Origin of the sequence: Pseudomonas sp. B21_DOA (assembly GCA_030544685.1) — a bacterium.
GTDB classification, from domain to species: domain Bacteria; phylum Pseudomonadota; class Gammaproteobacteria; order Pseudomonadales; family Pseudomonadaceae; genus Aquipseudomonas; species Aquipseudomonas fluorescens_AO.
Window position 1 is genome coordinate 3,797,538 of record CP086683.1, and the last position, 57,671, is coordinate 3,855,208.

34 protein-coding genes, 1 tRNA gene and 15 pseudogenes (2 of these 50 cut by a window edge) are annotated in these 57,671 nt (G+C 60.1%); 32 read left to right on the forward strand and 18 right to left on the reverse strand.

What is annotated here, in order from left to right:
• From pstC to LJU32_17680, 5 genes and pseudogenes are all read left to right on the forward strand, one after another.
• Window positions 1–2: pseudogene (gene pstC, locus LJU32_17660) on the forward strand (phosphate ABC transporter permease subunit PstC) (it extends 963 nt beyond the left edge of the window).
• On the forward strand, window positions 2–913 hold the full coding sequence (gene pstA, locus LJU32_17665) for a phosphate ABC transporter permease PstA (protein ID WKV87521.1): 912 nt from the start codon (window positions 2–4) through the stop codon (window positions 911–913). Before pstC ends, pstA begins: the two are co-directional and overlap by 1 nt.
• Before the next feature lie 75 nt (window positions 914–988).
• Window positions 989–1,750, forward strand: a complete 762-nt coding sequence (gene pstB / locus LJU32_17670) for a phosphate ABC transporter ATP-binding protein PstB (protein ID WKV91140.1) — start codon at window positions 989–991, stop codon at window positions 1,748–1,750.
• A 93-nt stretch (window positions 1,751–1,843) separates the two neighbouring features.
• Window positions 1,844–2,544 (forward strand): annotated as a pseudogene (locus LJU32_17675) (hypothetical protein).
• A complete protein-coding gene (locus tag LJU32_17680; GenBank protein WKV87522.1) occupies window positions 2,541–3,182 on the forward strand; it encodes a hypothetical protein in 642 nt (213 codons plus the stop codon). The pseudogene LJU32_17675 and the gene LJU32_17680 overlap by 4 nt, the downstream one beginning before the upstream one ends.
• Window positions 3,183–3,333: 151 nt before the next feature.
• Here the strand turns inward: LJU32_17680 and LJU32_17685 are convergent.
• Window positions 3,334–3,421: transfer RNA gene (locus LJU32_17685), tRNA-Ser, on the reverse strand.
• A gap of 123 nt (window positions 3,422–3,544) precedes the next feature.
• On the opposite strand from LJU32_17685, the gene LJU32_17690 reads away from it, so the two are divergent.
• The gene (locus tag LJU32_17690) at window positions 3,545–4,216 is read left to right on the forward strand and encodes a Bax inhibitor-1/YccA family protein (protein WKV87523.1); all 672 of its coding nucleotides are present in this window, start codon (window positions 3,545–3,547) and stop codon (window positions 4,214–4,216) included.
• Window positions 4,217–4,281: 65 nt separating this feature from the next.
• Here LJU32_17690 and LJU32_17695 read toward each other — a convergent pair whose 3' ends face one another.
• Together LJU32_17695 and LJU32_17700 are read right to left on the reverse strand one after the other, a co-directional pair.
• Entirely contained in the window at window positions 4,282–4,611 is a 330-nt protein-coding gene (locus LJU32_17695) for a YceK/YidQ family lipoprotein (protein WKV87524.1), read from the reverse strand.
• A gap of 57 nt (window positions 4,612–4,668) precedes the next feature.
• On the reverse strand, window positions 4,669–5,106 hold the full coding sequence (locus LJU32_17700) for an Lrp/AsnC family transcriptional regulator (GenBank protein WKV87525.1): 438 nt from the start codon (window positions 5,104–5,106) through the stop codon (window positions 4,669–4,671).
• 148 nt (window positions 5,107–5,254) lie between these two features.
• Between LJU32_17700 and LJU32_17705 the strand changes: the two genes are divergently transcribed.
• Window positions 5,255–6,148, forward strand: coding sequence for a DMT family transporter (locus tag LJU32_17705; protein WKV87526.1), 894 nt, complete (start codon window positions 5,255–5,257; stop codon window positions 6,146–6,148).
• Between the two features lie 3 nt (window positions 6,149–6,151).
• On the opposite strand, the pseudogene LJU32_17710 reads toward LJU32_17705, so the two are convergent.
• Together LJU32_17710 and LJU32_17715 are read right to left on the reverse strand one after the other, a co-directional pair.
• Window positions 6,152–7,191 (reverse strand): annotated as a pseudogene (locus tag LJU32_17710) (FUSC family protein).
• A gap of 46 nt (window positions 7,192–7,237) precedes the next feature.
• A pseudogene (locus LJU32_17715) lies at window positions 7,238–8,862 on the reverse strand (NADP-dependent glyceraldehyde-3-phosphate dehydrogenase).
• Window positions 8,863–9,276: 414 nt separating this feature from the next.
• Here LJU32_17715 and LJU32_17720 point away from each other — a divergent pair.
• From LJU32_17720 to LJU32_17765, 10 genes and pseudogenes are all read left to right on the forward strand, one after another.
• Window positions 9,277–9,888: a transposase gene (locus tag LJU32_17720; protein ID WKV87527.1), complete on the forward strand. Its 612-nt coding sequence runs from the start codon at window positions 9,277–9,279 to the stop codon at window positions 9,886–9,888.
• A gap of 53 nt (window positions 9,889–9,941) precedes the next feature.
• Window positions 9,942–11,540 carry a ShlB/FhaC/HecB family hemolysin secretion/activation protein gene (locus tag LJU32_17725; GenBank protein WKV87528.1) on the forward strand — a complete coding sequence of 533 codons (1,599 nt, stop codon included), beginning with the start codon at window positions 9,942–9,944 and terminating at the stop codon, window positions 11,538–11,540.
• Between the two features lie 12 nt (window positions 11,541–11,552).
• Window positions 11,553–13,352: a DUF2341 domain-containing protein gene (locus LJU32_17730; protein ID WKV87529.1), complete on the forward strand. Its 1,800-nt coding sequence runs from the start codon at window positions 11,553–11,555 to the stop codon at window positions 13,350–13,352.
• 11 nt (window positions 13,353–13,363) lie between these two features.
• Complete coding sequence (locus tag LJU32_17735) at window positions 13,364–13,789, forward strand: biopolymer transporter ExbD (GenBank protein WKV87530.1); 426 nt, start codon at window positions 13,364–13,366, stop codon at window positions 13,787–13,789.
• Between the two features lie 3 nt (window positions 13,790–13,792).
• Window positions 13,793–14,497: a TonB C-terminal domain-containing protein gene (locus tag LJU32_17740; protein WKV87531.1), complete on the forward strand. Its 705-nt coding sequence runs from the start codon at window positions 13,793–13,795 to the stop codon at window positions 14,495–14,497.
• Between the two features lie 39 nt (window positions 14,498–14,536).
• A pseudogene (locus tag LJU32_17745) lies at window positions 14,537–16,233 on the forward strand (putative porin).
• 17 nt (window positions 16,234–16,250) lie between these two features.
• Window positions 16,251–16,880 carry a DNA repair protein gene (locus tag LJU32_17750; GenBank protein WKV87532.1) on the forward strand — a complete coding sequence of 210 codons (630 nt, stop codon included), beginning with the start codon at window positions 16,251–16,253 and terminating at the stop codon, window positions 16,878–16,880.
• Window positions 16,881–16,898: 18 nt separating this feature from the next.
• Window positions 16,899–17,368: pseudogene (locus LJU32_17755) on the forward strand (YbjN domain-containing protein).
• Window positions 17,365–18,312, forward strand: a complete 948-nt coding sequence (locus LJU32_17760; protein ID WKV87533.1) for a peptidylprolyl isomerase — start codon at window positions 17,365–17,367, stop codon at window positions 18,310–18,312. Before LJU32_17755 ends, LJU32_17760 begins: the two are co-directional and overlap by 4 nt.
• Window positions 18,313–18,473: 161 nt before the next feature.
• Window positions 18,474–19,586 (forward strand): LysR family transcriptional regulator, encoded by a 1,113-nt coding sequence (locus LJU32_17765; GenBank protein WKV87534.1) that lies wholly within the window; start codon window positions 18,474–18,476, stop codon window positions 19,584–19,586.
• Between the two features lie 151 nt (window positions 19,587–19,737).
• Here LJU32_17765 and LJU32_17770 read toward each other — a convergent pair.
• From LJU32_17770 to LJU32_17790, 5 genes and pseudogenes are all read right to left on the reverse strand, one after another.
• A pseudogene (locus tag LJU32_17770) lies at window positions 19,738–20,096 on the reverse strand (DUF6124 family protein).
• A 706-nt stretch (window positions 20,097–20,802) separates the two neighbouring features.
• Entirely contained in the window at window positions 20,803–21,693 is an 891-nt protein-coding gene (locus LJU32_17775) for a hypothetical protein (protein WKV87535.1), read from the reverse strand.
• Entirely contained in the window at window positions 21,693–22,856 is a 1,164-nt protein-coding gene (locus tag LJU32_17780; GenBank protein WKV87536.1) for a hypothetical protein, read from the reverse strand. The genes LJU32_17775 and LJU32_17780 overlap by 1 nt, the downstream gene beginning before the upstream one ends.
• Window positions 22,829–23,329: a hypothetical protein gene (locus tag LJU32_17785; GenBank protein ID WKV87537.1), complete on the reverse strand. Its 501-nt coding sequence runs from the start codon at window positions 23,327–23,329 to the stop codon at window positions 22,829–22,831. The genes LJU32_17780 and LJU32_17785 overlap by 28 nt, the downstream gene beginning before the upstream one ends.
• Before the next feature lie 137 nt (window positions 23,330–23,466).
• Window positions 23,467–23,825: pseudogene (locus LJU32_17790) on the reverse strand (DUF6124 family protein).
• 489 nt (window positions 23,826–24,314) lie between these two features.
• Here LJU32_17790 and LJU32_17795 point away from each other — a divergent pair.
• A complete protein-coding gene (locus LJU32_17795; protein WKV87538.1) occupies window positions 24,315–24,830 on the forward strand; it encodes a GNAT family N-acetyltransferase in 516 nt (171 codons plus the stop codon).
• Between the two features lies 1 nt (window position 24,831).
• Here the strand turns inward: LJU32_17795 and LJU32_17800 are convergent, their stop codons facing one another.
• Window positions 24,832–25,527: an aspartate/glutamate racemase family protein gene (locus LJU32_17800; protein ID WKV87539.1), complete on the reverse strand. Its 696-nt coding sequence runs from the start codon at window positions 25,525–25,527 to the stop codon at window positions 24,832–24,834.
• Between the two features lie 197 nt (window positions 25,528–25,724).
• On the opposite strand from LJU32_17800, the gene LJU32_17805 reads away from it, so the two are divergent.
• The 10 genes and pseudogenes from LJU32_17805 to LJU32_17850 all read left to right on the forward strand — a co-directional run bounded on the left by LJU32_17805 (window position 25,725) and on the right by LJU32_17850 (window position 41,929).
• Complete coding sequence (locus LJU32_17805) at window positions 25,725–26,216, forward strand: hypothetical protein (GenBank protein ID WKV87540.1); 492 nt, start codon at window positions 25,725–25,727, stop codon at window positions 26,214–26,216.
• Window positions 26,217–26,377: 161 nt separating this feature from the next.
• Window positions 26,378–27,352: a hypothetical protein gene (locus tag LJU32_17810; protein ID WKV87541.1), complete on the forward strand. Its 975-nt coding sequence runs from the start codon at window positions 26,378–26,380 to the stop codon at window positions 27,350–27,352.
• A 129-nt stretch (window positions 27,353–27,481) separates the two neighbouring features.
• Window positions 27,482–28,159 carry a DUF3313 domain-containing protein gene (locus LJU32_17815; GenBank protein WKV87542.1) on the forward strand — a complete coding sequence of 226 codons (678 nt, stop codon included), beginning with the start codon at window positions 27,482–27,484 and terminating at the stop codon, window positions 28,157–28,159.
• Window positions 28,160–28,447: 288 nt separating this feature from the next.
• Window positions 28,448–28,948 carry a thiol peroxidase gene (gene tpx, locus LJU32_17820; protein WKV87543.1) on the forward strand — a complete coding sequence of 167 codons (501 nt, stop codon included), beginning with the start codon at window positions 28,448–28,450 and terminating at the stop codon, window positions 28,946–28,948.
• A gap of 194 nt (window positions 28,949–29,142) precedes the next feature.
• Window positions 29,143–30,426: an MdtA/MuxA family multidrug efflux RND transporter periplasmic adaptor subunit gene (locus LJU32_17825; protein WKV91141.1), complete on the forward strand. Its 1,284-nt coding sequence runs from the start codon at window positions 29,143–29,145 to the stop codon at window positions 30,424–30,426.
• Window positions 30,423–33,524 carry an MdtB/MuxB family multidrug efflux RND transporter permease subunit gene (locus tag LJU32_17830; protein WKV87544.1) on the forward strand — a complete coding sequence of 1,034 codons (3,102 nt, stop codon included), beginning with the start codon at window positions 30,423–30,425 and terminating at the stop codon, window positions 33,522–33,524. The genes LJU32_17825 and LJU32_17830 overlap by 4 nt, the downstream gene beginning before the upstream one ends.
• A gap of 136 nt (window positions 33,525–33,660) precedes the next feature.
• Window positions 33,661–36,767, forward strand: a pseudogene (locus tag LJU32_17835) (efflux RND transporter permease subunit).
• A complete protein-coding gene (locus LJU32_17840; protein ID WKV87545.1) occupies window positions 36,764–38,233 on the forward strand; it encodes an efflux transporter outer membrane subunit in 1,470 nt (489 codons plus the stop codon). The pseudogene LJU32_17835 and the gene LJU32_17840 overlap by 4 nt, the downstream one beginning before the upstream one ends.
• A 749-nt stretch (window positions 38,234–38,982) precedes the next feature.
• Entirely contained in the window at window positions 38,983–41,064 is a 2,082-nt protein-coding gene (locus LJU32_17845; GenBank protein ID WKV87546.1) for an EAL domain-containing protein, read from the forward strand.
• 118 nt (window positions 41,065–41,182) lie between these two features.
• A pseudogene (locus LJU32_17850) lies at window positions 41,183–41,929 on the forward strand (SDR family oxidoreductase).
• A 130-nt stretch (window positions 41,930–42,059) separates the two neighbouring features.
• Here the strand turns inward: LJU32_17850 and mapR are convergent.
• From mapR to LJU32_17865, 3 genes and pseudogenes are all read right to left on the reverse strand, one after another.
• Window positions 42,060–43,468 (reverse strand): annotated as a pseudogene (mapR, locus tag LJU32_17855) (GntR family transcriptional regulator MpaR).
• Window positions 43,469–43,598: 130 nt separating this feature from the next.
• Window positions 43,599–45,028, reverse strand: a pseudogene (gene ccoG / locus LJU32_17860) (cytochrome c oxidase accessory protein CcoG).
• A gap of 195 nt (window positions 45,029–45,223) precedes the next feature.
• Window positions 45,224–45,472: a DUF3203 family protein gene (locus tag LJU32_17865; GenBank protein ID WKV87547.1), complete on the reverse strand. Its 249-nt coding sequence runs from the start codon at window positions 45,470–45,472 to the stop codon at window positions 45,224–45,226.
• Window positions 45,473–45,595: 123 nt separating this feature from the next.
• Between LJU32_17865 and LJU32_17870 the strand changes: the two are divergent.
• Window positions 45,596–46,107, forward strand: a pseudogene (locus LJU32_17870) (MgtC/SapB family protein).
• A gap of 132 nt (window positions 46,108–46,239) precedes the next feature.
• On the opposite strand, the gene LJU32_17875 reads toward LJU32_17870, so the two are convergent.
• Window positions 46,240–46,398 carry a hypothetical protein gene (locus tag LJU32_17875; GenBank protein WKV87548.1) on the reverse strand — a complete coding sequence of 53 codons (159 nt, stop codon included), beginning with the start codon at window positions 46,396–46,398 and terminating at the stop codon, window positions 46,240–46,242.
• Window positions 46,399–46,615: 217 nt separating this feature from the next.
• Between LJU32_17875 and LJU32_17880 the strand changes: the two genes are divergently transcribed.
• The 3 genes and pseudogenes from LJU32_17880 (at window position 46,616) to glgB (ending at window position 54,370) form a co-directional block, all read left to right on the forward strand.
• Window positions 46,616–48,613 (forward strand): alpha-1,4-glucan--maltose-1-phosphate maltosyltransferase, encoded by a 1,998-nt coding sequence (locus LJU32_17880; protein WKV87549.1) that lies wholly within the window; start codon window positions 46,616–46,618, stop codon window positions 48,611–48,613.
• A 183-nt stretch (window positions 48,614–48,796) separates the two neighbouring features.
• Window positions 48,797–52,137, forward strand: a pseudogene (gene treS, locus LJU32_17885) (maltose alpha-D-glucosyltransferase).
• Between the two features lie 2 nt (window positions 52,138–52,139).
• Window positions 52,140–54,370 (forward strand): annotated as a pseudogene (glgB, locus tag LJU32_17890) (1,4-alpha-glucan branching protein GlgB).
• 128 nt (window positions 54,371–54,498) lie between these two features.
• Here the strand turns inward: glgB and LJU32_17895 are convergent.
• The 3 genes from LJU32_17895 to LJU32_17905 form a co-directional block, all read right to left on the reverse strand.
• The gene (locus LJU32_17895) at window positions 54,499–55,551 is read right to left on the reverse strand and encodes an autotransporter outer membrane beta-barrel domain-containing protein (GenBank protein ID WKV87550.1); all 1,053 of its coding nucleotides are present in this window, start codon (window positions 55,549–55,551) and stop codon (window positions 54,499–54,501) included.
• A gap of 379 nt (window positions 55,552–55,930) precedes the next feature.
• Window positions 55,931–56,713, reverse strand: coding sequence for an endonuclease/exonuclease/phosphatase family protein (locus LJU32_17900; GenBank protein ID WKV87551.1), 783 nt, complete (start codon window positions 56,711–56,713; stop codon window positions 55,931–55,933).
• A gap of 212 nt (window positions 56,714–56,925) precedes the next feature.
• Window positions 56,926–57,671, reverse strand: partial view of a PIG-L family deacetylase gene (locus LJU32_17905; protein ID WKV87552.1) — the 3' portion only. It continues 13 nt past the right edge of the window; the window shows 746 of its 759 coding nt (coding positions 14–759); the start codon falls outside the window, past its right edge; the stop codon is at window positions 56,926–56,928.

Here is a 57,671-nt window from a genome sequence, read left to right on the forward strand (position 1 = left end):
GATGACTGATCTGACCGCAGCAACAGACCTGACGGCGCCAACCGGTGCGATGCCCAGCTTGCAACGCAGGTTCGAGGGCCGCGCGCTGCGCAGCCTGATCCTGACCACCCTGGTCTGGGCAGGTGCTTTGCTGGCCAGCGTGCCGCTGATTTCCGTGCTCTACATGCTGATCACTCGTGGTGGCGCACGTCTGAACCTTGAAGTCTTTACCGAACTGCCGCCGACCGGCTTCGAGATGGGCGGCGGTTTCGGCAATGCGATGGCAGGTACTTTCGTAATGGTCGGTATCGCGGCAGCGATCGCGGTGCCGGTCGGGATCATGGCGGCCATCTTCCTGGCTGAACTGGGGCCGGACAGCAAGCTAGGGAACGCCGCGCGTTTTGCCGCCAAAATGCTTACGGGCCTGCCGTCGATCCTGGCGGGGGTGTTTGCCTACGCTTTGGTAGTAATGACGACTGGCACGTATTCGGCACCGGCAGGTGGCGTGGCGCTCGCCGTCCTGATGCTGCCTATCGTGGTGCTGACCGCCGAAGAGTCGATGCGGATGGTGCCCAAGATCATGAAAGATGCTGCTTATGGCATGGGCTGCACCCGCTCGCAGGTCATCTGGAAAATCATCTTGCCGACCGGCATGCCGGCGATCCTGACTGGCGTGATGCTCGCCGTGGCGCGTGCCGCCGGCGAGACGGCACCGTTGTTGTTTACCGCGCTGTTCAGCAACTACTGGATCTACCACCAGGGCAATCTCGATGTCATGAATCCGACTGCCTCACTGGCGGTGCTGATCTACAACTTCTCCGGCATGCCTTTCGATAACCAGCTCGAGCTCGCATGGGCGGCCTCGTTGGTGCTGGTGATGATCGTGCTGTTCGTGAACATCATCAGCCGGATTTTCGGCAAGCCCAAGTATTAAGAACGGGAGCATCTGATTTTGAACGTATCCACTGCGCAAATTGCCGCTCCGTTTGTCACCCAGGCGCCTGTAGTCATGGACTGCAAACTGGACAAGATTTTCTACGGCAACTTCATGGCAGTACGTGACAGCCACGTGCCGATCGAGAAAAACAAGATCACCGGATTCATCGGTCCCTCAGGCTGCGGCAAAAGCACCGTGCTGCGCAGTCTCAACCGGATGAACGATCTGGTGAAGGGCTTTCGCTTCGAGGGCCATGTGCATTTCCTCGGCCAGGACGTCTACGGCAAGGGCGTCGATCCGGTGGTCGTACGCCGCTACATCGGCATGGTGTTTCAACAGCCTAACCCGTTCTCGATGAGCATCTTCGACAACGTGGCTTTTGGTCTTCGCCTCAATCGCTACAAGGGCGATATCGGTGACCGCGTCAAGCATGCGCTGCAAGGCGCCGCGCTGTGGGACGAAGTCAAGGACAAGCTCAAGGTCAGCGGCCTGTCGCTCTCCGGTGGCCAGCAACAACGCCTGTGTATCGCCCGGGCGATCGCCACTGAGCCGGAAGTCCTGCTGCTGGATGAGCCTTGTTCGGCACTGGACCCGATCGCCACTAGGCGCGTCGAAGAATTGATGGTCGAGTTGAAGAAGGACTACACCATCGCACTGGTGACCCACAACATGCAGCAAGCCATCCGTGTTGCTGACACCACGGCGTTTTTCTCAGTGGATATTTCCCAGGGCACACGCACCGGTTATCTAGTCGAGATGGGCCCGACGGCGCAGATCTTCGACAACCCGCGTGAACAGATGACCGGCGATTACATCAGCGGCAAGTTCAGCTAATTCACAGCACCGGTCACGGCCGCCTATCTGCACAAGCCAAATGGATTTGGCGGGCACCGGTGGACATTTACCAAGCGTTTCCAAGGAGCTCCAATGCCTGCCAAGCATCGTCTTGATTTGCCTGCGATTGAACGTGCACTGCGGGAAGTGCAGAGCCGTTTCGCCGAGCTCAGCCGGCACTTCACCGAACCTAGGGACCCGTTCACTGACGAAGTTCTGCACAATATGCTTGAAGGCTATGCGTTGGTTGACGAGTATGTTGCCCGCGGCGTCGACCTGTTCGATCTGCAGCAACTGAACCTGATGCTGGAGATCAATGCCACAGTGCTTTGTGGCCGGGATCCGGCGCGCCGGCTGGAATACGCTCAGCATCTGGCAGCCACCGAGGCGCATTTCTTCAACAACGTCGAGGGCGGCATCAAGGACTTGTACAACTGGTATTGCGCGTATCGCAGTGAGTCAGTCTGGAAGCGTGCAGCGGGCGTCTATGTGCGCATTCTGAGCAAGCCGCAGCTGTTTATCGAAGGCAATAACCGCAGTGGCTCGCTGATTGTCAGCTACTTGCTCATGCGGGCAGGGCTGCCTCCATTCGTGTTGACGCTTGAAAACGCCGAGGGCTATTTCAACCCGTCCTCGGTCATCCGCAACTCCGCCAAGCATGGCGTCAAGGCGTTGTACGAATTGCCCAAGATCAAGAAAAATATGCAGCATTCTTAGAAGAACAGGCGCCCGATCCAATGAAGTTCTTTCTCAAGGGCAAGCCTTTGCCTGTCTCTCAGGGTGGCCAGCGATGAGCTGGGCTCCAGCATTTGCCAGATTGAAAACCTTCGGCAGCCGGGCAGGGCAGGCTATCCGCTGCGCTTTGCCGCAGTTGTTCGAACGTCAACGCATACGGATTTCGTTCGATATCGATGACACGCTCGCTTGCCAGCTCCACCACTGCGCAGTCGAGAACAGTCGACTACCGGCCTGTATTCATCGCTGGTTGGGTGAGCCGTTGCGGATGGGCACACGATCGCTGATCCGAGAGCTGCGTCGCCAGGATTGCAGTGTCTGGGTCTACACCTCATCCGGGCGCACGCCGTCCTATATCAGGCGCTGGTTGGCGCTGTACGGGATCCGCGTCGACGGTGTGGTCAACAGCGTGCTGCACAACCGTGCGCTGACGGCGCACGGGATGTCGAATGCGCCTTCCAAGTATCCGCCAGCGTTCGATATCGACTTGCATGTCGATGATTCGGAGGGCGTGCAGATTGAAGGCAAGGATCATGGCTTCCGGGTGGTCGTGGTGCATCCCGAGGATGATCGCTGGGCGCAGAAAGTGCTGGATTCGGTGGCCAGGGTCCAGGCGCAGCTCGCCTGGCAGCAAATGTTCAGACCTCAGGCGCCGGTGCAACAGCGTGCGGAGGCTGTCTTTGAGCCGCTTGGCTGAGTGAATACGCATTGGCTATCTGGACAGCAGCGCCTCAGGTGTACGAGGCACTGCTGAGAAATGACTCAATAGATGCGCAAACGCTGCTGTGTAAACATGTCTCGCAGAAACGACAAAGCCCTGAATAATCAGGGCTTTGTCGTACATAAGATGGCGGAGGCGATGGGATTCGAACTCATGGACCTGTTACAGTCGACGGTTTTCAAGACCGTTGCCTTAAACCACTCGGCCACACCTCCGTTTGCGTTGCGGGCGCCATAATACCTGAATGAAACACACTGTCAAACTCTCTGCATGGCTTGTTACAGAGCGTCTGTTATGATCTTTGCGACTGAACGTTTCAAACCAACAGGAGTGTCGCCATGCGCGAACAGGATTACGCAGTTAATAACAGCGTGCAGGCTGAGCAGCTAGAGGTTAGCCGCGTCCTGCGCAACACTTATGGTCTCTTGGCCCTGACCCTCGCATTCAGCGGTGTGATGGCCTTCGTAGCCCAGCAGATGCGTGTCGGCTACCCGAACATTTTCGTGGTGCTGATCGGCTTCTACGGGCTGTTCTTCCTCACCAACAAACTCCGTGATTCCGCGTGGGGCCTGGTTTCCGCCTTCGCGTTGACCGGTTTCATGGGTTTCCTGCTCGGCCCGATCCTCAACCGTTACCTGGGCATGCAGGGCGGGGCTGAAGTGGTCAGCTCGGCATTCGCCATGACCGCGCTGGTGTTCGGTGGTCTGTCGGCCTACGTGCTGATCACCCGCAAGGACATGAGCTTCCTCGGTGGCTTCATCACTGCCGGTTTCTTTGTCCTGCTGGGCGCAACGCTGGCGAGCTTCTTCTTCCAGATCAGCGGCCTGCAACTGGCGATCAGCGCCGGCTTCGTGCTGTTCTCGTCGGTGTGCATTCTGTTCCAGACCAGCGCGATCATCCACGGCGGCGAGCGCAACTACATCATGGCGACCATCAGCCTGTATGTATCGATCTACAACCTGTTCGTCAGCCTGCTGCAACTGTTCGGCATCATGAGCCGCGACGACTGATCAAGGCAGCTGCAATAAAAAACCCGCTTCGGCGGGTTTTTTATCGTCTGCAGAAAAGTGGCTGTTCAGTTGATGACGATGCTGCCATCCACTTGCTGACGGTAGATTGTGTAGGGCAGGAGCAAGGTGTCGAGCGCGCCGGACACCACGGCGTCCACCAGCACCCCAGGGATCGCCGCGTTGCAGTGATCGTCGGGATCGACGCCTGAGGCCAGCGGTGCGTTCAGCGTGCAGAAGTCATAGGCGAGGCCGCTGTAGATTCTCGGCACCGCGCCGCAATAACTTTTCTGCTGCTTGAGTCCGTCCACGGCAGCCTGATCACCGCGCGCTACCGTTTGAATCGTGCCACAACCGCCGAGCAGCAGGGCCGCCAGCAGCATTGCCTGAATTTTCACACCGCCATTCCTTAGCCGCAAAAACCACAATCTACGCCGATCAATGACAAAAGGCACCTACGCCATCGGTGGCAGTCGCCGTTTCACCGGGGTCTTCTTGACGATCGCCGTGTTGGTTTCAGCCAGCGTATTCAGGCGATCGAGCAGGGTGTCGAGTTGCTCCATCGAGCGCACATGCAGACGAGCGATAAAGCAGTCCTCCCCGGTGACCTTGTCGCACTCGGTGAACTCAGGGATCGACATGATCTGCCGTTCCACCTCCTGCAACTGCCCTGGCAGCGGCCGCACCCGGACGATCGCCTGCAACTGATAGCCGAAGCATTTCGGATCGATTTCTACCGTGTAGCCCTTGAGTACGCCGCGTTCTTCCAGGCGCCGCAGTCGCTCGGCCACGCTGGGCGACGATAAACTGCTGATCTGCGCCAGCGCTTTCAGTGAGCGCCGCGAATCTTCCATCAGCGCGCCGATGAGGATCTGGTCGATATCGTCAGTCATGTACGAAGTCCCGATTAGGCCATGAGTGGAAAACACCCACGATAAAAAAGGCAAAAACCGAGTTTAGCCTGCTTTATGCGCTGGAGCTGCACTGCGTCCGCTGGGCATACTTTTGCCATGCTTTAGCCACAGCCTCAGGAGAGAAATAATGGACAACGCAATCCGCCGCGGCTCGCTGGAAATGACCGCCGCCATGCTGATATCTGGAACGATTGGCTGGTTCGTGCTGGTGTCCGGGCAGCCGGTGCTGGACGTGGTGTTCTGGCGTTGCGTATTCGGCGCCGGCACCTTGTTGTTGATCTGCGCCGGGTTTGGCTTCCTGCGCCCGGGGATTCTGACTCGCACTACGTTGCTTCTTGCCGTGGTCAGTGGTGCGGCGATTGTCGGTAATTGGGTGCTGCTGTTTGCGTCCTATTCCCGCGCCTCGATAGCCATTGGTACGGCGGTCTATAACGTGCAGCCGTTCATGCTGGTCGGCCTGGCGGCGTTGTTCCTTGGCGAAAAGATCACCGTGCAAAAGCTGTTCTGGCTGGCGATTTCGTTCATGGGCATGCTGGCGATTGTCAGCGCCCATGGCACGCAAGGTGAGGAGGGTAACGATTACTTGATGGGGATTGCCCTGGCGCTGGGGGCAGCGTTTCTGTACGCGATTGCCGCATTGATCATCAAGCGCCTGACCGGCACCCCGCCGCACCTGATCGCGTTGATTCAAGTGTGCACCGGAATTCTGTTACTCGCGCCGTTTGCGCATTTCGACGCGTTGCCGCAAGGCGCCGATGCCTGGGCCAGTCTGGTGACGCTGGGCATGGTTCACACGGGGCTGATGTACGTTTTGCTGTACGGCGCGATTCAAAAACTGCCGACCGCGCTGACCGGCGCGCTGTCGTTCATCTATCCGATTGCGGCGATATTCGTTGACTGGTTCGCCTTCGGTCATCGCCTCGAATTGCTGCAGTGGATCGGCGTGGCGGCGATCCTGCTGGCCGCCGCCGGCATGCAACAAGGTTGGGGCTGGAAAACCCGGCGGCTGGCGGCGCAGTAACGCTCAGATGTTCCAGCGCGGCGCAGTGGTTGCCAGACGCTGGCGCATCTCGCTGATATTGGCCGCCAGTTGTCGGGTCAGCATCCGGTAGCCATCAAGCGTATTGGCGACCGGCGCATCAAGGTCCGCTGCTGGCAGCTCCATCGGCCGATCCAGCCGCTGCGAAGCGCCGGTTTTCAACGCGCGGGCCATGCCGATCAGCTGCACGCGAATCTGCCGGTGCTCAGCCTTCAGCGCCGTTTGCAGATGTGGCGAGGCCTGTGGATCGCTGAGGTTGGGGCGGATATTGCCGAGAATTTCCAGCGTGCTGATGCACATGCGCAGGTTGCGCTGAATCGCGTCGAGTTCGGTCATGGAGATTTTCACTTCCTTGGACACCGAGGGCATCAGCGAGCGCAACTGCACCATCACCGCACCCACCTTGCTCATCAGCCGCACGTGTTCGTCGGCGCTGACTGCTTCACCGTTGATGATGCGCCCGTACACCGTGGCGCAATCGCGCAAGGCGTCGGCAAGGTTGTAGCGCCACGAGTACACCGCGTACAGCGGCAAAGCAAAGGAGAAAGCCAGGGCGAGGGCGATGCCGATCAGGATGTCGACGCCGCGCCATAGACCATCGGTGATCGGATTGTCGCCATGCCCAGCGACGATGAACACAGTGATCGCCGAGAGCAGGGCGGTGTAGCCGCCCTTGCCAATCGCGTGATACGAGAAAAAGCCGCACACCACGGCCATGGAAAAATAGGTCAGCCACGGCAGGCCAAGCCACGCATGTTGCGCCACCAGCGCCAACCCGACCCCCGCACCGATCAACGTGCCGATCGCGCGCTCGGCGGCTTTTTGCCGATATTGCCGTGGTGCTGCAACCCACCGATCACCACCAGCATCGTCACCGACGCCCACTCACCGTGGGGCAGGTTGATGCCAGTGGTCAGCAGAATCGTCGCCAGCAACCCCAATGCCACCCGCACGGAATGGATCAGGCGGGCGTGACGATAGCGCCGGTACGGGTCCAGTAACGGACGCAGGATACGGCGCAACAGCGGTGGCCATCGGTGGGTGCTGAACGTACTCAGTGCAAGGTCCTCGTCAGAAAATGTAATCAGTGGTCAGGAAACTCGAATCACGTCCGCGAATGATTTCGCTGATCAGATCCTTGTTGCTTTCCTGGAACCTGGTCGCGACCAGCGTGCGGATCGAAAACACCCGCAATGCATCGTGTACCGACAGCGTACCTTCGGCGGAGTTCTTGCGACCGTTGAACGGATACGTGTCCGGGCCGCGCTGGCACTGGGCGTTGAGGTTGATCCGCCCGACCTGATTGGCAAAGGTGTCGACCAGCCGCCCGACCGCGACGGGGTTGGTGCCGAAAATGCTCAGCTGCTGGCCGAAGTCGGATTCCAGCACGTAATCGATGACGGTATCGAGGTGGCGGTAAGGCACGATCGGCACCACCGGGCCGAATTGTTCCTCCTGATAGACGCGCATCTGCGGGTTAACCGGGTACAGCACTGCGGGTAGAAGAACGAGGCGTGAGACTCACCGCCATTGGGGTTGACCACTTGCGCGCCTTTGCTTTGCGCGTCAGCGACCAGGCCGTGCAGATAATCGACCTTGCCCGACTCCGGCAGCGGCGTCAGCGCCACGCCGCTGTCCCACGGCATGCCCGGTTTGAGCGTGGCCAGTCTGGCGTTGAATTTCTCGATGAAGCTCTCGACCACGTCTTCATGCACGAAGAGAATTTTCAGCGCGGTGCAACGCTGGCCGTTGAACGACAGTGAGCCGGTGACCGCTTCGCTGACGGCGTTGTCGAGATCGACTTCGGGTAGAACGATGCCGGGGTTCTTTGCATCCAGACCGAGAGCGGCGCGCAAGCGGTGTGGTTTCGGGTGCAGTTTCTTCAGGTCGCTGGCGGCCTTGTTGGTGCCGATGAAGGCGAAGATGTCGATCTTGCCGCTGGCCATCAGTGCGCTGACGGTCTCGCGGCCGCTGCCGTAGATGACGTTGATCACGCCGGTCGGGAAGCTGTCGCGGAAGGCCTCGAGCAACGGCCGGATCAGTAGTACACCGAGCTTGGCCGGTTTGAATACCACGGTGTTGCCCATGATCAGCGCCGGAATCAGCGTGGTGAAGGTTTCGTTCAGCGGATAGTTGTAAGGGCCCATGCACAGTGCGACGCCAAGCGGTACGCGGCGGATCTGGCCGAGGGTGTCCTGTTCCAGCTCGAAACGGCTGGAGCGGCGGTCGAGTTCTTTCAGGGCGTTGATGGTGTCGACGATGTAATCGCAGGTGCGATCGAACTCTTTTTCCGAGTCCTTGAGGTTCTTGCCGATCTCCCACATCAGCAGCTTGACCACAGCTTCGCGCTGCTCACGCATGCGGGCGAGAAATGCTTCGACATGCTGGATGCGCTCGGCCACGCGCATGGTCGGCCACAGTCCCTGGCCCCGGTCATAAGCGCGGACGGCAGCGTCGAGGGCGGTGAGCGCGGTTTCGGCATCCAGCAGCGGCGTGCTGCCGAGGATCACCTGTTCTTCGCCGTTTTCGCCTTGCAGATAAACCGGGCTGCGCACCTGCGCGAGCGGGCCGTCCCAGCGGCGCAACTGGCCGTCGACCAGATATTCGCGTTGCTCGACCTGACCATCGAGACGGTATTTTTCCGGGGTGTCGCTGACAGAAGGAAACAGATTGCCAAGGATGTTTGCTGTGGTCATGTCACTACCCTGTGTTGATGTCGGCGTGCCGATTGAAAGTCTTGTGAAGGTTATACGCCTGAACGGGCCGGGATTTAACCCTGTGAATGTCATGCGAATGTCACGCAACGGTGCAGGGCAGAAGGGCGGGTGCGTCGCCAAATCTTCATGCCACCCCGAATCCCTGTGGGAGCTGGCTTGCCAGCGAAGGGGTCGGCACATCCACCCGCTTGATTGACTGACCCACCGCCATCGCTGGCAAGCCAGCTCCCACAGGGTCTGAGTGATTTCGCGGGCCATGTGCAGTTTCGTAATGAAGCTTTTATGACAAAAGTTCGGTAGCCCTTTGCCAGTCCGGTCATGCCTGTGTAACGCGCTTGAGGGGCCTTTCGGGGCGCACTTTGCAAGCCGAGGCGGGACGCCGGGAGTGAGGCAATGGGGACTATGGAACGCTATTCGAAAGTGGGCATGCAGGAGCTCGATCAACGCTTGTCGAAGATCGTCGAAGCCGCGCGCAAGAAGCCGGTTTCGGTGTATCGCTACGGCGCGCCGTGGGTCTGGATCGTCTCGCAGGAAGACTGGCAGGGCGCTTTGAAAGAGGTCTCCAGCTACATTCCGCCGGGCCATTCGCTGGTGCTGCTGCGCCCGCAGATCGACGATCTGCTCGACGCCCACCAGAACCTGCTGCGCGACCTCAATGCCGCACCCGGCATGCTCATTCCCGCGCAGACGGTGATGCACATCCTGCTCCTGCAATTGCTCTATTCGGTGCCCAGCGAGCAGCAGCTCTATGAACAACTGAACTACAACCTGCTGTTCCGCTGGTTCGTTGGCCTCGGCCTGAACCAGAAAGTCTGGAGTTTCAGCGCCCTCAGTCGCGACATCGCCACGCTGCTCAACGAGCCGCGCGCGGTGCTGCTGATTCAGAAAATCATCGGCGAAGTGTTCTGCGGCGCCTTGCTGCAAATGCCCGAGTTCTCGCTGAACTTCGCGCTGTTGCACACCTGGCTGGGCAAGCACGCCTGCGCCACAACGATCAGCAATTGACGCATCACACCGGGCGCCAATGCCCACAGGTCATCGCGAATTTCAGGGGTAGTGTGGAACGGATTTTCACGTCACGGCTGGCGCTATGCGGCTGGCTGCTGGTGACGGCGGGCGCGCAGCCGGCGCTGGCCGAGGAGGGCACAGCAGCGCCCGCCGCGCAGCGACTGGTCGACGTCAACGAATACTTCGTGCGCGGCAACACCGTGCTCGATGCGCGGGCGATCGAAGAAGCGGTGTACCCGTTTCTCGGTCCGCAGAAAGCCTTGAGCGACATCGAAGGCGCCCGCGATGCGTTGCAGAAGGCCTATCAGGAACGCGGCTATCAATCGGTGTTTGTCGAGCTGCCCGAGCAGGCCGTGGCCGATGGCATCGTCTATCTGCAAGTCAGTGAAGCCAAGGTCGGCCGGGTGCGCGTGGTCGGCGCCAAACACTATTCGCCGCTGGATATCCGCGACAACGTACCGGCGCTGAAGGAAGGCGAGGTGCCGGACTTCGCCAAGGTCCAGCGCGAACTGGCGCAGCTCAACAAAACGCCCGGCCGGCAAGTGATGCCGCTGGTGCGTGAAGGCCAGCGCCCCGGCACCATGGATGTCGACTTGCAGGTCGAGGACCAGAACCCATGGACGGCCAGTGTCGGCCTGAATAACGACTACAGCGCCGACACTGAAAAACTGCGCAGCGTCACCAGTCTCGGTTACAACAACCTCTGGCAGCTCGGTCACAGCGTCAACTTGACGTTCTTCACCGCGCCGCAGGAAACCGACAACGCCAAAGTCTGGTCGGGCTCCTACACCGCGCCGCTGAGCGAGCGCTGGAGCGTGCAGTTCTCCGGTTACCAGTCCGACAGCAATGTCGCCACCATCGGCGGCAGCAACGTGCTGGGCAAGGGTCATTCTTACGGCGTCGCGGCGATTTACACGCTGCCCTCGAGCGGCAACTGGTCGAACTCGCTGTCGGCCGGCATCGACTTCAAGGACTTCGACGAACGCCTGAGCCTGTCCGGCGAAAGCGACAAGGTGCCGCTCAAATACGCGCCGTTCACCTTCGCCTACAACGGTTATCGCTATAGCGAAAAGAGCCAACTCGGCCTCGGCCTGAGCCTGGTTGCCGCCACCCGCAGCGTGTTCGGCTACGGCAGCGACGACGAAGACTTCGACTACAAACGCTATCGCGCCAAACCGAGTTTCGCCGTGCTCAAGGGCGACACCAACTACACCTGGACCTTCGACAGCGACTGGCAGAGCGCAAGCAAAGCCGCATTCCAACTCGCCTCGGGGCCGCTGGTTTCCAACGAACAATTCTCCGCCGGTGGCGCCACCTCGGTGCGCGGCTATCTGGCCGCCGAACGCACAGCCGATGACGGCTACCTGCTCAGCCAGGAATTGCGCACACCGTCGCTGGCGAAATTTGCCGGCACGTGGATGCAGGACTGGCGCTTCTATGCCTTCGCCGAAGGCGCGCAGTTGTACCTGCGCGATGAACTACCGGATCAGGACGCCAATTACGCCCTCGCCAGCGTCGGCCTCGGCACCCGCGCCAGCCTCAGTAAATGGCTGTCCGGCAGCCTCGACTGGGGCTACCCGCTACTCGAAGGGCCGAACACCTCAAAGCAGGAATCGCGCCTGCACTTCAACCTTCAAGCCACTTTCTAACGGAGCACGTCCATGCAACGCCTCTTCCTTTCGTTGTTGATCTGCCTGGGCTTCGTGCTCCCGGCCACGGCTCAGGCCTGGTGGCAGGACGACTGGCATTACCGCAAACAGATCGCCGTCGACACCACGCCACAAGGCGCGGCGATCAATCAGGCCCTTGGCCGCACCGCGCTGTTGGTGCGCTTGCACACCGGCAACTTCACCTTCGACGGTGTGAAAGAGGACGGCTCCGATCTGCGCTTTGTCGCCGCCGATGACAAGACTGTGCTCAATCACCAGATCGAAAGCTTCGATGCGCTGATGGGCATGGCGCTGATCTGGGTTGATGTGCCGAATGTAGAGGGCGGTCAGCGTCAGGACATCTGGATGTACTACGGCAACCAGAAAGCCCCGGCCACCGGCAACGGCCAACTCACCTTCGATCCGAATTACACCGCGCTGTATCACTTCGACGGCGCCACCGGCACCCCGGCGAAAGACACCACGGCGTACGGCAACACCGCGCAAAGCGCGACCGGCACAGCGATCGATGGCGTCGTCGGCCGTGCCTTGCAGTTCAGCGGTCAGCCGTTATTGCTGCCGGCCAGTCCGTCGCTGCAACACAACGCGGGTAGCGCGTTCACTTTCAGCGCCTGGCTGCGCCTGGATCAGGCCAGTGGCGAGCAACTGATTGTCGCTCGACGCGAAGGCACGCAAAGTCTGTTGGTCGGCGTAAGCCAGGGTCTGCCATTCGTGGAAATCGACGGCCAGCGCGCCGCTGCTACCCAGGCACTGACTCCGGCGCAATGGCAACACGTTGCGCTGACCGCTGAGGGCTCGAAAGTCACCCTCTACATTAACGGTCGCGAGAGCGCTGCACTGGCTCAGGCGATGCCGGCATTCAACTCGGTCATGGCCATCGGTGCCGATCTGCAGCAAGGCGCGTTCCAGCCATTCGCTGGCGCGATTGATGAACTGCGCCTGTCGAAAGTCGCCCGTCCCGCCGCGCTGTTGCTGGCCGATGCCACCTCGCAAGGCGCCGAGTCGAAATTGGTCGCCTATGGCGTCGATGAAGAACAGTCCGGATTCGGTTTCGGCAGCCTCGGTTTCCTGCTCAACGCGGTGCCAATCGACGCCTGGGTGATCATCGCCGTGCTGGTGCTGATGATGTTCCAGTCGTGGATCATCATGCTGCGCAAAAACCGCAGCCTCAGCCGCGTCACCGCCGCCAACGAAGACTTCCGCGTGCAGTTCGCCAAGGTCGGCACGCGACTGGAAATGTTCGCCGACGACGCGCAACTGGCGCAGCGCCTGCAGCATTCCTCGCTGTGGCGCCTGTATCTGGTGGCGGTCAAAGAGATTCGCACCCGCCGCGAGCAGGGCGCCGATACCTCGTCGGTTTCCGCCGCGACCATCGAAGCCATCCGCTGCTCCATGGACGGCGTGCGCACTCGGGAAAACCAGCAACTGAGTTCGAAACTCTCGACCCTGTCCAACGCCATCGCCGGTGGCCCCTACATCGGTCTGCTCGGCACGGTGCTGGGGATCATGGTGGTGTTCCTCGGCACGGCGATGGCCGGCGACGTCAATATCAACGCCATCGCTCCCGGTATGGCCGCCGCGCTGTTGGCCACAGCGATGGGCCTGTTCGTCGCGATCCCGGCGCTGTTTGGCTACAACCGCCTGATTACCCGCAACAAGGAAGTCAGCGCCGACATGCGCGTGTTCGTCGACGAGTTCATCACCCGTCTGGCGGAAATGCATGGCGAGAGCCAGTTCAGTGAGGCATCGCACCAGCGCGGCCATCACGCCAACCACTCCGTACCGGCCTGAGGAGCACTGCAATGGCTTCCGTAAATGCCTCTCACGATGATGATGACGATGCCGCCGTCGACAGCATCAATATCACTCCGCTGGTCGACGTGCTGATGGTGGTGCTGGTGATGTTCATCCTCACCGCCACTGCGCAGGTCTCCGGGATCCAGATCAACCTGCCCAAGGCCAGCGCGTCGGTGTCGCTGTCTGAGGCCAAGACCAAGGCGATCTCGGTGAACGACGGCGGCCAGGTGTTTCTCGATGCCTACCCGGTGACCTTGGCCGAGCTGGAAGAACGCCTGCGCATCGAGAAAGCGCAGAGCCCGGACTTCCCGGTGATCGTGCGTGGCGATGCGACGGTGCAGTACCAGAAAGTCATCGAAGTGCTGGACCTGCTGCGCCGGCTCGAACTGTCCCAGGTCGGTCTCGTCACCGGCAAACCGAGTCAGGGCTGAGTCATGACCGCACAACTCCCGATCGAACCGCCGCCCGTGAAAAAGTCGCCGTTGCGCTATGTGAAGTGGGGCGCCGGGCTGCTGGTCGGCGCGCTCGCCGCGTGGTTCCTCTGGCAGTGGGCCAACGACATGGCCGGCGTGCGCCGCGAAGCGCCGAAGGTGCCGACGATCATTCCGTTGCCGCCACCGCCACCACCGCCGCCGGAGAAACCGCCAGAGCCGGAAACGCCGGTGGAAGAAAAGGTTGTCGAGCCCGAGCCAACGCCGGAGCCGGAGGAGGTCAAGCCTGAAGAAGAGGCGCCGCCATCGCCGGCGGACGATCTGGCCAACCCAATGCAAATGGACGGCGACGCGCAGTCCGGCAGCGACGCTTTCAACATCGGCGCGGGCAAGGGCGGCGGCATGGCCGGAGCCGGTGGCGGGCGTTTGGGCACGGGTACGTACAGCCAGTTTCTCGCGTTCACCTTCCAGCGTTTGCTGCGCGAGAACCCCGAGCTGCGCAACCTCGCGTTTTCACTGCAGGCCGATGTCTGGCTGAGCAGCGTCGGCGAGATCACCCGCGTCGAGCTGATCAAGTCCAGCGGCAACCCGCAAATCGATACTCAAGTGCTGGGCGCATTACGCGGTGCGCCAGCCCTCAGCGAACGGCCTCCGGCCTCCATCACTTTGCCCGTGCGCCTGTCCCTGCAAGGGCGGCGTCCGGGTTAATTCACTTATTCAAGCTTCGGCAAAAGGAGTTGTGTGCAGATGATTTCCAATGTGAATCGATTGTCCCTGGCGGTCGGCATGGTCATTGCGACCCTGGTCGGTCAGGCCGTGGCAGCGCCTGCGCCTTCGGAGAACGCCACGATCAATCTGATCCGCTTGCTGGTCGAGCAGGGCATTCTCAAACAGGACAAGGCCGACGCGCTGATCGCCCAGGCGCAGAACGAAGCGGCGCAGGCGAAACAGGCGGCGGCTTCTACCGCAGTCGCGGCCGGGCCGGTCGCCGCGCCGGGGATGTGCGCGTGCAGTACGTGCCGGCAGCGGTGCGTGACCAGATCCGCGATCAGGTCAAAGCCGAGGTCATGGCCACCGCCAAACAGGAAAACTGGGCAGCGCCGAATACCTTCCCGGACTGGGCCTCGCGCATCAGTTTCGACGGTGACATTCGCCTGCGTGACGAATCGCGTTACTACTCGGGCAACAACAGCAACGAAATTGTCGACTTCGCCAAGCTCAACAACAATGGCCCGTACGACGTAAATCCCAACAGCAGCACCAGCCTGCCGCCGTTGCTCAACACCCGCGAAGACCGCGAAAACCTCTTTCGCCTGCGCGCACGCCTGGGCATGAAAGCGGTGATTTCGGAGGAATGGACCGCGGGCATCCGCATCGGCACCGGTTCGGACAACAACCCGGTATCGACCACGCAGAACCTCGGCGGCGGCTTCGCCAAGAAAGACATCTGGCTCGATCAGGGCTATCTGACCTGGAAGCCAATGGAAGAGCTGACGTTGACTGGCGGGCGCTTCGCCAACCCGTTCATGTCCACCGACATGCTCTATTCCAACGACCTGAATTTCGACGGTGTGGCGGCGATTTTCGATCACAAGCTCAACCGCGATTGGGGCGTGTTCGGTACGGTCGGCGCGTTCCCGGTGGATTACACCAACGACACTTCCAGCAGCAACGGTTTCGACAAGGAAGAGAGCGACAACAAGTGGCTGTACGGCGCGCAGCTCGGCGCGAAATGGGCGATCAACAGCAACAACCGCCTCAAAGGTGCGCTGGCCTATTACCGCTTCGACGACATTCAGGGCCAGCGCTCCAGCCCTTGCGAACCGTGGGCCGGCGCGCCGGGCTGTGACAGCGATGGCACCCGCGCGGCGTTCATGCAGAAGGGTAACAGCGTGTTCCTGCTGCGCGACATCACGCCGAACCCGCTCAACCCGAGCGCCACGCCGCAGCCGCAATTTGTCGGCCTCGCGTCCGAGTTCAACCTGCTCGATCTCAACGTGGTCTGGGATGCCGACCTGCCGCAGGACTTCAAACTGCGCAGCCAGGGCAACTACATCCACAACCTCAGCTACGACGAAGGCGAGATGCGCAAGCGTTCCGCCGGGCAGATCGTCAATAACCTCGACAGCAACGGCGAGATCGAAAGCGGCGCCAACGCGTGGATGGTGCAGTTCACCCTCGGCAACGCGCTGGACCTCAAGCGCAAAGGCGACTGGAACCTGTTCGCCGGCTACAAGTACATCCAGCCGGACGCCTTGCCCGACGGTTTCAACGACTCGTCGTTCCACCTCGGCGGCACCAATGCAAAGGGCTATTTCATGGGCGGCAACTACGGCCTGGCGAAGAACGTTTCCGCCACCGGGCGCTGGATGAGCACCGAAGCGGTGTACGGCGCGCCGTTCGACATCGACGTCTTGCAGCTTGAGATCAACACGCGCTTCTAAAGCGCCGGGAGAGCTTTATGAACACGCGTTTTCTCGCGCTGGGCCTGGGTTTGTTGATTGCCACCGGGGCGAGCGCCGAAGGCATGGAGGAACGCCTGCGCACGCAATTGCGCAGCACCACCCAGCAATTGCAGGCCCTGCAAAGCCAACAGGCCCAGGCCAGCGCCGCGCAACTGGCGGCGCAGAACGAAGCCAAGGCAGCGCAAGCGCAGATCAAGCAACTGACTGCCGAATTGGCCAAAGCCAAAGGTCTTGCCGAGCAACTGGCCGGGCAACAACAGAGCCTGCACAGCCAGGCGCAGGCGCAAGTGGCGGCCAGTGCCGAACAGACCGGCAAGTTCAAAAAAGCCTACGACGAATTGCTGGTTCTTGCTCGCGGCAAAGAAACCGAGCGCTCGAAGCTGCAAGCGCAACTGGCGGAACGTGACACACAAGTGCAGCAATGTTCAGCCAAGAATCAGCAAATGTACGGCGTCGCCAAACAGATCCTCACGGCCTACGAAAACATCGACGTCGCTGAGGTGATGAAGATCCGGCAGCCCTTCGCCGGCAGCGCCCGGGTCAAGTTCGAAGAACTGGCGCAGGGCTTTGGCGACGAGCTCTACAAAACCCGATTCGACGCGCCGCAAGCGGCGCTCGCACACTAATTACCAAGGAAGAAAGGCATGACTCAATTGATCTCCCACGTTTCCCGCAATCGTTGACCGACGTGTTGCAAGCCGCCGGTTATCGCGTCAACCAGAGCGAACAGAACGGCATCGTTCAGTTGCTCAGTGCCAGTCAGGGCATCGGCTATGCCGTGCGTTTCGGCAACCCGGCGGTGGAGCAGGGCAGCTACGTCGACTTCACTTTCAGCTGTGCGCTGCGTGTACAGGGTGAATTGCCTGAGGGCGTGGCCGAGCAGTGGAACGCGACGCGGCGGTTTGCGCGGTTGTCGTTGCAGGGCGAGTTTCTGGTCATGGAGATGGACGTGGTCGTGGCTGCTGGCGTGAGCAACGAGCACCTGCGCGGCAATTTGGAATTGTGGGATCGCCTGTTGCAGGAATTCATCGTTTACCTGCGCGATTTCAGTCAGACCGCCGCTGCGCAAACCGCCAAATCGGCGGTCGCCGAACAAGAGGAAGTTGCGCTGTGAAGAAGCCTGCCGTGGTGATCGGCGCCGGAGCGCTGGCGTTGTTGGTGGTGGCCGTGGCGCTGGTGCTGCGTCCGGGGAGTGATCCGGTCGCCGCCCAGCAGCCGTCGCCGGTGATGGCGGTTGCAGCCGGGCCAGCGGTCGCGCGGTTGGGCAATCAGCAGGTTTCGCCAGAGGAATTGCAGGCGCTGCTGGCCATTGTCCCGGCGCAAACCCGCGAGCAACTGCGCGGCAATCGTGAGGCGCTGGAGCGCTGGATTCGATCGCGACTGGCCGAGAAAGCGGTGCTGGAACAGGCCGATGCGCAGGGTTGGGCGCAACGACCGGACGTTGCCCGGCAGACCCGAGCGGCGACTGAGCAGATCGTCTTTCGTGATTATCTGCGCTCGGTGAGTCAGGTGCCGGCGGAGTATCCGAGCGCGGCTGAGTTGCAACAGGCGTATGACGCTGGCAAGGCCAATTGGCAGACGCCGGCACTGTACCGGGTCAGTCAGATTTTCCTTGGCGTCAGTGATGCTTCTAATGCGGAAACGGTGCGCAAGCAAGCACTTGAGTTGAGCAAGAAAGCTCAGGCAGCGCCGGCCGATTTTCCGGCGCTCGCTACACAATATTCACAGGATCGCGTGACGGCAGAGCGGGGCGGTGATACCGGCCTGCAACCATTGCAACAACTGGTGCCGGAAGTACGTAGCGCCGTGGCGCGGCTCAAGGTTGGTGCCGTGTCAGATCCGGTGCAAAGCGCCGCCGGTTTCCACGTGATCAAACTCACCGAACAACAACCGGCCCGCACCGCAACCCTGGACGAACTGCGCGACCAACTGACCCAGGCCCTGCGCGCGCAACGCCAGGAGCAGATCGCCCAGGCTTACCTGGACGGCATGCTCAACACCGCCACCCTGAGCATCGACGGCGCTGAACTGAACAAAATCCTCGAGGAAAAACACTGATTTCACCTACACCACAACCCCTGTGGGAGCGAGCTTGCTCGCGAAAGCGGAGTATCAGTCAGCAAATATGTTGAATGTGCTGACGCTTTCGCGAGCAAGCTCGCTCCCACAGGGTCTATGGCGCACTCAAGGCAACTACAAAGATCGACAGGGAGTCATCAATGTCATTCACCGAACCCGCAGGACGCCCGGCCACCGCTGATTACAACTCGCCCCAAACCAAACCCGACCCCTGGCTAAACCAGGCCGCGACCATCGACAACGAAGTCGCCCAATACTTCCTCGCCAGCGCCCGCTGCGGCTGCTTCATGCAAGCCGCGCGCAGCCTCAACGTACGCTCGACTCTATTGCGCAAACAACTCGCGCAACTTGAACAGCAACTGCAACACAGCCTGTTCAGCTTCCAGGGCAGCGCCCTCAGCCTTACCCGCGAAGGCCAACAGTTGCAGGCCCGACTCATCACCCTGGCCCACGAACGCAAACTCCCGGTCATCGAACAACCACTGATCCGTCTGGCCATCGCCGAATCCATCCTCCACGACATCCTCGGCCGCGACCTCATCGCACTGCTGCGCCGAAATGCCAGCCTGCGCCTTGAAATCATCGCGCTGGATAGCGAACTGGCATTGCGTGCAGTCAGCGCTGACATCGTCCTATGGCTTACGCCCGGCGAAAGCCCTAATCCCGGCCCAGCGTTTGCCACCAGCGAACCGCAATGCCTTGCGCCGATTGAGTATCTGCCGCATATCGCCAAGCGCTACAGCCGCGTGACTGCACGACCAGAAACACCGGATGATCTGGCGGACTTCATGTTGGTGCAATGGCAGCATGATCGGCGGGTTGAGAGTTTTCGACCGTGGAATGAGTTGGTTGAGCAGCGCTTGGCTGGTGTAGTGCAGATGCAATCTTATGAATTGATGTTAGAGATGATTCGCTGCAGCGCCTGCATTGGGTTGTTGCCCTCATACATGAGCCGCTTCGATCGTGGTTTGATCGCATTGCCTGGATTATTCGCCGAACCGATGCAGCTACGCGCGTGGCTGGCGATCAACACTGACTCGCAACACATGCCCGAAACCAAAGCCCTCACCGACCTCATCCAGCAAACCTTCAACGAACGCCACGAATGGTTCCAGCCTCAACGCGCCCCCTGTAGGAGTGAGCCTGCTCGCGATCACGCCAGCACAGAGACCACACCCGTAACTGAGCAAACCGTATCTGGAGTGGGAGCGAGCCTGCTCGCGAATGCAATCTGCCAGTCGACGCTTCAGTGACTGACCCACCGCTTTCGCGAGCGTGCTCGCTCCCACAAATTCAGCGGTGTAACCGCAGCCGAGTGAGCGACACAAATCCCTGTGGGAGCGGGCTTGCCCGCGAAGGCGTCGGCACTGCCGGCGCCCTATTAAAAGCCAGTCGCGAGACCCGCTACCGCGGCAATTCCAGATTATCCAGCACCCGATTCACCGCCAGTTCCCCGAGCATGATCAGCTGCGCAATCCCCATCAGCGTCCGCCGTTGCGATGGCTTGACCAGTCCGGCAAATTCCTGGGCGATGGTTTTGGCTGAGGCGAGGGTTTCGCAGGCGTTGGCCAGCAGGTCTTCGTTTTTGGTGTCGGCGGTGACGGCGTACATCGCGCGGGGGCTGTACGGCGGTGGGGTCGAGCCGGGAGGGCAGAGGTAGTGGTCGAGGGCGCGATCGGCAGCTTCGTGGAGTTTTTTTGAATTGAGGGATTCGTAGGGGAGGTGGGGTCGGTTTCGGGTGGGTTGGGTGTGGGTTTGGTCATGGTAAAGCTCCAAATCAAAAAAGGAGCCATCATCTTTCGCTACCAAACGAAGGGGTGGTGGCCATACGAAGGTTGGTAGACCGGTGACTTGGAAAACCGGCGCGCCCGAAGACGCCCTGCGCATGACCACCATAAATACAACCCCCAAAAAGGGCCTGTATCGGTGACGCTTATGCGCCAAGTCTAAGCCGGGCTACCAAACCCGATCGCTGATTCGTCAGCGACCGCACCACAATAGAACCCGCCCCCAAGGCGCACAAGCCGGCGGATTCTGGCGTAGCTGTAGGCAATGGCGCAATGATTTGTAGCCTTGAGACCGTTGCGGAAGGTGTCTTTTAAACGCCTGAGTTTAAAATTCGGAAAACTGGGAAGTTATCGGAGCGCGTGCCGGGGCTCATGAGTGAAATTCACCCTTTATCGGAGTACGGCGCGCCGTGGTTGGGTCCGATAAATAAATGCGCCCCTTTTTCTAAATTATGGCTTGGATAGAGGTTTTATCCGTCGGCTTTGGCTATGCATAAAGCACTACAAGTGAACGGACGTCCGTTTATATTCGCTGCGATGAGTGGGGTCATGGATCCTGAATTTGAATTCCAAGAGGAGTACGTCCAAAACCTACGGTCCTCACTAGGGCTGTAGTAACCGGGGTAATATTGATACAGACTGCCAGGTCCGCCTAGAACTCTAAACTTTAAGTTAAATAGGCTTAGATCATCCCGAGGTTCTGGTGGAAAGGGGTTCCTCCTACTCGCTGCATCCATGCCATAGCTGCTGCGTCGCTGAGGTTGTCACCGCCGCTTAGAATTTGTTGTACGTTGCTTGACTGAACGGGAATCTCCAATGACTTTCCGCTGGTATCAGACACGATAATCTTCGCCATTCCATTCCAGACGGAACGAATTCGGCCGGTGGTATCTACGGATACTATTTCAGGGGCACTAGATGTATAGGTGTAAGGCGGTTTGCCGCCAGTAGCCTCACGTGTCACGACTGTACCGGGCAAGTCATTTCCGGTTAGTTCCCATCTAACTGCTGCAAGGTCAACTGTATAATTTCGTCCAGATAAAACGACCGGCGAGGTGTCTACGGACAAAGATTCATCCACGGCGCTAACCCTATAACTCCGAATCAAAAACCGCTTCGCCAACGCCAGCTCTTCGCTTTTCCCAAACGCGATAAACATCTCGATCGTGAGGCTGCTGCCATCCTGCAACCCAATTAAATCGCCATAAGGCGCAAACGCTTCAAAGAAGCCTTCCTTGACCCACTGCGCATTAACAAATGCAGACGTCGGCGCCCAGATGTATTCCTGGTAGGGCTTGCCATTGGCGTTCGTACCCTTGAACAACAGCCAGACGAATTGGCCCTCGGCGATCAGCGGGAAGCCCGGGCACCACATTTTGCCTTCGGGCGTGAGGTTGGCGAGCTTGAGTTCCGCGCCTTCGCCGTCGGCGTCCGCCTCTTTCAGCCGTGGGGCGATAAGCGCTGATTGCGGCAGGTCTTGCACGGTGAGGGTCAGTGTTTCGGAAGGCAGTTCTTCGCCATCGCGAGTGATAACGTAGCTGACGCTGACCACGCCGCCCAGACTGTACGCCATCAATTGCGGGGGAGATCGTTGTTGAGGCCAATCTCGCTGATGAGTTTTGGCGTCGTGATGATCGAGCCTTCAGCGTGTGTCCCGGGTTTGGCGGTCCAGCGGACGCTGAGCAAGTCGCTAGGCAGCGTGTTGCCCTGTGGGACAGCGATGGTGAGTTTGCTCAGGGCATCGAGCGGCGCCAGGGTTGTGCCGTTGGCTTGCAGGACGCTGGGTGGTTTCAGCTCAAGACTGGTGCCGATAACTTGGGCTTTGGCCGTTTGGGATTTGCCCAAAAGGCTGCCGTTTCGCTTCACTTCATAGGTCACCGTGACCGTGCTTCCCGCAATGACCTTGTGGTTGGGTACTTTGAGAATGCAGGTTTTCTTGGGCTCGAAATCACCTTTTTCCACGGTGCCGTTCAGTGGTTCGACGATATCGGGAAAGCCCGTACGAGTTGCGGTGTAAATACCCTTAATCTCATCGCCTACAGCGATACGGCCATCTGCGGTCAGGATGGCCACAGTCAAATCATTTTTTGCCAGCTTCTTCAGATCGATAATGTCCGGCTCATCCGATGTGTCGCCTTCAATTTCCCGCAGGATTGCTTTAAGAAACAGCAGGCCATCCAGATCTTCGTCTACCGTCTGAGGCGGAGATCGAGGAGCGTCTGGATCTGCGGAGTTGAGTAGCTGGTCATGGACAGTGAACAAAAAATCCAGTTTGTTATCGTTGCGTTTGGCTCTCATCAGGAAAGCCTTGTCCACGGTTATCTCAATGTTCAGTGGCGTTTCGGAACCGTGACTGGGCGGAACAGGTGCTTGGGTGGGTTGCACTTCCACATCCAGGGTCTCGCCATTACAGATCAAGGTAATCAAGTCATATGCCCGGCAGTAAGGGTATTGGACTCTTACCTGTGCGCTGACAAAGTCAGCACCTACGCCATTTTTGATGCTGTCGGGTAGCAGGAGTTTGAGTTCGGAATGTCCGCCCGGAACGGTAAGACGATCCTTCAGCCCCGGTCGGATGAGGTTGAAGATAAAGGTGAGCGCTGGCGATTCTCCAATATTGGAGCTGGCGCGCCTGATGATGTAATAGAGGCGAGTGACAACGCCGTAGTAAAACTGACCTTCCGATATGAATAACGCTATTTCGGCGTTCACGTCTTTAATGGTTGTGGTGTCCAACAGCATTGGCGCATTGATTGAGCGGGGCAGGTTTGTGGTCCAGTGGTTTTTTGGGGCAGGGAATCAAAAGTTGCCCAGAGCTCGACTTCATCACCTTGTTCAACAGTGCCAGCGAGTATTGGATCTATCACGACCTGAGCCATTCTGAAAATAGCCCCAGGGTAGGGAATCAGCGCGTGCAACGGCACACCAACGTTCGCGCCCCGGATAGGTTTGGTTTGCAGTTTGATTTTCGGTGGAATCAACTGCAGCGTATTTTTCTTGGAAGCTGTCATGGTCCGATTTCCCGAGATGGAGAGACTGGAACCATCAGAGCGCGAAATCAAAAAATGCACACCTGTCAGATCTGACAGGTAAAGGCTCTTTTCAGACGAGCGGTCGAGCCAGGCCTTGGCTTGCGCGCCTTTTGTGGGAGCCAGCCTGATCGCGATTCCAGTCTGCCAGTCGAAGCTGCAGTTACCGACTTTCCGCATTCGCGAGCAAGCTCGCTCCCACAAATTCAGCGCTGTAACTGCAGCCGAGTGAGCGACACAAACCCCTGTGGGAGCGGGCTTGCCCGCGAAGGAGTCGGCACTGCCGGCGCCTTATTCAAAGCCTGTCGCGAGACCCGCTACCGCGGTAATTCCAGATTATCCAGCACCCGATTCACCGCCAGTTCTCCGAGCATGATCAACTGCGCGATTCCCATTAGCGTCCGGCGTTGCGACGGTTTCACCAGTCCGGCGAATTCCTGGGCGATGGTTTTGGCTGAGGCGAGGGTTTCGCAGGCGTTGGCCAGCAGGTCCTCGTTTTTCGTATCGGCGGTGACGGCGTACATCGCGCGGGGGCTGTAGGGCGGTGGGGTCGAGCCGGGTGGGCAGAGGTAGTGGTCGAGGGCGCGGTCGGCGGCTTGGTGGAGTTTTTTTGAATCGAGGGATTCGTAGGGGAGGTGGGGTCGGATTCGGGTGGGTTGGGTGTTGGTTTGATCATGGTGAAGCTCCTAGAGTCGACGGAGCCGCCACATTTCGCTGCGATACGAAAAGGAGGTGGCAGCTATACGCGGGTCGCAGACCGGGACTCTAGAACCGGCAGACCCGAAGGTCTCCCACGTACAGCCGCCATAAGTAGCGGGTGTTGTGCGTCCAGAGATCGACGGGCTGCGAGACCCGATCGCTGATTCGTCAGCGACCGCACCACAATAGAACCCGCCGCCAAGGCGCACAAGCCGGCGGATTCTGGCGTAGCTGTAGGCAATGGCGCAAGAATTTGTAGCCTGGAAGGCGTGTCTGGAGGTGTCTTTTAAACACCCTCGTTTAAAAGGCAAAATTTGGCGACAGCACGGTAGACGTTTTTGCCGGGAAACAGGTGTTGGCTGTGAGGTCGCTTTCGCGAGCAGGCTCGCTCCCACAATTTAATCTCGCCAGACTCCAGATCAGCGGTTTAGAGTGACCAGCCACACGCTGGTCACGGACCGATCCCATGTCTGACTCAAGTGCCATCCACCTCGAACGCTCCCGCGAATCCCACCTCGAAGGCATCACTGCGCTCTACAACGACCCCGCCGTTGCACGGCAGGTGCTGCAGATGCCATTCCAGTCCATCGAGGTCTGGCGCCAGCGATTGCAGACCGACAACGAGCGCGCGCTGAAACTGGTGGCGCTGCATCAGGGTGTGGTGATCGGCAATCTTGGACTGGAAGCCTGTTCACGCATGCGCCGCGCTCATGCCGGCAGTTTCGGCATGGCGGTCGCGGTAGCCTGGCAGGGCAAAGGCGTGGGATCGATGTTGTTGGCAGCGGCGCTGGACGTTGCCGACAACTGGATGAACCTGCACCGCGTCGAACTCACGGTGTACGCCGATAACGAGGCGGCGATCGGGCTTTATCGCAAGTTCGGTTTTGAGGCCGAGGGGCTGTTGCGTGATTACGCGGTGCGCGACGGGCAGTGGGTCGACACCCTGAGCATGGCCCGTCTGCGCGGTTCATCAAAATCCTGAATCAGTCAGTCTCCAGCGCGAACGCCACCGCCGATTGCGCATGCAGCTCGGTGGTGTCGAGCAGGGGCAGGGCGCTGTGTTCGGGTTTGACCAGCAGGCCGATTTCGGTGCAGCCGAGGACAATTGCCTGAGCGCCACGGGCGGTCAGGGATTCGATGACGCCTTGGTAGATCTGACGCGATTGTTCGCTGATCACACCGACGCAGAGCTCGTCGTAGATGATCCGGTGCACGTCCTTGCGCTCGGCTTCGTCGGGCACCAGCACCGTCAGTCCTTGTGCGATAAGACGCTGCTTGAGGAAGTCCTGCTCCATGGTGAACGCGGTGCCGAGCAACCCGACCGTGCGCGCGTTGATTTCCAATGCAGCTCGCGCCGCCGGTTCGGCAATGTGCAGAAACGGAATGCTGATCGCCGCCTGAATCTGGTCCGCCACTTTGTGCATGGTGTTGGTGCACAGCACCACGCAATCGGCGCCGCCGGCCTCAAGCCTGCGCGCGGCATCCACCAGAATCGCCGCCGCGTCGTCCCAGCGCCCGGCATGCTGCGCCTGTTCGACCGGGCCGAAGTCGACGCTGTACATCAGCAACTGCGCCGAGCGCAAAGGGCTGAGGCGATCGCGGACCTGCTGGTTGATCAGGCGATAGTATTCGGCGCTGGACTCCCAGCTCATGCCGCCGATAAGGCCGATGGTGCGCATTGAATTTCCTCCAGCAAATGACAGTGTCGAGCGTTCAGGTCTGCCCGGAGTTTCCTGCTGTTCGAGGCTCGACGCCAGCACCTGCTGACTGTACCGCCGATCTTTCCCGCAACTGTGCACCTGCAAGAACTAAACGTACGCCGGGCTTGGGATCTGCCACTATCACCGTTCGCAGGTCCTTTCCAAGGAACATAGCAATGAACGACGTACAGCAACTGGGCGAAATGCTTCGTCACTATGCCGAGAGCGAAGCGCACAAGAAGCAACTGTTCACTACGCAATCGGCCGCGTGGGCCACACGGATTGGCGCGTTGTTCGATGAGATCGAGCAATGGCTCGCACCGGTCAAGGCTCCGAACCTGCTGGAAGTGAGTCGGGAGATTTACGTCGCGTCCGGGCCGAGCGTGCCAGTAGAGACGTCGACCTTCATGACCGAAAAACTGAGCATCGTGATAGCCGGTAAACCGGTGGAATTCGTCCCTGATGTGATGGGCAGCGGCGGGCAGATTTCCCTGGCGGTGATGGGGCTGACGGCGGCGCGGTATGGGAGCATTTCGCTGGTCGGGCTGGCGGATGGCGCGTGGCAGTGGCGCAAGACCAATGGGCTAAAGGATCCGGATACCTTTGCCTTCGACGCAAACTTCCTCGCCCAGCAACTGCAAAGCCTGATTCCTCGCGATCGCAGCTGACTGCACGCGACGTCTGTAGGAGTGAGGCGAGTACCGGGGAAACCCTTAGGTTCGGTGCCGATCCGGCATTTTCCCTTGGGTCACTGATGGCCTTTTGGTAGAGTCGCCGTCGCCAGCGGGTTTTCGGCTGGACGATGGAACCGAAGAAGGGAGTCTTATCAGTGAGTCCGGGCAAAAAAATCCTCGGTCTCACCGCGTCGCTTTTGCTGCTGACGCTGTGGGCCAGTTACTTTTATGTATTCAAGGAAAACCGCGACGGCCAGCTTGGCGGTGTCGGCGAAAGCACTGCGTGGTGCGGCACGCCACCGACCACGGAAGCGGCGTTGCTGGGCAAGGATCAACTGACCTTGCGCGTTACCAATAACCTGCGCGGCGAGTTCATGGTCGGCGGTTCGCTGGTGGTTTCCGAACGCACTTTCAACCGCTACGACCTGGGCCGCAACGAGCTGCGCCTGCGTCTGGAACCGTTGCAGTGGTCGTTCGGCGTGACGCCGATCTTCCTCGAGCAGGTCAAGGTGCAGCCGCTGAGCCGCAATCTGTCGTCGACCAACAAAAGCGCCTTCGCCGAACTCGAGCCACGGCCGATTGGCGTGCACGCCCAGACCGCTGCGTTCCCGTTCGACAGCTATCGCTATGGCTACAAACCGGTGCTGTATTACCTCAAGGGCAGCGAGCGCGTCGACCTGCGCTTCAAGAACATCACCACGTTGATGGAGATGTCCAACACCTTCACGCCGATCCAGAAGTACAACCGCGCCGACTACATCAACGAGAAGAACTCGATGATCCGCGACGAGGACTACAAGCCTTACGGGGCGCATGAGTGCGCGTTCACCGTCGAGCGCAAAGGCTCGTTCAAGGTGGTGGTGTTGCTGCTTCTGCTGGTGCTGTGCCTACCGCTGATGCTGGTGTTCTACCGCGATGAACCGGGGATCGACTTTCTCGCCACGCTGGTAGGGATTGCGGTGGTGCGGACATTGCTGATCGGGCCGGTGGAAGATTTCCAGCTGTACAACATCGACTTTCTGTTTGGTGCGGCGATTTTGCTGGTGGGAACGGTGTCGCTGATCAAGGCGATGCGTGCCAATAGCCGGCGGGAGATGGCGTTGCGCAGTGGCGAAACATCGTCCTGGTAATACCGGTTGGCGAGGCACACACGCTGTCGGATGTGAACTTTGCAATTGGCCATCGCATTTGCCGGGGTTTTGGCTATACCTGTATCTCCCCTATGCAAAATGTCTTGGCCTTCTCAAAGGAATTACAGCATGAAGCTAGCCGTCGTGATGGGCACGCTGTGCATTGCCACCCTTGGCGTGGTGGGTTGTTCCAGCAAAACCGTCGAGCCTGACCAGTATTCCGACTTTCTCAAGGATTACAGCCAGCTGAAGGAGGCCAAGTCACCCTCTGGTGCCGAGGTGATGCGCTGGATGGACCCGAAACTCGACATCAATAAATTCACCAGCGTTTACGTAGAGCCAAGCCAGCTCTACCCGAAGCCGCAAGCCACCGAGAAAATCCCCCAGCAGACTCTCAACGGCATCACCAGCTATTACGATCAGGCGCTCAAGCGCGAACTCGGCAAATCGCTGCCGTTGGCCGCAGGTCCCGGGCCGGGCGTAATTGTGGTGCGTCCGGCGATTACCGCAGTCAGCAGCAAGACCGAAGGCCTGCAAGTCTATGAAGTGATCCCGATCGCACTGGTCGCCGCAGCAGTAAGCACGGCCACTGGTATCCGCGACCAGGAAACCACGCTGGCCACCGAAGCGGTATTCATGGACGGCGCGACCAATCATGTCATCGCGCAGGTAGTGCGCAAAGGTACCGGCAAACCGCTGGAAAACTCTTCCCAGGTGATGAAAGCCGACGACATGAAAGCGGTGATCGATGGCTGGGCAAGCGATCTGCATCAGTCGTATCTGAAACTCAAATCTGAATCCAAATGATGCAGTAAGGCTGGTTGCCTTTTCGCGAGCAGGCTCGCTCCCACACTGGACTCGTATTCAGTATGGGAGTGAGCCTGCTCGCATTTCGCTGTATCAGTTTCGAATGTGCTGCCTGACACAACGCTTTTGCTAACAGGCTCACCCCTTCAGGGAAGCTGCGGTGGGTTGTATACAATGTCACCGCTCAGCACCCAACAATTTCAAACAGGGCATAGGTCGTCAGCCGATTTCGTGGTTAACTTCCGCCTCTTGCATGCTTTCCAATCAAAAAACAGAAGGACTCAAGTCATGGCTCAAGTCACCCTCAAAGGCAATCCGGTTCAAGTCAACGGCCAGTTGCCACAAGCCGGTTCCAAGGCGCCAGCCTTTTCCCTGGTAGCCGGCAATCTGTCCGATGTCACCCTGCAAGACTTCGCCGGCAAGCGCAAAGTCCTCAACATCTTCCCAAGCGTCGACACCCCGACCTGCGCCACCTCCGTGCGCAAGTTCAACGCCCAGGCCAACGAACTCGCCAACACCGTGGTGCTGTGCATCTCCGCTGACCTGCCGTTTGCCCAGGCGCGCTTCTGCGGTGCTGAAGGTCTGGAAAACGTACAGAACCTGTCGACCCTGCGCGGCAGCGAGTTCATCGAAAACTACGGCGTGGCCATTGCCGACGGTCCGCTCAAAGGCCTGACCGCTCGCGCCGTTGTGGTGCTGGACGAAAACGACAACGTCCTGCACAGCGAACTGGTCAAGGAAATCGCTGAGGAGCCTAACTACGAAGCGGCACTGTCCGTTCTCAAGTAAGGCTTTTACAATTGTTAACGGCCTGGCCCTGTCCAGGCCGTTTTCATTTGTGTATCAGGGTTTTGCCTCACACCTTGAAACGTAAGTGGAAGGTAAATTGCCGGTAAAGCTGCTTTGCTTAAATCCACTCAGTGCTTATCGTTCAGCCTCCCGTAATAGAAGCCCACGCGCCCAATGGTCAATAACTCCATGCAATCGTCCCCCGCAAATCCCGTCGCTGGCTGATCAGCCTGCTTGTCCTGTTGGTCATCGCCGTCCTGTGCTGGAAATTCTGGCCCGCCGGCTCTGCGGACAAGGCGGGTGGCGACAAAGCGGCCGCCGGGCATACCGGGCGCTCGGGCATGATGCGGCCGGGCTTTGGCGGCGGTACCGGGCCGATTCCGGTGCGTGTGGCGGCGGCGGTGAAGGGCGACTTCCCGCTGTATTACAAGGCGCTGGGCACGGTCACCGCGCTCAATACCATCAACGTGCGCAGCCGGGTGGGCGGCGAACTGGTGAAGATTCATTTCGAAGAAGGGCAGATGGTCAAGGCGGGCGACCTGCTGGCCGAGATTGATCCGCGTCCTTACCAGAACGCTTTGCTCCAGGCCGAAGGCACCTTGCTGCAGAATCAGGCACAGTTGAAAAACGCCCAGGTCGACGTCGAGCGTTATCGCGGTCTGTACAAAGAGGACAGCATCGCCAAACAGACCCTCGACACCGCCGAAGCGCTGGTCGGCCAATACCTGGGCACGGTCAAGACCAACCAGGCAGCGGTCAACGACGCCAAGCTCAATCTCGAATTCACCAAGATCCGCGCGCCGATTGCCGGCCGCGTCGGTCTGCGTCAGGTCGACGTCGGCAACCTCGTCGCCGCCAACGACACCACCTTCCTCGCAGTGATCACCCAGACGCAACCGATCAGCGTGGCCTTCACCTTGCCGGAGAACAGCCTCGACACCGTGCTGGCGCGGTACCGCAGCGGCGCCAAACTTTCTGCCGAAGCCTGGGACCGTGGCGACACCAAGCTGCAAGCCACCGGCGTGCTGCAAAGCCTCGACAACCAGATCGACGTCGCTACCGGCACCCTGAAATTCAAGGCCCGTTACGATAACCGCGACCAGTCGCTGTTCCCCAACCAGTTCGTCAACGTTCACTTACTGGCCGACACGCTGAAAGGTGTAGTGCTGGCACCGTCGGCAGCGATCCAGTTCGGTACCAACGGCACCTTCGTCTATGCGCTGGACGGCGACAAGAAAGTCACCATTCGCCAACTGAAAATCGGTGCCAGCGACGGTGACAACACCGTGGTTACCGAAGGCCTCGCCGCGGGTGATCGCGTTGTGCTTGAAGGCACCGATCGCCTGAAAGAGGGCAGCGAAGTCGAAGTGGTCAATGACAGCAGCGAAGTGCCGACCTCGCCGACCGAACACCTGCAAGGCAAATCCGCCGCCAATCCCGATGCGACCACCGCTGAAAAGGCCAAGAAGGGCGCATGAACATTTCGCGGCTGTTCATCCTCCGTCCGGTAGCTACCACCCTGAGCATGCTGGCCATTGTTCTGGCCGGCCTGATCGCTTATCGCTTGCTGCCGGTGTCGGCGTTGCCGCAGGTCGATTACCCGACCATTCGCGTCATGACACTGTATCCGGGCGCCAGTCCGGACGTGATGACCAGCGCCGTCACCGCGCCACTCGAGCGCCAGTTCGGGCAAATGCCGGGCCTCACGCAAATGGCCTCGACCAGCTCCGGCGGTGCGTCGGTGCTGACCTTGCGTTTCAGCCTCGACATCAACATGGACGTCGCCGAACAGCAGGTGCAGGCCGCGATCAACGCCGCGACCAACCTGCTGCCGACCGACTTGCCGGCGCCGCCGGTGTACAACAAGGTCAACCCGGCGGACACCCCGGTGCTGACTCTGGCCATCACCTCGAAAACCATGCTGCTGCACAAGCTCAATGATCTGGTCGATACGCGCATGGCGCAGAAAATCGCCCAGATCAGCGGCGTCGGCATGGTCAGCATTGCCGGCGGTCAGCGTCAGGCCGTGCGGATCAAGGTCAACCCCGAAGCGCTCGCGGCCAACAGCCTCAACCTGTCGGATGTGCGCACGCTGATCGGCGCTTCCAACGTCAACCAGCCGAAAGGCAACTTCGATGGCCCGACCCGGGTGTCGATGCTCGATGCCAACGACCAACTGACCTCGCCCGAGGACTACGCGAATCTGATCCTGACCTACAAGAACGGCGCGCCGTTGCGGCTCAAGGACGTCGCGGAAATCGTCGATGGCGCCGAGAACGAGCGTCTGGCCGCGTGGGCCAACCAGAATCAGGCGGTGTTGCTGAACATCCAGCGTCAGCCGGGCGCCAACGTTATCGAAGTGGTCGACCGCATCAAGGCCTTGCTGCCGAGCATCACCGACAACCTGCCGGCCGGCCTCGACGTCACGGTGCTGACGGATCGCACGCAGACCATCCGTGCCTCGGTCACCGATGTGCAACACGAACTGCTGATCGCTATCGCGCTGGTGGTCATGGTCACGTTCCTGTTTCTGCGCCGCGCCAGTGCGACGATCATTCCCTCGGTAGCCGTGCCGCTGTCGTTGATCGGCACCTTTGGCGTGATGTACCTCGCCGGTTTCTCGGTGAACAACCTGACGTTGATGGCGCTGACCATTGCCACCGGCTTCGTGGTCGACGATGCCATCGTCATGCTCGAGAACATTTCACGCTTCATCGAAGAGGGTGACAGCCCGATGCAGGCCGCGCTCAAGGGCGCAAAACAGATCGGCTTCACTTTGATTTCCCTGACGCTTTCGCTGATCGCCGTATTGATTCCGCTGTTGTTCATGGCCGATGTGGTGGGGCGCCTGTTCCGTGAATTCGCCATCACCCTGGCGGTGGCGATTTTGATTTCCCTGGTCGTATCGCTGACTTTGACTCCGATGATGTGCGCGCGCCTGCTCAAGCGTGAACCGCAAGAACATGAGCAAGGTCGCTTCTATCGCGCCAGCGGTGGGTTCATCGACTGGATGATCAAGGAATACGGGCGGATGCTGCGCTGGGTGCTCAAGCATCAGCCGCTGACCTTGCTGGTAGCGATCGGCACACTGGCATTGACCGTGTTTCTGTATGTAATCGTGCCGAAGGGCTTCTTTCCGGTGCAGGACACCGGCGTGATTCAGGGCATTTCCGAAGCGCCGCAATCGATTTCCTTCGCGGCGATGGGCGAGCGGCAGCAGGAACTGGCGAAGATCATCCTCGAAGATCCGGCGGTGCAGAGCCTGTCGTCGTACATTGGCGTCGACGGCGACAACGCCACGCTCAACAGCGGCCGCTTGCTGATCAACCTCAAGCCCCACGGCGAGCGTGATCTGAGGGCGAGCGAAGTGATCGCCCGCCTGCAACCGAAACTGGACAAACTGGTTGGCATTCGCCTGTTCATGCAGCCGGTGCAGGACCTGACCATCGAGGATCGGGTCAGCCGCACGCAATACCAGTTCAGCATGTCGTCGCCGGATTCCGAATTGCTCAGTCAGTGGAGCGGGCGTCTGGTCGAGGCTCTGGCGCAGCGTCCGGAATTGACCGACGTGGCCAGTGACCTTCAGGACAAAGGCTTGCAGGTCTATCTGGTGATCGACCGTGATGCAGCCTCACGCCTCGGCGTGTCGGTGGCAAACATCACTGATGCACTGTATGACGCGTTCGGCCAGCGGCAGATTTCGACCATTTACACTCAGGCCAGCCAGTACCGCGTGGTGCTGCAAGCCCAGGCCGGGGAGAAGATCGGCCCGCAGGCGCTGGACCAGATCCACGTCAAGACCACCGACGGCGCGCAGGTGCGCCTGTCCAGTCTGGCGCATGTCGAAGAGCGCCAGGCGCAGTTGGCGATCACTCACATCGGCCAGTTCCCGGCGGTGATGATGTCGTTCAACCTCGCGCCGGGCGTGGCGTTGGGGCATGCCGTAGACATCATCGAGCAGGTGCAGCAGGACATCGGCATGCCGGTCGGCGTGCAGACTCAATTCCAGGGCGCGGCGCAGGCGTTTCAGGCTTCGCTGTCGAGCACCTTGCTGCTGATTCTGGCGGCGGTGGTGACCATGTACATCGTGCTGGGCGTGCTCTACGAGAGCTACATCCACCCGATCACCATTCTTTCGACCTTGCCGTCCGCCGCCGTCGGTGCCTTGCTGGCGTTGCTGCTCAGCGGCAACGACCTGGGGATGATCGCGATCATCGGCATCATCCTGCTGATCGGTATCGTCAAGAAGAACGCGATCATGATGATCGACTTCGCTCTCGACGCCGAACGCACCCAGGGCATGGCCCCGGCAGAGGCAATCTATCAAGCGGCGCTGCTGCGCTTCCGGCCAATTCTGATGACCACACTGGCAGCGTTGTTCGGCGCGGTGCCGCTGATGCTGGCGACAGGTTCAGGGGCTGAATTGCGTCAGCCGCTGGGTCTGGTGATGGTTGGGGGGTTGCTCGTCAGTCAGGTGTTGACGCTGTTCACCACGCCGGTGATCTACCTGTACTTCGACCGCCTCGGAAGGCGCTTTGGCAAATCCAAAGCCGACGGTGAAGAGGTCGCGGTATGACTGGCGGAACGCTCAGCTCCTGTGGGAGCGGGCTTGCTCGCGAAAGCGCTGTGTCAGCCGCTACACATGTTGGATGTGCCGGCCTCTTCGCGAGCAAGCCCGCTCCCACAGGATTCAGCGGTAGGGACTGGAGCGCATGAATCTTTCAGGTCCCTTCATCAAACGCCCCGTGGCAACCATGCTGCTCTCGCTGGCCATCATGTTGCTTGGTGGGGTCAGTTTCGGTCTGTTGCCGGTATCGCCGTTGCCGCAGATGGATTTCCCGGTGATTGTCGTCCAGGCCAGTCTGCCAGGTGCCAGTCCGGAGGTGATGGCCTCAACGGTGGCGACGCCGCTGGAGCGTTCGTTCGGTGCGATTGCCGGCGTCAACACCATGAGCAGCCGCTCCAGTCAGGGTTCGACGCGGGTCATTCTGCAGTTTGATCTCGACCGCGACATCAACGGCGCGGCGCGGGAAGTGCAGGCGGCGATCAATGCTTCGCGCAATCTGCTGCCAAGCGGGATGCGCAGCATGCCGACCTATAAAAGGTCAACCCGTCGCAGGCGCCGATCATGGTGCTGTCGCTGACCTCGGACGTGCTGGAAAAAGGTCAACTCTACGATCTGGCCTCGACCATCCTCTCGCAAAGCCTGTCGCAGGTGCAGGGCGTCGGTGAAGTGCAGATCGGTGGCAGTTCGCTGCCGGCGGTGCGCATCGAGCTCGAACCGCAGGCCCTGAACCAGTACGGCGTGGCTCTCGACGATGTGCGCAAGACCATTGCCGACGCCAACGTGCGCCGACCCAAGGGCTCGGTCGAGGATGGCCAGCGTCTGTGGCAGATCCAGGCCAACGACCAGCTGGAGAAAGCCAAGGATTACGAGTCGCTGATCATTCACTACGCCGACGGCGCCGCATTGCGTCTCAAGGATGTGGCGAAAGTCAGCGATGGCGTTGAAGACCGTTACAACAGCGGTTTCTTCAACGACGACGCGGCGGTATTGCTGGTGATCAACCGTCAGGCGGGCGCCAACATCATCGAGACGGTCAACGAGATCAAGGCGCAGTTGCCGGCGCTGCAAGCGGTGCTGCCGGCCAGCGTCAAACTCAATCTGGCCATGGATCGATCGCCGGTAATCAAGGCCACGCTGCATGAAGCCGAGATGACCTTGCTGATCGCCGTCGCCCTGGTGGTACTGGTGGTCTACCTGTTTCTCGGTAACTTCCGCGCCTCGCTGATCCCGACCCTGGCGGTGCCAGTGTCGCTGGTCGGTACCTTTGCGCTGATGTACCTGTACGGGTTTTCGCTGAACAACCTGTCGCTGATGGCGCTGATCCTGGCCACCGGTCTGGTGGTGGATGACGCCATCGTGGTGCTGGAAAACATTTCCCGGCATATCGACGAAGGCGTCAAACCGATGCAGGCGGCGTACCTCGGGGCCAAGGAAGTCGGCTTTACCCTGCTGTCGATGAACGTCTCGCTGGTGGCGGTGTTCCTGTCGATTCTGTTCATGGGCGGGCTGGTCGAGAGTCTATTCCGCGAGTTTTCCATCACCCTGGCCGCGGCGATCGTGGTATCGCTGGTGGTTTCCCTGACACTGACGCCAATGCTCTGCGCGCGCTGGCTCAAACCACACACGCCGGGCCAGGAAAACCGCCTGCAACGCTGGAGCCACAAAACCAACGACTGGATGGTCGGCAAATACGCCACCAGCCTCGACTGGGTGTTGCGTCATCGGCGGCTGACCTTGTTCAGCCTGCTGCTCACCGTTGGCGTCAACGTTGCGCTCTACGTGGTGGTGCCGAAAACCTTCCTGCCGCAGCAGGACACCGGCCAGTTGATCGGTTTCGTGCGTGGCGATGACGGTCTGTCGTTCAACGTCATGCAGCCGAAAATGGAAACCTTCCGCCGCGCCGTGCTCAAGGACGAAGCGGTGGAAAGCGTGGCCGGGTTCATTGGTGGCAACAACGGCACCAACAACGCCTTCATGATCGTGCGCCTGAAGCCGATCAAGGAACGCCAACTGTCGGCACAGAAAGTCATCGAGCGCTTGCGCAAGGAAATGCCCAAGGTCCCCGGTGCACAGTTGATGCTGATGGCCGACCAGGACCTGCAATTTGGCGGCGGCCGCGAACAGACCAGTTCGCAGTACACCTACATCCTGCAAAGCGGTGACCTCGCCGAGCTGCGCAAGTGGTTTCCGAAAGTGGTCAGCGCGTTGCGTGCCTTGCCCGAGCTGACCGCCATCGATGCCCGCGAAGGTGCCGGGGCGCAGCAGGTGACACTGATTGTCGACCGGGATCAGGCCAAACGCCTGGGGGTCGACATGAACATGGTCACCGCCGTGCTCAACAACGCTTACAGCCAGCGGCAGATTTCGACGATTTACGACAGCCTCAACCAGTATCAGGTGGTGATGGAGGTCAATCCGAAATACGCCCAGGATCCGGTGACGCTCAAGCAGGTCGAGGTGATTACCGCTGACGGCGCGCGGGTGCCGCTGTCGACGTTCGCTCATTATGAAAACAGCCTGGAGAACGACCGGGTCAGTCATGAAGGCCAGTTTGCGTCCGAAAGCATTTCCTTTGATATGGCCGAAGGCGTGACCGTGGAGCAGGGCAGTGCCGCCATCGAACGAGCGATCGCCAAGGTCGGCCTGCCGGAGGACGTGATTGCGAAAATGGCCGGCACCGCTGACGCCTTCGCCGCGACGCAGAAGAGCCAGCCGTTCATGATCCTCGGTGCGCTGCTCGCCGTGTATCTGGTGCTCGGCGTGCTGTATGAAAGCTACATTCACCCGCTGACCATTCTTTCGACCTTGCCCTCGGCCGGGGTTGGCGCGTTGCTGTCGATTTATGCACTGGGCGGCGAGTTCAGCCTGATTTCCCTGCTGGGGATATTCCTGCTGATCGGCGTGGTGAAGAAAAACGCCATCCTGATGATCGATCTGGCGCTGCAACTGGAGCGGCATGAGGGCCTGTCGCCGCTGGAGTCTATCCGCAGCGCCTGCCTGCAACGCCTGCGACCGATTCTGATGACCACGCTGGCGGCGATCCTCGGCGCCTTGCCGCTGCTGCTCGGCCGCGCCGAGGGTGCGGAAATGCGCCAGCCGCTGGGCCTGACCATCATTGGCGGCCTGGTGTTCAGCCAGGTCCTGACCCTTTACACCACCCCGGTGGTTTACCTTTATCTCGACAAGCTGCGCCATCGTTTCAATAAATGGCGCGGCGTGCGCACTGATGCCGCTCTGGAAACTCCGCTATGACTGACCGTTCGCTTATCCAATTGGCCACCGCGCGCGGCTCGCGCCTGTTGAGCCTGTCACTGTGCGTAGCGCTGCTCAGCGCTTGCGCTGTCGGTCCGGACTATCAGCGCCCGCAAACTGCCGAAATCGTTCAGTTCAAGGAAGCCGAGGGCTGGCGTCAGGCCAATCCCAGCGACTCGCTGGCCCGTGGCGCCTGGTGGGAGTTGTACGGCGACCAACAGCTAAACGCCTTGATCGAGAAACTCAACAGCGCCAACCAGACCGTTGCCCAGTCCGAAGCGCAGTTCCGCCAGGCGCAGGCGCTGGTGCGCAGTGCGCGCGGGGCGTTTTACCCCAGTGTCGACCTGAGTCTGGGCAAGAACCGCTCCAGTCAGGGCACCGGCAGCAGCAGCTCGAGCCTGAGCAGTTCCTCAAGCGGTATTCGTGATACCTACACCGCGCAACTGGGCGTCAGTTGGGAAGCGGACGTGTGGGGCAAACTGCGCCGTGGGCTGGAGGCTGATGAGGCCAACGCGCAGGCGAGTTTTGCCGATCTGGCGGCGATGCGTCTGAGTCAGCAATCGGAGCTGGTGCAGAACTATCTGCAACTGCGGGTTATTGATCAGCAGAAGCGTTTGCTTGAGGCCACCGTCGCTGCTTATGAGCGTTCGCTGAAAATGACCCAGAACCAGTACCGCGCCGGGGTTTCCGGGCGCGATGCGGTGGCGCAGGCGCAAACCCAGTTGAAAAGCACCCAGGCCGATCTGGTCGACCTGATCTGGCAGCGCGCCCAGTTTGAAAACGCCATCGCCGTGCTCACTGGCGAAGCACCGGCGAACTTCAGCATCGCCGAAAGCCAGAGCATCCCGAAGCTGCCGCAAGTGCCGCTGAGCTTGCCTTCGCAATTGCTGGAGCGCCGTCCCGACATCGCTTCGGCCGAGCGCTCGGTGATCGCCGCCAATGCCAATGTCGGCGTGGCGAAAGCCGCGTATTACCCGGACCTGACCCTCAGTCTGAGCGGCGGCTACAGCAGTAGCACGTCAAAGAATTTGATCAGTCTGCCGAACCGTTTCTGGTCGGTCGGCCCTCAGCTGTCGTTGCCGCTGTTCGACGGCGGCATTCGTTCGGCCGAGGTCGATCGCAGCGAAGCGGCCTATGACGAAACCGTCGCCCGCTACCGCCAGACCGTGCTCGATGGCTTCCGCGAAGTGGAAAACTACCTGGTCCAGCTCAAGGTGTATGAAGACGAAGCTGCGGTGCGCCAGGAAGCGCTGGACGCCGCCCGCGATTCCCTGCGTCTGACGGAAAACCAGTACAAGGCCGGGCTGATCGCTTATATCGATGTGGTAGTGGTGCAGGCCACGGCGCTGAGCAATGAGCGTAGCGTGCTGAATATACTGCAGAACCGGTTGATTGCCAGTGTGCAACTGATCGCCGCACTGGGCGGCGGTTGGGACGGCCAACTCGACGTCAGCGACAACCGCTGAACCTGAGGGAGCGCGCCTGCTTGCGAAAGCGGTTGACCAGGCAACTTCGATGGTGCTTGTGCCGACGCTTTCGCGAGCAAGCCCGCTCCCACAGGGATTCGCGTTGCACTGGAGATCGTTGATTTGCCCTCGATCCATTGTGGGAGCGAGCTTGCTCGCGAACGCGGTGGGTCAGTCGAGGGAGATGTTGAATGTGCCGACGCTTTCGCGAGCAAGCCCGCTCCCACAAGGATTCGCGTTCGAATGATGAAGGGTGGCTGGACGCTGAAAATTGTGGGAGCGAGCCTGCTCGCGAAAGCGGTGGATCAGTCGAGCGAGATGTTGAATGTGCCGACGCCTTCGCGAGCAAGCCCGCTCCCACAAGGGATTCGCGTTCGAATGATGAAGGGTGGCTGGACGCTGAAAATTGTGGGAGCGAGCTTGCTCGCGAAAGCGGTGGATCAGTCGAGGGAGATGTTGAATGTGCCGACGCCTTCGCGAGCAAGCCCGCTCCCACAAGGGATTCGCGTTCGAATGAAGGAGGGTGGCTGGACGCTCCCACAGGGATTTGTGGACGGCTTGAGATCGCTTGCCGAAGGTGGCTTAAAGCCCACCGCAGAGCCTTGTAGGACGATCGAACAAGCGTTTCATCGGCTTGATGGCAATTTGGTTACTTTGTCAGTGCGTTCTTCCGCGCAATCAGTACAATCGCCGCATTTGCCCGACCGAGAATGGAAGCAGTACGGTTTCGGCTTGTCACGAGAACCTCCATGCTCATCGGCAGCTACTCCTTCACCCTGGTTTTCATATCGTTGTGCGTGGCGATCCTCGCTTCCTACACGGCGCTCGACCTGACCGGGCGCATCGCCACGGCGAAAGGCCGGGCCGTGCATTTCTGGACGGCGGGCGGGGCGTTTGCGATGGGCGTTGGCGTCTGGTCAATGCACTTCATCGGCATGCTCGCCTTCAAATTGCCGATCGACCTGGGTTACGACTTCGCCCTGACCGCGTTGTCGCTGCTGATCGCGGTGCTGTCCTGCGGCTTTGCTTTATGGCTTGTCAGCCAGCCGAAACTGCCCCTGGCGCAACTGGCCTTCGGTGCACTGATCATGGGCTCAGGCATCAGCGCCATGCATTACACCGGCATGGCCGCGCTGCGCATGACTCCCGGCATCGATTACGACCCTACGCTGTTCAGCGCCTCCCTGCTGATCGCAGTCGGAGCTTCGGCAGCAGCGTTGTGGATTGCCTTTCGCCTGCGCCAGCAATCGCCCTATGTGCGGCTGATTCGCGCTGGCGCGGCGGTGATCATGGGCATGGCGATTGTCGGCATGCACTACACCGGCATGGCCGCTGCGCAGTTTCCTGACGGCAGTTTCTGCGGCGCGACGCTCAATGGCTTGAAGGGCAACGGCCTCGATAGTCTGGTAGTAGTGACCACGCTGGCGGTGCTGTCGATCGCCTTGTTGACCTCGATTCTCGACGCTCGCCTCGAAGCGCGCACCGCCGATCTGGCGCACTCGTTGACCGTGGCCAATCGCGAACTCACCCAACTGGCCTTGCACGATCCGCTGACCAGTCTGCCCAACCGCATGTTGCTCGACGACCGTATCAATCAGGCGATCAAAAAGGTTGAGGAGCAGGGCGGCTGCTTCGCCTTGATGTTCATCGACCTCGACGGCTTCAAACCGGTCAACGATGCGTTCGGCCATCACATGGGAGACCAATTGCTGCGCGAGGTCGGTATTCGTCTGCGTGAAGACTTGCGCAGCCAGGACACACTCGCACGAATCGGCGGCGATGAATTCGTTCTGCTGGTGCGTTTGAGCGAGCCCAATGACGCCTTGAGCCTGGCCGCGCGTCAGGTTGGTCTGATCGGCCGCACCTTCCGCGTCGCCGAACATGACCTGCAGATTTCCGCCAGCGTCGGCATCGCGCTGTATCCGGGCAACGGCGACAACGCTCAAGAGCTGCTGATGAACGCCGACGCCGCGATGTACCACGCCAAGGGCGGCGGCAAGAACGGCTACAGCTTCTTCGATGCGTCGATGAACACCAACGCGCGCAAACAACTGCAACTGTTGCAGGACCTGCGCGCGGCCATCGAGCACAATCAGTTCTGCCTGCATTACCAGCCCAAATTCGACGCCGCCAATGGCCGTCCGGTCGGTGCCGAAGCACTGTTGCGCTGGAAGCATCCGCTGCACGGCATGTTGATGCCGGACAAGTTCATTGATCTGGCGGAGAAAACCGGGCTGATCATTCCGATGGGCGAATGGGTGCTCAACGAAGCCTGCCGGCAGATGCGCGAATGGTACGTGCTCGGTTACACCGACTGGCGCATCGCCGTGAACCTCTCGGCCTTGCAGTTCTGCCATGCCGGGCTGGTGCAAAGCGTGGCCAAGGCCTTGGCGACTCATCATCTGCCGGCCAACAGCCTGACGCTCGAAATCACCGAAACCACGGCGATGAGCGACGCTGACGCGAGCATGACCGTGCTGCAAGAGCTGTCGGACATGGGTGTCGATCTGTCGATCGACGACTTCGGCACCGGTTATTCCAGCCTGATGTACCTCAAGCGCTTGCCGGCCAATGAGCTGAAGATCGATCGCGGTTTCGTCCGTGATCTGGAGCACGACAGCGATGATGCGGCGATCGTCTCGGCGATTGTCGCGCTGGGGCAGGCCCTGGACTTGCGGATTGTCGCCGAGGGTGTCGAGACCGGCGCGCAACAGGATTTCCTGACCAAACTGGGCTGTGATTCGCTGCAGGGCTATCTGCTTGGCCACCCGATGCCGGCGGAGCGCTTCATGCAGGACATCGTGCGTGGGCAACGGCTGGCGGTGGTCTGAGAGACCCTGTGGGAGCGAGCTTGCTCGCGAAGGCGCCCGGATAGGCGCCACATGCAAAACCCGCCAATCGCAGTTATTCTTCCCCCGACTGTTACGTGTGTATGTGGGGAAGGCCAGCATGGATAAAGTCATTGTCATCACCGGTGGCGGGCGCGGAATCGGCGCGGCTACGGCATTGCTGGCAGCCGAACAGGGCTACCGGATCTGCATCAACTACCAGTCGGATGAGCAAGCCGCACACAGCGTACTCGAGCAGGTTCGCGCCTTGGGCGCCCAAGCCATCGCGGTTCGCGCCGATGTCAGTATCGAAGACGAAGTGATCGCGATGTTTCAGCGCGTCGACAATGAACTGGGCCGGGTTACCGCGCTGGTCAACAATGCCGGCACCGTGGGGCAGAAGTCGCGGGTCGATGAAATGTCCGAGTTCCGCATCCTCAAAATCATGAAAACCAACGTGCTGGCGCCGATCCTCTGTGCCAAGCACGCGATTCTGCGCATGTCGCCCAAACACGGCGGGCAGGGCGGCAGCATCGTCAACGTGTCCTCGGTCGCGGCACGCCTCGGTTCGCCGAACGAGTACGTTGATTACGCCGCGTCCAAAGGGGCGCTCGATACCTTCACTATCGGTTTGTCGAAAGAAGTCGCGGGCGAGGGCATTCGCGTGAATGCGGTGCGTCCGGGCTACATCTATACCGACTTCCATGCCCTGAGCGGCGACCCGGATCGGGTCAGCAAGCTCGAATCGGCGATTCCCATGGCCCGCGGCGGGCGGCCGGATGAAGTAGCGGAGGCGATTGTCTGGTTGCTGTCGGACAAGGCTTCGTATGCGACCGGGACTTTTGTTGATTTGGGGGTGGGCGGTAGGGCTTTGAGCTTTTTGTCGTTAATACCGGCCTCTTCGCGAGCAAGCTCGCTCCCACAGTTGATTTGTGAATACAGACCCCATGTGGGAGCGAGCCTGCTCGCGAAGGGTCAGTCCAGACAACATCTATCCCTCAGAACGACCGCACAATCCGCCCCAACGTCTCCATGGCCTTTTCCGATTCCTCGGTCCACGGGCTACCGTAATTCAAGCGAATGCAATTTCTGAAACGCTGGGTCGGCGAGAAGATCGGCCCCGGCGCGATGCTGATGCCTTGTGCCAATGCCATTTGAAACAATTTCAGCGAGTCCATCTGCTCCGGCAATTCCAGCCATAGAAAATAGCCGCCCGTCGGCTGGCTGACGCGGGTCTGCGCCGGAAAATACCGAGCAATCGCCGCGAGCATCGCGCTCTGTTGTTCTTCCAGGGCATAACGCAGTTTGCGCAGGTGCCGATCGTAGCCGCCGTGTTGCAGATAATCGGCAATCGCCGCTTGCGCCGGCATCGAAGCACAGAGCGAGGTCATCAGCTTCAGTCGCTCGATCTTCTGCGCGAAACGCCCGGCCGCCACCCAGCCGATGCGATAACCGGGCGCGAGACTTTTGGCGAATGAGCCGCAATGCATGACCAGGCCTTCGGTGTCGAAGGCCTTGGCCGGTTTTGGCGCCTGCTGGCCGTAGTAGAGTTCGGCGTAGACGTCGTCCTCGATCAACGGCACCTGATGCTGACGCAGCAGTTCGACCAGTTCCTGTTTCTTCGCCTCGGGCACGGTCGCGCCCATCGGGTTCTGGAAACTGGTCATGCACCAGCAGGCCTTGATCGGATGACGTTCCAGAGTTTGCGCGAGCACGCCGAGGTCGATGCCGTCACGCGGATGCACGGGGATTTCCACGGCTTTGAGCTTCAGCCGCTCGAGCACTTGCAGGCAGGCATAAAACGCCGGAGCCTCGATGGCCACCAGATCACCGGGCTCGGTCACCGCCTGAAGGCACAGGTTCAGCGCTTCGAGGGCACCGTTGGTGATCAGTAGCTCTTCCATCGGCAGCATCAGCCCGCCGACCATGTAGCGCAGGGCAATCTGCCGACGCAGTTGGGGTTGCCCGGCGACATGTCGGTGACGACCATGCGCGGATCCATCTCCCGCGCGGCGCTGGCCAAGGAACGCGACAGACGTTGCAGGGGGAACAGCGTCGGGCTGGGGAAGGCCGAGCCGAAGGGTACGGTGTTCGGGTCTTTGATCGAATCGAGGACCGAGAACACCAGTTCGCTGACGTCAACCTCGGTGGATTCGTTGACTTGGCTGCTGATCACCGGCTCGGAGAATGCGCTCGGCGTGTGGGCGTTGACGAAGTAACCGGAGCGCGGCCGGGCGCGGATCAGACCGCGACGTTCGAGCAGGTAATAGGCCTGGAATACTGTCGACGGACTGACCCCGTAAGTCTGGCTGGCATAGCGCACCGACGGCACCCGCTGGCCGGGGCCGAGAACGCCGGAGCGGATCAGTTCAGCGATGTCGTCGGCGAATTTTTCGTAGCGTTTCATGGTGGATCCGAATGGGGTCTATAAGGAATCGCGTCGCCTCCATTCGCGAGCAGGCTCGCTCCCACAACGACCGCGATTTCCTGTGGGAGCGAGCCTGCTCGCGAATGAAAGCACCGCAGTTTAAGGGCAATCAGCGATTCATCGGCGCCACAAATCGGCTCTTCGCCACGCTGTATACCTGCGGCTCGTCACTGTCTTCAATCCTGAAACTCAACGTCTGCGAACTGCTCGCCGGGCGCTCGGTGGTCATCGCCACCGACACCGGCACATCGACGATCTCCCCGGGCGCCAGGCTCAATGCCGTTTTGCCCTGCAATTCAAACCCGTCGCCATCCACCAGACTCAACCGGTATTCCTGCCGTTGCTGTGTCTTGTTGATCACTTTCAGCGAGTAGATATTCTCGATCTGCCCCTGCGCATTCTCGCGAAACAAGCCGCGATCCTTGGTCACATCCAGCGACACCATCGGCCGCTCGATCAATGCCAACGCCAACGCGCCGATCATCACCAGCAGCACCGCCGTATAGCCAATCAGACGCGGGCGCAGCAGATGCGTCTTGCCACCCTGTAATTCGCGCTCGGAACTGTAGCGGATCAGGCCGCGCGGGTAATGCATTTTGTCCATGATCGAATCACAAGCATCGATGCAGGCTGCGCAGCCGATGCATTCCATTTGCAAACCATCGCGGATATCGATGCCAGTCGGGCAGACCTGCACGCACAATTGGCAGTCGATGCAATCGCCCAGGCCGGCTTCGACCGGGCGCACGTCACGCTTGCGCGGACCCCGGTTTTCGCCCCGGGCGGCATCATACGCAATGGTCAGCGTGTCCTTGTCGAACATCACACTCTGGAACCGCGCATACGGGCACATGTGCATGCACACGGCCTCACGCAGCCAACCGGCGTTGATGTAGGTGGCGGCGGCGAAAAACAGCACCCAGAACAAACTGATGCCACCGATCTGCAGGGTCAGCAGTTCTTCGGCCAGCGGCCGGATCGGGGTGAAGTAGCCGACGAAGGTCAGGCCGGTCATCACGCTGATTGCCAGCCACAAGGTGTGCTTGGCGGCGCGGCGTGCCAGTTTGTTCAGGCTCCAGGGGCGGCTTGCAGTTTGATGCGCTGGTTGCGCTCGCCTTCGGTGATTTTTTCGCACCACATGAAGATCCACGTCCACGAACTCTGCGGACAGGTGTAACCGCACCAGACGCGACCGGCAAACACGGTGATAGCGAAGAGTCCGAACGCAGCAATGATCAACAGCGCCGAAAGCAGAATGAAATCTTGCGGCCAGAACGTCGCGCCAAAGATGTGGAATTTGCTTTCCGCCAGATCCCACAGTACCGCCTGCCGACCGCCCCAGTTAAGCCACACGGTGCCGAAGAACAGCACGAACAGAACGCCGGTGCCGCTCATGCGCAAGTTGCGGAACAGGCCGGTAAAGCTGCGGGTGTGGATCTGCTTGTCAGTGGATCCGCTGGTCGCTTTCAGTGGGCGCGCGGGTACGCTTTTTATCGTTGGCGATGCTTCTACGGTTCGGACGGGGATTTGCTCGCTCATGGTCGTTCGCTCATCAGCCTCCATCAGGCCGATGCACTATGAGCGCCCATCTGTTTGCAGAACAGACTCAGGTTTGGCAATAAAAAGCGGATCAGATGAGGTTTGGCGAAATGCCTGCGACAACTTGAAGCAACCTGCCAGGCAAGGCGCAGACGCCTATTGCAGGCGTCTGCGTCGGGTGTTGATCGAGATCAATCAAACCACCGAATCACTGTCATCGGCCTTCAGATGTTTGCGCCCGTCCTTGGCCCCGGCCACGGTCAAGGCATCCGCTTCTGCTTCGGTGATGTAGGTGCGTTTGCCTTCGATGTCCACGTACGACATGGCTTTGTCGCTATCGGTCATGACTTCCAGGGTGTCGCAGATGCGGATTTCCTCGCCATGTTCGACGGTGAAAAAACACACTTTCTGCTCGGGGTTGGATTCATCGATTCGAACGGGCATGGCGGCAGTCCTTTTTCCGGTTGGGTCTGCATATTAGGAAGCGCAGCGCGCCGTTCGTTCTGCGCAACCGATTAATGGTCGCTGTTGTCCATCGCTTATCAAGCCAATAACAAGGGAGGCACGATGGAAGACTGGTGGGATGAAGTGTGGGCCACGATGCAAGCCGAATTTGCCGACATCGGCGACGCTTCGCAAATGACCCGGATCACCGTACGTCTGGTGATGGCGGCGATTCTCGGTGGGATTCTTGGTTTCGAGCGCGAACATAAAGGCAAGGCAGCGGGCGTGCGCACGCACATGCTGGTGGCGCTGGGCGCGGCGTTGTTTGTGTTGGTGCCACAGACCTCGGGGCGGAATCCGATGCGATGAGTCGCGTGCTGCAGGGTGTGATTGCCGGGATCGGCTTTCTTGGCGCCGGGACCATTCTGAAAAATCAGCAGGGCGACGAAGCTCATGTTAAAGGCCTGACCACGGCGGCAGGGCTATGGATGACGGCGGCGATCGGCGTGGCAGCGGGGCTGGGCAAGGAAGCGACGGCGTTGCTCAGTACCATTCTGGCGTTGGCGATTTTCAGTGTGATGCCGTACGTGGTGAGAATGTTCGAAAAGGACGTCGACAAGAACGACCACCTCTGACTCAGCGCCAACTGATGATCGTTCCCACGCTCCGCGTGGGAATGCCTCAACGGACGCTCCGCGTTCGGCTCTGGATGGGACGCAGAGCGTCCCGGGCTGCATTCCCACGCGGAGCATGGGAACGATCAGGGCTCAGACGATGACCGGCGGCATCGTGCTCGGTGGCTCTTCTTTCGGTGGTGGCGTGGTGCCGGGCGGCTCTTGTTCCGGAACCGCCGGCGGCTCGGTCTCCGGCAGGGTGGGTTTGTCGATGTTCGGATCGGGCGTTTCCGCCGGGATCGGGATGCTCATCAGGTGACCTCCGTATGGCACATGGCGTGGGACGTGCTTAAGTGAGTTGACCCGGCGGCGACAAATTCGATCCGCAGGTTTGTCTTGTTAATTTCATCTGAACTTTTCCCCGCGCCGGTTGCTCGGAACCTAGGTGAGTTCATGACAGGGCCGGCGCTTTGTCGCGAATACTGTTCTGGCACAAGAGCGTCCTTGGGGCGTTAAGGAGAGATGCTCAATGACTGCTGAAAGACCTTCAGAGCTGAGTTACAACCCGCACATGCCGCTGTCGCAGGCATTGCTGCTGCCACGTATCGTCATCGAAAACACCATGCCGACCCTTGATGGCGGGCAGTTTGCCGTCAAATCGATTGCCGGGCGCGAGGTGGTAGTGACCAGCAAAGTCTTTGCGGACGGCCATGACAAGCTCGCCGTGCGCATTCGCTGGCGCGAGGAAGGCCAGGAAACCTGGCAGACCGAAGTCATGTCCGATCAGGGTAACAACACCTGGCAAGGCCGGTTCCGCCCAGAAGAGCAGGGCCGCTACCTGTATTGCATTGAAGCGTGGATTGATCATTTCGCCAGCTTCCAGTACGAACTGGAAAAGAAGCACAGCGCGGCGGTGCCGGTTTCTCTGGAACTGCAGGAAGGCCGGACGATGGTGCAACAGGCCGCCGAACGCAGCGAAGGTCAGCTCAGCGAGCAGCTCGCCGCGCTGCACCACGAATTGTCCGGCCTGCTCGAAACCGAGCAGGTCGCGCTGTTTCTGCACTCGCGCAGTGCCAAGCTGATGGCCCAGGCCGATCATCGCGCCTACCTCAGCATCAGCGCCGAATTCCCCATGGACGTCGAGCGCGAACTCGCCGAGTTCGCCAGTTGGTATGAGCTGTTTCCGCGCTCGATCACCGACGATCCCCAGCGTCACGGCACCTTTAACGACGTGCACTCGCGTCTGCCGATGATTCAGGACATGGGTTTCGACGTGTTGTATTTCACGCCGATTCACCCGATCGGCCGCGCCCACCGCAAGGGCCGCAACAATTCCCTGACGGCCGGCCCGGATGATCCCGGCAGCCCGTATGCGATCGGCAGCGAGGAGGGTGGTCACGAGGCGATTCACTCGCAGCTCGGCACCCGTGAAGATTTCCGCCGCCTGGTGGCTGCGGCAGCCGATCATGGCCTGGAAATCGCTCTCGATTTCGCCATTCAGTGCTCCCAGGACCATCCGTGGCTCAAGGAGCATCCGGGCTGGTTCAACTGGCGCCCGGACGGCACGATCAAATACGCCGAGAACCCGCCGAAGAAATACCAGGACATCGTCAATGTTGACTTTTACGCGCCGGATGCGATTCCGAGCCTGTGGGTCGAGTTGCGTGACATCGTCGTCGGCTGGGTCAAGGAAGGCGTGAAAATCTTCCGCGTCGATAATCCGCACACCAAGCCGCTGCCGTTCTGGCAATGGCTGATCGCCGACGTGCGCACCCTGTATCCGGAAGTGATCTTCCTCGCCGAGGCTTTCACCACGCCGGCGATGATGGCGCGTCTGGGCAAGGTCGGGTATTCGCAGAGCTACACCTATTTCACCTGGCGCAACACCAAGGCCGAACTGGCGGAATATTTCACCGAACTCAATCAGTCGCCGTGGCGCGAATGCTACCGGCCGAATTTCTTCGTCAACACCCCGGACATTAACCCGGCGTTTTTGCATGAGTCGGGGCGTCCCGGTTTCCTCATTCGCGCGGCTCTGGCGACCATGGGTTCGGGACTGTGGGGCATGTATTCCGGCTTCGAGTTGTGCGAATCGGCGCCAGTACCGGGCAAAGAGGAATATCTGGATTCGGAGAAGTACGAAATCCGCGTCCGCGATTTCACCGCGCCCGGCAACATCATCGCCGAGATCGCCCAGCTCAACCGCATCCGCCGGCAGAATCCGGCGCTGCACACGCATCTGGGGCTGAAAATCTACAACGCCTGGAACGACAACATTCTGTACTTCGGCAAGCGCAGCGCCGATGGCAGCAATTTCATTCTGGTCGCGGTCAGCCTCGATCCGCATAACGTGCAGGAAGCGAATTTCGAACTGCCGCTGTGGGAAATGGGCCTACCGGACGACGCGACTACCCATGGCGAAGATTTGATGAACGGCCACCGCTGGGACTGGCACGGCAAATATCAGTTCATGCGCATCGACCCGGCGTATCAGCCGTTCGGGATTTGGCGGATTTCAGCTTCGTAACATTTGCACCGCCTCCGTGGCGAGGGGATTTATCCCCGTTGGGCGCGCAGCGGCCCCTTTTTCAAGCTGCACCGCGTTAACAATTTGCGACTGCTGCGCAGCCGAACGGGGATAAATCCCTCGCCACAGGGGCTCACCACTGCGAGTCCCTCGGTGTATCAGAGAATTTTTCAGGAGTTCCACATGGCGAAGAAACCCAAGGCAGCCGCCTTCATCAAAGACCCGCTCTGGTACAAGGACGCGGTGATCTATCAGGTTCACGTCAAATCGTTTTTCGACTCCAACAATGACGGGATCGGCGACTTTCCCGGGCTTATCGCCAAACTCGATTACATTGCCGACCTCGGCGTCAACACCATCTGGCTACTGCCGTTCTATCCCTCGCCACGTCGCGACGACGGTTACGACATCGCCGAATACCGTGGCGTGCACAGCGACTACGGAACCATGGCCGACGCCAAGCGCTTCATTGCCGAGGCGCACAAGCGCGGGCTGCGGGTGATCACCGAGCTGGTCATCAACCACACGTCTGACCAGCACCCATGGTTCCAGCGTGCGCGCAAGGCCAAGCCCGGTTCGGCGGCGCGGGATTTCTACGTCTGGTCCGATGACGACCAGAAATACGACGGCACGCGGATCATCTTCCTCGACACCGAAAAATCCAACTGGACTTGGGATCCGGTCGCCGGTCAGTACTTCTGGCACCGCTTCTACTCGCACCAGCCGGATCTGAACTTCGACAACCCGCAAGTGATGAAAGCCGTGTTGTCGGTGATGCGTTACTGGCTGGACATGGGCATCGACGGCCTGCGCCTTGACGCGATTCCGTACCTGATCGAGCGCGACGGTACCAACAACGAAAACCTGCCCGAGACCCACGACGTCCTCAAGCAGATCCGTGCCGAGATCGACGCCAACTACCCCGACCGCATGCTGCTGGCCGAAGCCAATCAGTGGCCGGAAGACACACAGCTGTATTTCGGTGACACCGATGCCGCTGGCGTCAATGGCGACGAATGCCACATGGCCTTCCACTTCCCGCTGATGCCGCGCATGTACATGGCGCTGGCGCAGGAAGATCGCTTCCCGATCACCGACATTCTCCGGCAGACCCCGGAAATTCCGGCGAATTGCCAGTGGGCGATTTTCCTGCGCAACCACGATGAGCTGACCCTGGAAATGGTCACCGACCGTGAGCGCGATTACCTGTGGAATTATTACGCGGCTGACCGTCGCGCGCGGATCAACCTCGGTATTCGCCGTCGTCTCGCACCGTTGATGGAACGCGACCGTCGCCGCATCGAACTGCTCAACAGCCTGCTGCTGTCGATGCCCGGCACGCCGACCCTGTATTACGGCGACGAAATCGGTATGGGCGACAACATCTACCTCGGCGACCGCGACGGCGTGCGTACGCCGATGCAGTGGTCGATCGACCGCAACGGCGGTTTCTCCCGCGCCGATCCGGCCAGTCTGGTACTGCCGCCGATCATGGATCCGCAGTATGGCTATCAGTCGGTCAACGTCGAAACCCAGTCCGGCGATCCGCATTCGCTGTTGAACTGGACGCGGCGCCTGCTGGCCGTGCGCAAGCAATCGAAAGCGTTCGGCCGTGGCACGTTGAAAATGCTGTCGCCGGCCAACCGTCGCGTGCTGGCTTATACCCGCGAATACACAGATGTCGATGGCAAGCACGAAATCATCCTGTGCGTGGCCAACGTCTCGCGAAGTGCGCAAGCAGTGGAGCTGGATCTGTCGGCGTACGTCGGCATGGTGCCGGTGGAAATGCTCGGCGGTAACGCGTTCCCGCCGATCGGTCAGTTGAATTTCCTTCTGACCCTGGCGCCCTATGGCTTCTATTGGTTCGCACTGGCGGCGGAAAACCAGATGCCGAGCTGGCACGTCGAGCCGGCGCAGAGCCTGCCGGACTTCACCACGCTGGTACTGAAAAACGCATGGAAGAGCTGCTCGAAGCACCGTCGCGTACGACGCTGGAGCAAAGCATCCTGCCGAGCTGGCTGCAGAACCGTCGCTGGTTCGCCGGCAAGGACGCGGCGATCGAAAAGGTCAATCTGGCTTACGGCGTGCGCTTCGGCGACGTCCAGCATCCAGTGCTGCTCAGCGAAATCGAAGTCACCAGCGGTGGCCAGACCAACCGTTATCAACTGCCGTTCGGCTTCATTGCCGAAGACCATGTCGGCCCGCCGTTGCCGCAGCAATTGGCGCTATCGCGTGTACGCCGTGTGCGTCAGGTCGGTCTGATTACCGATGCGTTCAGCCTGGAGACTTTCGTCCGCGCCGTTCTGCAAGGCATGCAGAACAACACCGTACTGGAATCGATCGAAGGCGAAATCCGCTTCGAACAGACAGATCATCTGGAAAAACTCGGCCTCGGCGCCGAGTCGGATGTGCGCTACCTGTCGGCCGAGCAATCGAACAGCTCCGTGGTTGTCGGCAACAGCCTGGTGCTTAAGCTGATACGCAAAGTCGCTTCTGGCGTACATCCGGAACTGGAGATGAGCGCTTACCTGACCGAGGCCGGGTTTGCCAATATCTCACCACTGCTCGGTTCGGTGATTCGCCGCGACGCGCAGGGTGAAGACAACCTCCTGATGATCGCCCAGGGTTACCTGAGCAATCAGGGCGACGCATGGGAATGGACGCAGAACAACCTCGAACGGGCGCTGCGCGATGAACTGGCCGACGCCATGTCCGAACAGGAGCAGCATTACAACGCGCTCGGCGAGCTGAAGGACTTCGCCGGCATGCTCGGCCAGCGTCTGGGCGAGATGCATCAGGTGCTCGCTGCGCCAACCGACAACGCCGACTTCGCGCCGCAAGTGTCGTCGAGCAAGGACATGGCCGCGACGGCCAAGGATGTCACCGCCCAGGTCGAACATGCCTTGAAACTGCTCAAGCAGCATCAAGGCGAGTTGAACGCGGCGGACCAGAAACTGGTCAAGCGTCTGCTCGACGAGAAGAAAACCATTCTTGCCCATGTGCAGGATCTGGCGAAGAAAGCCACTGGCGGCTTGCGCATCCGGGTGCATGGCGACTTGCATTTGGGTCAGGTGCTGGTGATCAAGGGCGATGCCTACTTGATTGACTTCGAGGGCGAACCGGCGCGGCCGTTGAGTGAGCGTCGCGGCAAGCACAGCCCGTACAAGGATGTCAGCGGTGTACTGCGTTCGTTCGATTACGCAGCGGCGATGACCATCAATGTGCACAACGTTGACAACAGCGTCGAAGCCGAAGCGGCGCGTAAACGTGTCGCCGAGCGTTATCTGCGCGAAGCACGCGAGGCATTTGTCCAGGCATACCGCGAGGCAGCAGCTAGTCTTGAGCATGCCTGGCAGGATCCTGAAGGTGCCGACGCCGCGCTGGCGTTGTTCGGCCTGGAAAAAGCCGCTTATGAAGTGGCCTACGAGGCGGAAAACCGCCCAACGTGGCTGCCCGTGCCATTGCACGGCTTGTATGGATTATTGACAGGGCTTAAACCCTTTTCCGATCTTGGTGGAGAGTAGTCATGAGTTTCTCGAACAAGGAACAGGGTGTGGTAAAGGAAGCATTGTTACCCTCGGCGCGCGACATCGATGCTTTGGTGCGCGCTGAACATCAGGACCCGTTTTCCATTCTCGGCCCGCACGGCGATGGCGCTGGTGGGCAATTCATCCGCGCTTATCTGCCGGGTGCGCTGAGTGTGGCGGTGCTGGACAAGGACAGCGGCGAAGAGCTTGGCCCGCTGGAGATGACCGAGACGCCGGGGTTGTTTGTCGGCCATTTCGATCAGGCCCGACCGTACCTGTTGCGCACGCGCTGGGCCGGTGGCGAGCAGGTCGCCGAAGATCCGTACAGCTTTGGTCAGCTGCTGGGCGAAATGGATTTGTATCTGTTCGCCGAAGGCAATCACCGTGACCTCAGCGCTTGCCTCGGTGCGCAGCTGAAAACCGTCGATGGTGTCGACGGTGTGCGCTTTGCCGTGTGGGCACCGAATGCCCGCCGTGTCTCGGTGGTTGGCGATTTCAACGTCTGGGACGGTCGTCGTCACCCGATGCGCCTGCGCCATCCTTCGGGCGTGTGGGAGTTGTTCATCCCTCGCCTGCAAGCGGGGAGTTGTACAAGTACGAAATCCTCGGCGCCCACGGCATTCTGCCGCTCAAGGCCGACCCGATGGCGCTGGCTACCAGCCTGCCGCCGGATACCGCCTCGAAAGTCGCCTCGCCATTACAGATCGACTGGCAGGATCACGAGTGGATGAATTCCCGTCAGGATCGCCAGCAGCGCTCCAAGCCTCTGTCGATCTACGAGTTGCACGCCGGTTCCTGGCAGTGCGAGCTGGATGATCTCGGCGAAGTCGCGCGCCAGTACACCTGGCCGGAACTGGCCGAGCGGCTGATTCCTTATGTCAAAGAGCTGGGATTCACCCACATCGAACTGATGCCGATCATGGAGCACCCGTTCGGTGGTTCCTGGGGTTACCAGTTGCTTTCGCAGTTCGCGCCGAGCGCACGTTACGGCACACCGGATCAGTTCGCCGCGTTCGTCAATGCCTGTCACCAGGCCGACATCGGTGTGATTCTCGATTGGGTGCCGGCGCATTTCCCCACCGATACCCATGGCTTGGCGCAGTTCGACGGCACCGCGCTGTACGAGTACGGCAATCCGCTGGAAGGCTTCCATCAGGATTGGGACACGCTGATCTACAACCTCGGTCGCACCGAAGTGCACGGTTACATGCTGGCCTCGGCGCTGCACTGGCTGAAACACTTCCATATCGACGGCCTGCGTGTCGATGCGGTGGCCTCGATGCTGTATCGCGATTATTCGCGCAAGGCTGGCGAATGGGTGCCGAACCGCCACGGCGGTCGGGAGAACCTCGAGGCTATCGACTTTCTGCGTCATTTGAACGACGTGGTTGAACTGGAAGCGCCGGGTGCGCTGGTGATCGCCGAAGAATCCACTGCGTGGCCGGGCGTTAGCCAAAGCACCCAGCAGGGCGGCCTCGGGTTCTCCTACAAATGGAACATGGGCTGGATGCACGACTCGCTGCACTACATCCAGCAGGATCCGGTGTACCGCGCCCATCACCACAATGAGCTGAGTTTTGGTCTGGTTTACGCTTGGTCGGAGCGTTTCATCCTGCCGATCTCCCACGACGAAGTGGTGCACGGCAAGCACTCGCTGATCGACAAGATGCCCGGCGATCGCTGGCAGAAGTTCGCCAACCTGCGCGCCTATCTGAGCTTCATGTGGACTCATCCGGGCAAGAAGCTGTTGTTCATGGGCTGCGAATTTGGCCAGTGGCGCGAGTGGAACCACGATCAGCAACTGGACTGGTACCTGTTGCAGTATTCCGAGCACAAAGGCGTGCAGAAACTGGTTGGCGATCTCAACCGCCTGTATCGCGAAGAGCCGGCGTTGCACGATCAGGATGATGCGCCGCAGGGCTTCCAATGGTTGATTGGCGATGATGCGATCAACAGCGTTTATGCGTGGCTGCGCTGGAGCAAGGACGGCTCGCCAGTATTGGTGGTCGCCAACTTCACGCCGGTACCGCGCCAGTCGTATCGCGTCGGTGTGCCGTTCGCCGGGCGCTGGACCGAACTGTTCAACAGCGACGCGGACATTTATGCCGGCTCAAACTATGGCAATGGCGGCGGGGCATTGACCGATGAGGTACCGAGTCATGGTCAATCGTTGTCGCTGGAGCTGAATCTGCCGCCGTTGGCGGTGTTGATTCTCAAGCCGCAGGGCTGATCCAGGAACAGTAAAACTGTGGGAGCGGGCTTGCCCGCGAAGAGGCCGCCATATTCAGCATTTTTGTTGACTGACACGCCGCCATCGCTGGCAAGCCAGCTCCCACAGGATTTTCGGTAGTCTGGAGATCACCAGCGCATCCGCACGCCGAGGCTGCCAATGATGCCGTTCAGATCATTGTCATCCACATCGCTGCTGTAATCGGCGCTCATGTACAGGCTCACTGCCGGCGTGACCCGCGCCACCAGTCCCAGTCCCAATTCCACTGTTGAAGACTTGCGGCTGCTGCTGATCTTGTCGACCTGATCCAGCGTCAACGTGCTGCCGCTGTAGACGGTGTGCCAAAGGTTGGTGCGCACGTAGGGTTCCACCGGTAAGCCATTCAAGTCATAACTGCCCTTCAACCGCGCACCGACGCGGCCGCTCCACGCGGTCAGGTCGGACGAAGCGGCGTTGCCCGAGCCGGCATAAGGCGCATCAAGGCTGATCCGCTGGTTGATCAATTGCGCCTGCGGTTCAACCACCCAGTTCTCGCTCAGGCCGATCGGATAACCGCCCTCGACCGAAAATGTCATTGCACTGCCTTCGGTGGCCTGACGATTACCTTGCGCAGTGCGACTGAAACCGCTGACCCGACCGCCGCTGGCCGAGACGTCTACGTGCCAGCCCTGCGCGCCGATCAGGCTGTAATAGGCGCCCAGGTTCTGGCCTTGCAAATTCAAGCGGCCAGTGTTTAGGGCGGAGAGGGTGCGTCGGGTCAGTACGCCATCGGCACTCATCTGAATCTGATTGTCGCCGCCGATCAGGCCAACGGTCTGGGTAGCGCCATTACCGCTTTTCAGCGTAACCACCGCCGGGCCTTTGTACTCGCCGCCGGGCATCGCATAACCGGAGGACAGTGCATCAGTCTGCGCGCGCCGGGCGCTCCTGCCGTACAGCTCATCCCATGCGGAGGGCGCAAGATCTTCAGTGATCAGGCGCGAACTCTGGTGACTCAGCGGCAGCGGCCCGGGCGTTATCACGGTCACCGGCAAGGTCATCACCGGCACGTCGGCGCGATACCACGTGGATTCATCCGCCGCAGACTCCGCATGCGCCTCCATGGACGAGCACAGCAGCAGTGAACCTGACACTGTGCAAAAAGTGATTTTCAGTTCGTGTGGGGTCAGTGAAGTTTTCATGGAGGTCTACCTTGCAAGCGCATGCGTCATCTCGGGTCTGGCGTCTCTCCTACCCCGAACGAGGGGCGACCGAATAGAGCGGGGCGAACCGCGGCTGCTCGATTTCCCGAGTGCCGGAAGGTCAGCCCCATTAAGTGTTTCCGGGGTAGTAAGGTAGAGATAAGAAGAGCGACGCCTGCGCGTCAAGAAAATGCGCGATGAATGGCGGGCTTAAATCAGTCTTCGCAAGCGTTTGTTTTTCTGAACATAACTAAGTGGTTGTTTGCATGGAAAAACGCTTGCGAAGTATTCATATGACGGTTTTTTGCCGCCGACGAAAGGTCATTCCTACCGGTAGTTACCGGAAGGACATGCCATGTAGTTGCTGTCAAAAACGCAGCTACAGGTGCACCTCAACTGCTAACGGCAAGTGATCCGAAAGATGCGTCCACGGTTTGTTGCCGAGAATTCTTGGATCATGGCTGCTGGCATTGCGCAGATAGATCCGGTCAAGTCTCAACAAGGGAAACCGCGCCGGATAAGTTTTCGCTGGGCGCCCATGATGGCGCTCGAAAGCCTCGTGCAAATAATCGCGACGGGCGAGGGCAGCATTACCTTGCAACTGCCAGTCGTTGAAATCGCCGGCGATGATCACCGGCGCATCCTCCGGCAGCGATTCAAGCAACTGGCAGAGCAGTTGCAACTGCAATTGCCGATGGCTTTCCAGCAGACTCAAATGCACACAGATCGCATGCACCTCGTCATGTCCAGGCACATCGAGTATGCAGTGCAACAGCCCGCGCCGTTCTGGGCCAGTGATCGAGACGTCGAGGTTGCGGTATTCGCGAATCGGGTATTTCGACAGCAGCGCGTTGCCATGATGACCGTCGGGATAAACGGCATTGCGCCCGTAGGCAAAATCGCTCCACATACTGTCGGCAAGAAATTCGTATTGCGAGGTCTGCGGCCAGTCGTTGTAGCGACTCGAATGGCGTTCGTGTTCACCCACCACTTCCTGCAGAAACACCAGATCGGCCGAGGTACTGCGCATCGCTTCGCGCAGCTCCGGGAGGACGAAGCGCCGATTCAGTGCGGTGAAGCCCTTGTGGGTGTTGACCGTGAGTACCCGCAGGCGATGAATGACTGGCGCGTCGACCGCTTGACGCTTGGGATCGCTGGACACGTTCACTCCTCTGAATTGGGCCATGCCTGTTCATGCGACTGGTTTGAGGGGGTGGCAGTTCCTTACAGAAATGTTTGATCGTACACAGGACTCTGTGGGAGCTGGCTTGCCAGCGATGGGGCCAAATCAGCAGTATCTCTGTTGCCTGATACACCGCTATCGCTGGCAAGCCAGCTCCCACAGGGTTTCACGGTGTCAGAGGTCTTTGGCGTTCAGAAGAAGACGATTTCATACGGCAGGCGCATCCGTTCCAGCAGCACCGGTGGCAGCAGCGGGGCGATGCCGATGGCCGGTTCGCCTTTGAGCTGGCTGGCGTAAGCGTGGGTGGCGTGGCTCTTGCGCGCGACTGTCCAGGTGTCGAGACGCAGCTTGCGCGCACGCTCCCAGGGAATCATTTGCTGCTCGCGCTCCGGCCAGTGCCAGGCCCACACCGGCACATCGTGGTAGGTCGCCCCGGCCTTCTGCGCCGCATCGAAACTGGCCCGGCCGACCACTTCATGGTCCGCTGGACCATCCTTGCGCCAAGTGCTGAACACCACGTCGCCCGGGCGCAGGTAACGCCCGATGAATTCGGTCAGTTGGCTTTGCTGATCGCTCAGCGCGTTATCGGTAAAACCGCCGCGCACCCATTTCAGGCTGTGCATCGGCAGGCCGAGACGGCGCAGGGCTTCGACGCTTTCCTGCGGACGGAACACGCTCAGGCGTTGTTCCGACCATTGCCGCGAGCCGGGGTGGCTGGCGCTGCCGTCAGTAATCGAGAGCAATTGCAGAGGATGACCGAGGCTGGACAGCAGCTGCAGCAAGCCGCCGCAGGTGACGACTTCATCGCCCGGATGCGGGGCGATCACCACGGCGCGGGCGCCGGCGGGAACCAGACTGTGGGTGTTGATGACGGGAATATTGTCGAGCTGCGGCGCGCTGTTCCAGATCTGGGCTGGCAGGCCGTGTTCGTTGAGCA

What these genes read in the sequence shown, in the direction of transcription:
- tpx (WKV87543.1), top strand. Translation starts at nt 28,448, where the DNA reads ATGGCTCAAGTCACCCTCAAAGGCAATCCGGTTCAAGTCAACGGCCAG.
- LJU32_17865 (WKV87547.1), bottom strand. Translation starts at nt 45,472, where the DNA reads ATGCCCGTTCGAATCGATGAATCCAACCCCGAGCAGAAAGTGTGTTTT.
- LJU32_17765 (WKV87534.1), top strand. Translation starts at nt 18,474, where the DNA reads ATGTCATTCACCGAACCCGCAGGACGCCCGGCCACCGCTGATTACAAC.
- LJU32_17880 (WKV87549.1), top strand. Translation starts at nt 46,616, where the DNA reads ATGACTGCTGAAAGACCTTCAGAGCTGAGTTACAACCCGCACATGCCG.
- LJU32_17815 (WKV87542.1), top strand. Translation starts at nt 27,482, where the DNA reads ATGAAGCTAGCCGTCGTGATGGGCACGCTGTGCATTGCCACCCTTGGC.
- LJU32_17705 (WKV87526.1), top strand. Translation starts at nt 5,255, where the DNA reads ATGGACAACGCAATCCGCCGCGGCTCGCTGGAAATGACCGCCGCCATG.
- LJU32_17840 (WKV87545.1), top strand. Translation starts at nt 36,764, where the DNA reads ATGACTGACCGTTCGCTTATCCAATTGGCCACCGCGCGCGGCTCGCGC.
- LJU32_17800 (WKV87539.1), bottom strand. Translation starts at nt 25,527, where the DNA reads ATGCGCACCATCGGCCTTATCGGCGGCATGAGCTGGGAGTCCAGCGCC.
- LJU32_17730 (WKV87529.1), top strand. Translation starts at nt 11,553, where the DNA reads ATGCAACGCCTCTTCCTTTCGTTGTTGATCTGCCTGGGCTTCGTGCTC.
- LJU32_17740 (WKV87531.1), top strand. Translation starts at nt 13,793, where the DNA reads ATGACCGCACAACTCCCGATCGAACCGCCGCCCGTGAAAAAGTCGCCG.
- LJU32_17785 (WKV87537.1), bottom strand. Translation starts at nt 23,329, where the DNA reads ATGCGGAAAGTCGGTAACTGCAGCTTCGACTGGCAGACTGGAATCGCG.
- LJU32_17720 (WKV87527.1), top strand. Translation starts at nt 9,277, where the DNA reads ATGGGGACTATGGAACGCTATTCGAAAGTGGGCATGCAGGAGCTCGAT.
- pstB (WKV91140.1), top strand. Translation starts at nt 989, where the DNA reads ATGGACTGCAAACTGGACAAGATTTTCTACGGCAACTTCATGGCAGTA.
- LJU32_17795 (WKV87538.1), top strand. Translation starts at nt 24,315, where the DNA reads ATGTCTGACTCAAGTGCCATCCACCTCGAACGCTCCCGCGAATCCCAC.
- LJU32_17895 (WKV87550.1), bottom strand. Translation starts at nt 55,551, where the DNA reads ATGAAAACTTCACTGACCCCACACGAACTGAAAATCACTTTTTGCACA.
- LJU32_17875 (WKV87548.1), bottom strand. Translation starts at nt 46,398, where the DNA reads ATGAGCATCCCGATCCCGGCGGAAACGCCCGATCCGAACATCGACAAA.
- LJU32_17735 (WKV87530.1), top strand. Translation starts at nt 13,364, where the DNA reads ATGGCTTCCGTAAATGCCTCTCACGATGATGATGACGATGCCGCCGTC.
- LJU32_17775 (WKV87535.1), bottom strand. Translation starts at nt 21,693, where the DNA reads ATGGCGTACAGTCTGGGCGGCGTGGTCAGCGTCAGCTACGTTATCACT.
- LJU32_17700 (WKV87525.1), bottom strand. Translation starts at nt 5,106, where the DNA reads ATGACTGACGATATCGACCAGATCCTCATCGGCGCGCTGATGGAAGAT.
- LJU32_17750 (WKV87532.1), top strand. Translation starts at nt 16,251, where the DNA reads ATGAACACGCGTTTTCTCGCGCTGGGCCTGGGTTTGTTGATTGCCACC.
- LJU32_17830 (WKV87544.1), top strand. Translation starts at nt 30,423, where the DNA reads ATGAACATTTCGCGGCTGTTCATCCTCCGTCCGGTAGCTACCACCCTG.
- pstA (WKV87521.1), top strand. Translation starts at nt 2, where the DNA reads ATGACTGATCTGACCGCAGCAACAGACCTGACGGCGCCAACCGGTGCG.
- LJU32_17690 (WKV87523.1), top strand. Translation starts at nt 3,545, where the DNA reads ATGCGCGAACAGGATTACGCAGTTAATAACAGCGTGCAGGCTGAGCAG.
- LJU32_17680 (WKV87522.1), top strand. Translation starts at nt 2,541, where the DNA reads ATGAGCTGGGCTCCAGCATTTGCCAGATTGAAAACCTTCGGCAGCCGG.
- LJU32_17805 (WKV87540.1), top strand. Translation starts at nt 25,725, where the DNA reads ATGAACGACGTACAGCAACTGGGCGAAATGCTTCGTCACTATGCCGAG.
- LJU32_17845 (WKV87546.1), top strand. Translation starts at nt 38,983, where the DNA reads ATGCTCATCGGCAGCTACTCCTTCACCCTGGTTTTCATATCGTTGTGC.